We start from the raw sequence: 50924 nt of genomic DNA, 5'->3' as shown, positions 1-50924 counted from the left end.
GCGGACGATCGAGGAGATCACCGCCAAGGTGGAGGAGGGCGCGCAAGTCTTCCAGCAGGTGATCGCCTCGACCAACCAACAGCAGCTCGGGATCGAGCAGGTGATGCAGGCCTTGCACGGCATCCGGCAAGCGAGCCAGCAGACCGCCGCCGGCACGCGCCAAGTTGAAACCGCCTCAACTAATATCACCCAGTTGGCCCAGTCTCTCATGGCGCTGGCCGAACGATACCGGCACTAACCGCCCGATTGTGCAGCTTCTGCCATGAGGAGCTGCGCACGAGCGATGAACAGGTCGATCTGCACGACGCCGTGGTTGATCGCAGCGATGAGGTTCGCATTCGCGGTATCGATCTGCGCGTCGGTAACCGGCTCCCGTGCACGTAAATCCGCGAGCAGTGCCGTCATCTGATCCCGGTGCCCTCTCAGGTTGATCAGGATCACCTCGGCCCTCGCCGCCTGCAAGCTCGCCGCCTGACCTCGGGCAAGCAGCTCCGCTGCGTTGACATCGACGTGGGCGAGTGCGGAGTGCGCCTCACCTCGCGGACGCAGCGGGATGATCGTTTCGGTCATGGCCTTAGCCCGCCTCGAGCATTGTGGTGCGGTGCAAGCCCGTTGTCTTGATACGAGCAGGGCGCAGTCCAGCGTCAATGGCAGGCTTTATCAACACGTCCTGATCCTTAGCCATGCCTGCAGGTGTGTTCGTTATACCGGCCGGTCGCAGACCCTCACCGCATAGCTCGGCCCGCGCCACCACCCGTGCGAATTCTCGTCCGGCCTGATCGGTCGAGGTCGCCAGCCGCTTGTCGGCAGCCCTTTTTCGGTTCCGCTGGCCTCGTTTTCCCCAGATCTGGAACTTCAGTAGTCGTGCGCTTCGCGGATTTGCACCCTATCCCCTCCGAGGCGGGGTCATGACGGCCCTCCCTTCGGGTAGGGGCAGGCCTGGCGGCATTCCCCTTCCGCACCAGCCGGAGCCAGGCCAGCCACTCCGGCGAGACGATCCGCACGATGTTGGTGTCGTTGCGGAAGCCCGTGATCTGGCGTTCCTCGACGGTCAGCAGGCCCAGCTTCCGAGCCTCGCGGATGGCGTTGCGCACGGTGGTCTCGGCAACACCGACGATCGCCGCCAGGTGCCCAACGGCCAACCGGCAATCCTTTCGGCGGACCACTTCAGCGGCCACGAGGGCAAGCACGCCTTGCTCGGCTAGGGTGAAGCGGGCGGCGATGGCAGGCGGGAGGCGCCCAGAGGCGGCCCAACGGCGGCGGCGCTCCATCGAAGCGTCCGTGCGCGGCCGGGAGCCGACGCCGGGCCTCCTGGGGCTGCTCTGGCGCTCCTGGGGGGCATGCCGATCGGTATGGGCCTCGCTCGGCAGCCGACGAGCCGCGGGCGCGTCCGTGCGTGCCTCGATCAGCCCAGATAGCGACTCAGCCTCGGCCTCCGTGATCTTTCCGTCGCTGTAGGCGCGCCAGAGCGCAGCCCTGACAGCCGGCAATGCGGCGCGCGTAGCCGCCTCCGCCTGCCGGCGGATCTCATCGGCATAGTTCATCGAACCCGGTCCCTTACGGGCCGCGGCTAGGGTCCAGGCAAAGCCTTCCCGTTGACGGAAACAGGTTCCGTCTTGACACCCGGGTGGGTCTCATGGCTTGTGAGGGGAGATCAGTCCGGCCTCACAGGCCCTCGGTTTTTCAGCAGCCTCTTCCTTGCCGGGAAGGGGCTGTTGGCTTTTCAGGGTCTATCTCGCGGCGATGGTCTCCTGAATTACCGGCTCTCGACTCGCCAAGGCGGGACCGGCCGGAACAGCCCATGTCGGCCGGGCGGCACGGTTAAGTCAACGTTGGGGTCCGGCGATGACCGAGCTTGAGAGGGTCGAGGGCGATATCGCTAGCCTGCAAGGCAGCATCCAAATCGCGCAGCTAGCGCTGTCTGATCCCGCGTTGCCTAGTGACGACAAGAGGCGCTGGCAGGCCAGCATCGACCTCTACGAGCGCCACCTATCCGAGCTGCTAGCGGTACGCGACGATCTGCGGTCCTTGGCAGAGGACTAGGCTGCTGCATTCTCTGCGATACAGTTGGATCGCTAATCCAGGGACAGAGCCTTGGCCGAGATGCGGACCGTCGCTGACCTGCGCAGGGCCGGCATCGTCACCAGCCACGAGGTCGTGGCGGCGATCGACGCCTACATGCGGGATCCGGGGATCGGACCCTATCGCTTTGCCAGTGGATACAGCCTCGACGTCGCGGCACTCGTGAATACCTCGCCAGCCTTCGCGATGGTTGGACAGTCCGGATACCGCGAGACCACGTTCAGGACGGTACTCGCAGCGGCCATCATGGCGGCGAACCCGACCCCACCGTGATGCTTGGCCGCTCGGCCCCGCCCCGATCTGCTCACGGGGCGGGGGAGCGTCCGATCTCACCAGCGGTCAGGCCGATACGCAACACGGCCTGTCATCGAGAATGTCGCGGTGCGGTTGCGGTCCGGTGAACGACGCGGCATCGAGCGACCATGATCCGATCCGAGCTCGTCGCCCGCGTCGCGGAGCAGAACCCCCACCTCTACGCCAAGGACGTCGAGGCGGTCGTCGATGCCGTCCTCGAACGCATTGGTACCGCGCTAGCTGATGGGGACCGGGTTGAACTGCGTGGCTTGGGTATGTTTAAGATCCGGAACCGGGACGCGCGTACTGGGCGTAACCCGCGGACCGGCGAGACAGTGCAGGTCGAGGCCAGGGCTGGTGTCCAGTTCAAGCCTGGAAAGGCGATGCGTGCGCGCTTGAACCTCAGCACTATCGACACGGGAGCAGCGTCAGATCTGCTACGGCAGTTGTCGTAAGACAGCTGCATACCGTTGCATACCGACGCTCCATGACATCAACCGCACGACACCCGCTCGACGCGATGATCCGCAAGCTCGGAGGCGCCCACCGGTTCTCGGAGGCGGAGCAGTCGGCCATTAAGAAGTTGCCGATCTCCGCCAGAACGCTGAGCCCTCAGCAGGACATCGTTCTTGAAAATGGTCCCTCGACACAATGCTGTATCATCCTCGATGGGTGGACTTGCTGCTACCAATCGTTCGAGGCGGGCCGTCGTCAGATTTTGTCCTTGCATGTGCCAGGTGACCTGCCTGACCTGCAAAGCTTGCACCTGCCTGATCCAGACTTCGGCATGATCGCCCTGACCCAGGCGAGGGTAGCCTTCGTCCCACATGCAAACCTGCACAGACTGATAGAGCGCTTTCCGGCGATCGGGACGGCGTTGTGGCGCGAGGCTCAAGTCAGTGCCGCGATCCAACGGTCATGGCTAAGCAGCCTTGGCCGTCGGGACGCACGGGGACGCCTCGCGCATCTGTTCTGCGAGCTGTACCTACGGCTTGAGGCGGTTGGGCTCGCCGGCGGCGACATCTTTCCAATGCCGCTCCGGCAGACTGACCTCGCCGACGCACTCGGGCTGACACCCGTTCACGTGAACCGGACGCTGAAAGAGTTGCGGATTGCAGATTTGATCAACCTACAAATTCGTAAACTTGAAATCCTGGATTGGCCGGGCCTCCGAGCAGCGGGCGAGTTCAACCCACAGTACCTGCACCTAAAATAAAACATACCTGAAGATACAGGTTTTTTCCAGGCGACCGTTGAGCCACTGGTTCGAGCCCTGGAGCAACCGACATCGACCTCACGTGTTTGCCTAGCATCGACGTGCCGAGGTTTTGATGGCTCGCTACTTCTTCGACGTGGACGATGGCGATCACAGTCGGGACGACGAGGGGCTGGACTTCGTCAGCGTCGATGCCGCTTGCGATCAAGCGCTTGCGTCGCTGCCGGACATCGCCAAAGGCTGCGTCTCCGAGCGAACAAAGGAAGAGGTCAGCATCACCGTCAGGAATGGAGGTGGCCGCGCGGTTTTCCGCGCGACACTCGTGATCAAGGCTGAGTGGCTGGTCGATGCACCCTAATCATCGACCCAAATCGACGGGGGTCTTGTTCTCTCAAGGATCGGCGCCCCCCCCTTCAACTCTCCTGCAGCGGGCTGCGACGGACGCTGAGCATATAGCGGTCGCCCCTCAGCCCGGTTTGCCGCGATCCGCTCGCGGAGCAAAACAGCCCGGCGCGCGATCGCTACCGCGTCGCAGGTCCGGCAGGGGCCACCACGGCCGGCGGCACGGCATTTGTCGGGATGTTGGCAGGATCGGCGGGACACAAGCCCAATCATAGGCTTCCCACTCGATCGCCGTCACGATCAAGCAGCTACAATCAGACAAAACAGTCGTGCCATGATCGCAAGGTCAACCAACCGCCACGCGTCATCCAGAGGGTCACGCGAGCTGCCAAGCCGGAGCCGAAGACCGAGCGCGACCAGTAACACCGCCAGATCCTGAGCGGCCGCCCGGCTCGGATAAGGCGCGAGAGGAGAGGAGCACCCTCGGCTGGCCTGGACGCAGCCGGGGTTCGAACCCGGCGGCCTGACCGCGCGCGCCAGGTAAGAGCGAGCGACTGGAGGATGATAGAGTGCCGCCCGGCCTACGCCGCGGCGCCCCGCCGAACCCGAACTCGCAGATCGTCCAGCTCACCCCCGGGGGTTCCCGTACCTGAAGAGCGAGGTGGAGGACCAACTCCGGCGTTCGAACCAGAACGGTTCGATTTCACACCCCAGGGGGACCGAACTGGCCCCTAATAGGGGGACTGAACCGCGCCTGGTCCGGGGGGCCGAACCGGCGATGGGGAGGGGGATCGAACGGCACCCAGGTGAGGGGACCGTTCGCCAACCCCCATAATCCTGGAAACATCCACACATCGATCCTCCACCCCTATCCAGGGCCCCCAAGCGGCGAAGGTCGAACGGGTCGCGGGCGGGGCCAGGGTCGAACCCGTGGAGGTGGTCGGATGCACGATGCCCGCCTGCCGGCATCCGGCCTCCTACGTCTGTAAAGGCACGGGGGCGACGTTCTGCGTCCGACACCGTGCCACGACCAACCGGACCGTGCCGATCCAATGCACGACGCCCTGATCCATGCAGCTGAGAGTGAGGCGCTTGGCCGAACGGGATCGGACGGGTATCAGTCCGGCATGACCAAGCGCGAACGACAGCTCCTGCAGGACTGGGCCTGCTCGCGACTTTAGCGAGCAGCAACAGGCTGAGATCGCCGAAAAGGCTGGTTGACCGCCGCGGGTGATCCGGAGCCTCACGCGAACGGCTAAGGCGGAGCCGAAGCCAGCCCGGGAGTAGCATGCCATCGCACCCACCTCCGCGACGGCCGTCCGCTCGCTACGTCAAAGAGCTATTCGCATCGGGGGGCACACGTTGCGACTCGTTCACCTGATGAGGATGGGCAGCACGACCATTCCCGCCGGTCTCAATCCAAAACGTTCGAAGAGCGGCCAAGATCACGCTCAATTCCTCCCGGGTGCCCTTCATCGTGAAACTGCGGGAGTCCGGTGCCAAGGCCATGAGACGTTCAATTTCCTCAGCCATTGCCCGTGCTGCGCCGGACTGATCAGTCGTCATTCTTGACCTCCTGGCAACTGCCTAGCCGTGCCCGCACCTGCGCGACATGCGGCGGCTCGGGGCAGCCCAGCAAGACGCTGATCGCTTGATGGGCTGCCAGCCAGCGCCCGACGATCAGCACCAGATCGGCCCCACCGGCATCGAGGCCTTGGCGGTGCACTCTTTGATGAGCGGCGTGCAGGCGTCGGTTTAGCCACCGCACCCATGCCAGTAAAACAAGGAAACGTGCCATCTTCGACCAAGGCAGGCGCTCAACGGCAGCAGCGGTCGGCGATAGGTTTGGGATGGTCATCGGCATCAGCGCACCCGTGCGAGATCTAGTAGGGCTACACCGGCTGCCGCGATAATGTTTCCGCGCCCACGCCACGGTAGAACACTCGCCTTCACCGGCATCTCGACCACTACCTGCGGCGGCACTGTCTCGGTCGCCTCCTCCTCTTGATCCTGATCGCTCCCACGCAGCCATGTGACCTGACTACCGGTGTAATTCTCGGCGACCGCTAGGGACGGCTCGGCATCGACACCGTTCTCAAAGTCCGGATCACCGTCCATGCGATCGAGAACGGCGATGATGCGGTCCGCAGCGTCGAGGGCGACCTGGGCCGCCGCCTCCAGGCTGGCGCGGATCTCCGGGCCGGTCAGCGGTTCCGACGCTTCCGGAGCGCTCGGTTTCGGACGCGGGGTGAAGGTGAGCACGTCGCCCATGATGTCAGGTCTCGGGGTGTGAAGGGGAAGGCCCGGCGGGATCCGGCCGGGGCGGTACGCACGACGGCAGAAGGGGTGGCGGGTGCCGTTCAGCGCCCTGCCCGTTCGGCCTCGGCGTGGGCCAGTAGGTCCCGGGCGAAAGCCTCGGTCTCGTCGGGGTCGCCGTTCTGGATCACCGGCAGGGCCAGCATCTCCAGGCGGGTCTCGCGGTCGGCGCTGTTCGCGGGTCGACGGCGCCGCGCCTCGTTGTTGGCCGCGGTCTCCACCTCGGTCAAGGCATCGCCGAGCCACTGCATCAGCTTGCCCGGGGTGTTGTGCTCACCGTGGGGGCCCCGGCCCTGACACCGGCCCGTCCAGACCAAGGCGTAGGCAACGCCGCCGACAAGATCCGCAAGGTCGTGGAGCGACTGCAGGTCCTCCAGCGAGGCGGACGCGAAGTCGATCATACCGACGAGGCTGGGCTCGCGCGGCGCTGCCGATGCCGATGTAGCGGCTGGTTTGGAAGCTGAGCTCTCGGCCTGCGGGCTGTGCTGCTCCTCGGCCTGGATTGCCGTAGCACCGGCCACGAGGAGGCGGACACAGGTGGCATCCAGCATCTCGGCGTAGGTTTGCGCCTCGACGCGGGCCGCCTCGACCTGCTTGATCATGTTGACCGGCAAGGTGGAGTCCTTCTGGCCGGCGCCACGAATGAACGCGACCAGTTCGCGCTTGCTCATCCGCAGCATGCGGTCGGCCATGTGCAGGCCGAGGGTATGGGGCGCAAACCGCTCGTGCCACTGACGCGGTGTGCGGATCGGGGTCGGCACATGCACGCCCTCGAAGTCGAGCGAGGCGGCGCTCTCGGTGGTCAGCGGATCGCTGTCCTCTGCGGATGCCGCAGCATCGGACAGGCTGGCGAGATCGCGCAGGACTGCATCGGCCGCCTGCCGGAGCCAGTATGGCTTTGCAGGATCCGGCCCGACGGCAATCTCAGCGAACTCGTCTCGCAGCACCGGCAGCTTGGCGCAGAGATCGGCGACCGATGCCACGGGGAAGGCGAAGATCGCCGGCTGCAGGAGCAGGATCTGCTCGAACAGCGCGTCGCCCTCTTCGGTCTGATCGTCCTGCGTGATCGCCTCATACCGGCGCCGCACGTCGAGCCAGGTCGTGACGAGGGAGAGGAGCTTAGGGTTTGCGTCGAGCGGCCCGGCATCGGTTTTTGGATCGGGGACCGGCGCCGCTTGGGCAGCAGAGGCAAGCCCGGCCTTCAGGTCGGCGGCGCGCTGCTTGAGGGTCGGACGGTCGGCGGCACGGCGGAATGGATTGGACAGCTTGAGAGAGGGCACGGTCAGCCTCCAGGGATCACAAAATGACAGGAGGCGCGGCGAGACGGGCGCCGCGCAGTGGCGGCGTGTCAGGCGTCCTCGTCCATCTCGGCTTGCGCTTGGGCCATCGCCCAGGCTGGCAAGTGCCCATCGGGGCCGGCGTGCAGCGCTTCGTCTCGCTCTCTGTGGTCGGGCTCGTCGCCGAAGCCTGCGAAGCCCGGCGGCAAAGGCTCGCCGGTGAAAGCAAGAACTGCCCGCGTCAGCCCAACGGCGGCCGTAACGGTCGGATCGTTGGATGTGAAATCGGCCTCGACTAGGATGGCGGAAGCAAGCGCCGCGAGCGCTAGTCCGTCGGCAGTCTTGGGCGGCGGCAGGTCGACAATCTCACGGGCGATGGCCCAGCATCGCTGCTGCACGAGCATCGCCGCTTCATGCTTGACCGTCCAACCGGGCAGCCGCGAAGTCACCGGCCGGCTCGCCCGGTCTTCCTTGTAGGAGGTCAGTAGGCGGGCGCGGTACTCGGCGCGTTCAACGGGGACCGCAGGCATCTGCTGCGGCGGCAGGCTCCTCCATGGGGCGAGCGCAATGACTTCCCGCAGGAGCGTCGCCGTCGCGCGGTCGCCTGCGAGGTCGCTCAGCCCGAGCATCTCCCCATCGCTGGCATGGATAAGCCGTGCTTTCGCAGCGACATCATTGAGGTCGCGCGACGGTTCGTCAGCGACGCGCCACAGTACGCCGTCCGCTGTGTCGAGTTCTTGGTGCAGTCGATCATCCGGCCAGTGCTCCTCACACCGTGCCGTCGCCCCGTTAATCCAAGCCAGATGCGCCACGGCGGCATCACAAGCACGAGCAAGGTCGGATGGATCGGGCGCGGGTGCGGCGAGCGTCGGAAGCGGCACGGCGGCAGCTACGGACCCGGCCACGATGGCACGGCGAGTTTGGCCACTGAGGTCGCCGCGCAGGTCGGCGGCGCGCTCCCGAAGGCTCGGGTGCTCGGCATCGCGGCGGATCAGGTTCTTGAGGGAGGTGCGCAGGGACATCGCAGGATCCTCGAGGCGAGGGACGCGGGCGACCGGCCCGCTCGGGTGCGGGTCGGATCAGAGCAGGGTGGCGAAGCCGGTCAGGACGATGCCGCCGCCGATGATGGCGACCGCGGCCAGAAGCTCGCCCGCGGTGTCGAGGAAGCGCAGGGACCGGCTGTGCGCGGTGTCCGGCCGGATCGGGGCGACGGCCTGCCAGGGCTCGATCGCGCCCGGCTGCTGTTCGTCCGGCAGATTGCGGTAGCGGCGATCCACGGGTGCGCGGACCGGCTTGCTGCCGACCGTAACGCGGACCGGGATGGGCTGGCTAAAATTGGGGATGCGGACGTGCTTCATCGTTCGGGCTCCCGGCGGGGCTCGTGGCTGCAGGTCGGTGGTGAGGAGGGAAGCCGACGCGAGGCGTCGGGTTGGTCAGGCGCTAGCTGGGCGAGGCGCGAGCCTTGGCCGCCGAGGAAGTCAGCGGCAGGGCCTCAAGGAAAGCCACGATGTCCGACCGCAGGAGGATCGTGGCCCCGCGCAGCTTGCGCGCTGGGAGGGCGCCTTCGGAGATCAGCTCGTAGAGCAGAGCCTCGCTGACCCCGATCGCGGCGGCGGCATCGCGAGGCCGGTAGGCCAAAGGGTCCGCAGGGGCCGCCCGGGGAGCCTCAACTTTCGGATCAGGGCTGCCGGTGGGCATTGCGGGGCGGCTCACGACGCGAGCCCGCTATCAAGAGCCCAGTGCGGATGATCGCCGTCCGGCCCGTACAGGTCGGGCAAGAGCACCCATAGCCGGGCATCGATCCGGTTCAGGATGTCGTCGGCCACGTCGGAGGCGGCGGACCGCAGGCTCTCGTCCTCGAACTGATCGGCATCGGCGCGCCCGTCGCCGTAGACGTACTGCGCGAGTGCCATGCCCAGGACGGCAGTCCCGATCTCCGCCTGGGTGGTGGGCGACAGCTTGTGCCACGCCTCAGTCAGAGAGAACGGGAGCGGCAGTCGGGACCAGAATACAGCGTGATCCGGGAGGCGGGCAGTGTCGTCTCCACGGAGGGTACGCGTTTGGTCCGAGCCCGTAGCAGCAACGGGAGTAGCCGTGGCGGCGAGGAGACCGGCGGTCAGAACGCGGCGGTTGATGCGGGCGGTCATCGGCTCGGCCTCAGTGCGCGGCCATGTGGCGGGCAAGCTTGGCGGCGCGCCACGCGGCGGTGAGACAGACAGACATGGCCTCTGCCCAGGTGCCGCCGAAGCGCTCCTGATGGGCACGGGCAGCCTTGGCGGCGGCCGACATGATGGCACCGCGGTCGAACTGCCCGGCGGCGAACAGCGGGCGGCGGGTGGTGCGCACCGTCATGTCGATGCGGGCCTTGGCCGACAGCAAGCCAGCCGGGACCTTAGCGCGAGCATCGAAGCCAGCGCGGTCGATGGTGTTCCAAGAGATGGCTCGGCGGGAGGACATTGGCGGCGTCCGGTACTGTTGCTATAATCCAGTTATAGGGCTCGCACTGCGTTCCTGTCAATAGCCCTATAACTCAGTTATTGCGTCGGGGGACAGGTTCCGGTAATGTCCTCCAATCAGAGGCCCGCATGTCCGCATCCGATGTTCGCCTGACCCCACGTCTACTCCGCGCGGCTCGCGCTATGGTTGGATGGCAACAGCTAGACGTTGCCAACGCCTCGGGCGTGCCAAAACCGACGATCTCGGCCTTCGAACTGAAGCCCGAGAGTGGGAAGCTCACCACAATGAATAATCGGGCCCTGGTCGAGGCATTCGAGCAAGCTGGCTTGGAATTCATCCCCGAGAACGGGGGCGGCGAAGGCGTTCGGTTCCGCATGCGGAAGGATGGAACGCGAGACGAGCACTGACTTGGCGGCAGTACGGCGGGCCCAAACCGAACTGGCAGGGATTGGAGCATAGGACATGGCGAGGGCAAGCGAGCGAGAGCGGCGCAATCAGCGCAGGCGGGAGGAGAACGAGCGGGAGGCTGCGGGTAAACCGCATGACGTAGAAGCTCGCGAGTTCGCTGATGAGGTCCGTGACCTGATCAAAGACTTCCGAGGCGAGCGCCCGGTCGGTCCAGCACAGACCGAAGCGGAACGGCTGGCCGCGGTCTTCATCTATCTGCGATCAGTCGTGATCCAGAACCTTCGCCAGTTCCACCACCACCCAGAGATCCAAGAAACCGAATTCGAGCGCGCTCGCGTCGCGCAAGAGGCGCTGACCATGCTCGATGACATGGCGCTGGTACGACGGCACTCAGTGCACAAGTATTTCACCGGAACGCGGAAGATCCTTAAGCCCAAGGGCCCAACTTCGCAAAGCATGTCGATCGAATGCAGGTTAATCGCCTGCGCCGAAGCAATTCAAGAGTCCGGCAAGCCCATTACGATTAAAAAACCCGATGCTATCCGGCTCATTCTGACCCGCCCTTTGCTCTCCGCCCACGTCAAGAGCGAGCGTGATTTCGAGGGCTTCTACAAGAAATTCAGGACTGACCCTGACTATGCCGCAAAAGTCGCAGGCTATCGCGACATCATGGCCCTTACGGGTGTCCGCGATGCCGAGAGCGCGCTCAAGTGGGCCGAGACAGGGATGACTTTTGCGACAGCGCCGCTCCGACTTGAGGCAGCTTCCCAGGTTCGTGATCTTGGGGTGGTGGTGCAGCGGGAAGACGGCGCCCGCGCCTTCGTGCAGCCCACACCATCCCCGCTGCGCACCTTGCCGGACCGCACCGCCGGAGCCCTGAAGATCGCGACGGGCCAGAAATAGAATGGCTTCAGGTTGAGCTTGGAAGGTGGCGCTTCATCTGCTGCCATAGGGCGGTGCCATTTCCCTCCTGGTACGCCAGCCCAAGGGGAGCGACAACGTCCACCTACCCTACTTCCCGCCGGAGGGGTCGCCAGGATGAGCAACGACATCACCCCGGTCGAGGACACCTTTGTCCCGATGAGCGGGACCATGCAGATGCTCCAGCGGGTCGGCGTGCTGTGCACGAAGGCGGCGCTTCAGCAGGTCTGGTGGGCGGGTCTCGCGTTCGACATCGGCCAGACGGCGGTGGAGTTCGGCTACTCGCGCCAGACCGAGCGCCTCCTGAACAGGATCGGTGCCCGTATCGACGCGCTCGAAGATGGGGTCCGCGAACGGCTGAAGGCTGACGAGGTCTACCAACTCTCGGCTCAGGCCGCGATCCGGTGCATGCTGATGGAGATCAACCCTCGGATGGCCGAAGCCTTGGCGCGGGCCGTCGTTGAACTGGGCGTTTCCGATCTTGAGCCGAGCGAACGGATGGAAGTCGCGCGCGGCCTTGATGCGTTGACCGAACCGGCGCTGCACCTTCTCCAGATGCAGTACCGAGCGCAGCACGATCTCCTGACCGAACCCGAGCTTCAGGCGGTCGATGGTGACGTGAAGAAGCCGATGCGCTTCATGGCGTTGATGTACTCCTCCATGCGCTTGACCTCCTGGCTGGCCCCTACGCTCGAATTAGAGCGAGCCGGGTTGATCGCAGTGACGCTCGACAACGGGACGTTCGCCGAAGCGCACACGGCAACCATGGCGATCCGCGGCCAAGTCGTGCATCTCCAGGATGTCTATCCGGCGGGCGAACGTGTCCTCAGGATGTGCTTTGACGATCCCGCTGTTCCCGCCTTCGGGGCCTACGCCGTTCAGCCAGCCCAAGCGCCGAGCGAGCGCGAGCCATGAAGATTGAGATGACGCCGGAGCAGATGCAGATGGTGCAGACGTTCATGGAGTTGCAGGCCACCCATAGTGCTCGACAGGCAGCAGAAGCGCGCGCCCAGGAAGCCATCGCCAGTGGATTGGCCGGGAAGCTCGCGGCCGGATCGACCGATCTGGATGAGCCTGAGGTTCGGCTCCTCCTGACCTTCGTTCAGAACATTGATGTCCTGCGAGGCGTGAACCCCGCCATCTGGACCGAGGACGGCGCCGCGCGTCTACGGGAACTGCAACCCAAAATCGTGGCGGCCAAGACCAAGCTCGACAACTGACGGGAGGCGTCTGCGTGCGTATCGCCGAGGCTGGACGCCCTATCCTATCAACGCCCAAGAACGGCACCACGCAGTGCGAGTCCTGATATCCGATGGTCTCCGGGCCCTACAGTCTCGGCGTGCAGCCCGAAACCGTCGATGGCTGGTGCCGAGTGGCGACGCGTTATCAGGCCGCTGCGCGCACCCTCCTCGCTGGCAAGCATCCGGCCGAGGCGTGGAATTCGTCAGGGTTTGCGGTCGAGTGCGCATTGAAGGCGGCGGTCATGGCGCATCAGCGCTTCAACCGTTTCCCCAGCCGGGATGTCAGGCCCGACCTGTACACCCACGATCTTAAGCTCCTGGCGCGCGAAGCCGGTATCGATTTCAGGGGACTACTCCGTGACCCGATCGCAGCCCATTTCCAGACCGTACTTCTCTGGAGCCGATCGGAGGGCTACAATCCCACGACGATGCCGATGCGCGTTGCGGAGGACATGGTTTCATCGGCCTGCGGACCGAGCGGAGTGATCCAATGGTTGGCTACACGCTACCGCCTGACCATCTGAACACCGGGGCTGACTACCTCTCGGCGTTGCAGAAGCTCGGCCTCGATCCGGAGGGGCTGCTCTGGGCCTATGACCGCACGCTCAACGAGTTCGTACTGGTCCTTGTCACCGGGCAGTTCGATTTCGTCGGCCCGACCGCGATCTACGAGACCCTGACGAAAGCCTACAATCTCGCCGCCACCCCGGAGGCGATCTCGCCGTTCATCGTGCGGCTGCACAGCCCGCAGCAGGCGATCGTGCGCGAACTCCGGACGGCCTACGGTTGGGATATCCGGGTTGATCCTTTCAGGCCGACCGATCCGCCGGGGCTGAGTGTCGATATCGCATTGAACGCGGGCGACCTGACCTTCCGCATTGAGTGGGTCTACCACCTGCGCGAGCGCAAGGTGGCCCCGGCCGAGCGCGCGCGTCGTTGGCGGCGGTTTCAGGGGAACGTCGAGAAGCTGGCAGCCTGAGGTCAGCGATCGGGCCGATCTACTCTACAGTCCGCCACTTCACGGGCGGTAGCTCTGGCCCTGGCGTTCGTGGGCTCTGCTGGTGGAGACGCTGGCGGTCTCCGGTCACGACCTCGGCCAGCCCATCAATCGCGTCTAGGATCCCTTCCGTGGCCTTGTAGAGTGGCCCCTGTGGCGTGGCTCGGGTGAGCACCAAAATGCATTGCTTCCGCCATCGAGCGGCATCCTCAAGGAAGGCAATTTCTTCACATCGAACGAACACCCCGCGTCGCGCCATCGCCTATCCTCCGAGCTTGGCCAGAGAACTAGAACGGACGCCGAACGTGGCGAGGCGGTGACCGTGAACATGGGCATGTTCCAGCCGTGTGTCACCGGCATCCGCGAACAGAGCAGGTCCCGGTGACGGGTTGTTAACCATGCAGGCGCAGGATGGCCGCAGCGACCGGCCTGCGGGCTGAGCGCTGGAAGAGCAGCGCTGGGGCCGTTACACGGTCGGTCCCGGTGCGGCCTCGCCAGCGCAGTCGCATCAAGCCCGCCATTGGAAAACCAGGGCGGGCCTTGTTCGTTTTAGGCTTTGAAAGGTTAGCACTGCGGTGCACCATGGTGCGTCCTCCCGAGGGACACCCACCGGCCCGGTCCAATTTTCCCCCCTCACTTGGAACGGGTCGGTGGGCCTCAGACGCTGAGCAATCCCGCTTCTGGCCGCATGGTCTGCCAGCAACGCTTGGCGTAGCTCGGCCGGATGTCATCTGGTCTCGCCCCCACCTTGATCCCGAACCCCGTCGCAATGTGGCATGGGGCGATCGAGAACATCTCTCCGCACGCCTCGCCCTGCCGCTACCTCACGCCGGCGCAGTGGGCGAAGATGCGGGAAGCGGCGCTCGACTTCTGCGACCGGTTCGGCGCCGAGGCTCACCGGCACGGCTGGACGGATCGAGAGTTGTTCGGCGTCCACCCGGAGCACGGCACGCTCCGGATCGACTATTGCGGTGCGCTGATGGTCGCCGGTGACCGGGTTCAGGGCGTCGAGGCTGACCGCATCGTGTTCGAGCGGACCGCGGCACGCCGGGATAAGCAGGGGCAGGAATGGGGTCCGCCGATCTGGGAGTTCAAGGCGAAGGCCGGTTAGGACTCCCGCGGCTCGCCCATCCCGGTCTCGGTCAGCAGCTCGCGCCCACCCTGCGTCAGAAACCACAGCTTCCGCCCGGCTGCCCCACGCACCGGCCGCTCCTCGACCAGCCCAAGATCCCGCAACACCGGCATGACGCTCGGGTGCGCCCCGTGCCGCATGCCCTGCGGGTACAGGGCGCATGCTCGGAGGGCTTCGAGTTGAAGACGGCGAAGAGGGGCACGGATCTCGGTGGGCATGCCGGCGAATTACCGCCCCTCGACGAGGAGGAACAACACGGTCGAGAGCGCCAGCAGCAGCCCGAAGGCATAGGCGGCGTGGATGTCCCTGCGGTCCAAAGCCGCCCTGCCGCGCCGCGCCATGCCGAGCTTGGTGGTCGTGGCCGCCGTCGCCATCGCGGAAGCCATGACGGCCGCGAACAGGATCCAGCCGGTGAGGGTCTGAGGCATGGCGCTACTGCAGGCGGCCGACGCCGCCGTTCAGGCCGAGCACGATGGCCCAGGCCAGCACGTCCCCAGCGGTGAGCCAGTCGCCGCCGTCCACGCGCCAGTTCTCGAAATCGTCGTCGGGCTCGACGGTGTGTCCGCGGGACTTGAGCACGGTCACCGCCTCCGCGATCGGATCCGCATCCTCGAACATGCGGCTATGCAGACGCGAGAAGCATTCGCTTCCGCGCCTCCATCATGCGCTCCTCGTCCGAACGCTCCACCATGTCCGCAGCGACCTTCTCGACGATCTGCCGCGTGGTCGCCTCGTCCAAACCGAGCCCGCGGGCGAACCCGTCGAGCCGACGCATCATATGCTGGACCGTAGTTCGCTCGGCCGGCTCACTCATGCCTTCACCGGATGCGCCAGCAGGATCGCGGTGCGGACCATGTTGCGCTTGTAGGCGTCCCGGCCCGTCAGAAGCGCGTCCTGGGAGGCCTTATGGCCTGCGACCGTTGCGACGAGGTCGAGCACCCACCCTTTCGCCAGCGGATAGGCCTCAGACGCGAGATCGGCGAGCACGGCATTCACCGCGGCGGTGATCTCCTCGTCCGTCACCTCGGAGACCTTACGCAGGTCAAAGACTGTGGGGTTGCTGGCCATGCCGGAGAGCTACCGCGGGTCCCCTGCCCCGTCCATGAGGCTCGTTCGCGTTGAGCCTTGATCACAACAGATGCGCGATGCCACGCGCCACGACGACGAAGAACGAGAACAGCAGCAGCATGGCGGCAGTTGCCAGCTTGGCGCGCACCCACCCAGGGTTTTCCAATTCATGAGCGACTTAGCTAGAGCGTAGACGGCCGGACGGCCGTATCATCACGGCTCGCCCGGCCCTGTTCACACCCTGACCGCGTCTGCAGCTCGTAAAGCCGAGATAGGACAAGCAGTGCTGGAGCGCTACGGCATCACGACATTAAAGCGCTATCATACTGTAGCGCTACAGCGTCACGACGCTTTGACGCTCTAGCATGGTCAAGCCATAGCACTTTCCCACTGTCACGCTTCCCTGTTACAGCACGACAGCACCACGGGGTCACATGCGCACGATCACGCTCGTCACGCAGAAAGGGGGCGCCGGCAAGACGACGGTCGCGGCCAGTCTCGCCGTCGCCGCCGCAGAGGCCGGGGAGCGCGTCATCGCGCTCGACCTCGATCCGCAGGGATCCCTCGCCGCTTGGGGCGACAGCAGGACGGCGGACGCGCCGGCCGTGGACCGGCTCGGGCCGGATCGCCTGTCGGACCTCCCGAAGATCTTGAAGGCCCTTGGCCAAGAAGGATACACCCTCGCGGTTCTCGACACAGCGGGCGTAGCCTCGACCGGGGGCAATCTCGCCATGCAGGTGGCCGACTTGGCGCTGATCCCCGCCCGGCCGTCGCGCCTCGATCTTCAGGCGACTATGCCGACAATCGAGACCCTGATGCGGCTCGGCATGCGGGACCGGTTCGCCTTCGTGCTGAACCAGTGTCCCGCCGGGCGTTCAGCCCGAACCGTTGAGGCGGCCAGCGGTCTCGGGATGTTCGGCGTCCTGGCCGAACCATCCTTGACCACGCGCGCCGATCATCAGGACGCGCTAGCGGCCGGGAAGGGTGTCACCGAGTATGCGCCCGAGGGCAAGGCAGCCGACGAGCTGCGCGGCCTGTGGGCATGGGCGGATCGCAAGATGAAGGCGGCCAAGGCGTGACCAAGCGACCCTCAGTCATCGGCGGTCTGAAGTTGTCAGACGAGCAGGCCGAGGCCAAGGCCAAGAATGCCGCGCCGGCCGAACCCGAGGCGGCGGCTCAGGCTTCAGAGGCTCAGGCTCCAACCGCCCCTGCCCCGACATCAGCGGCAGCTCCGAAAGCCAGTGGCCGCCGGGCCCGCCCCGAGGTGGTGCATACCTCGGTGTACCTGCCGCGCGAGGTGCATCGGCGTCTGCGTGAGATCGCCTTCACCCGCGACGTGAAGGTGCATGACGTCATCATGGAAGGGATCGACGCCGCCTTGCAGAAGCACGGGCATCCGTCGGCGGCCTCTCTCAAGATTAAGGGCGACGCATAGCGCGATAGCGAGATGGTGCTGTGGCGTCATCGTGCTGTCCCGCTTTGGTGCTATAGCATTACAGCGCTAGAGTGTTGCAGCTAAGCTTCGGCTAGAGAAGCTTCTCAATCTGCTGCTTCGAGAGCTTACCGCCGTTGGCGAGGCAGGCCGTCGCGATTGTCACTACCTGAGCCCAAATATCAGGCCGCGCGAGACGCTGCTCCGCTAGCTGGAGCCCAACCTGGAACACGATTTTGCGCTCTTCCTGCACTTCGGCCGGATCTCTGTCGGCCGTCGAGATCAGAGGTGAGAGCGCAATCGTATCCTGCGCAATCCGCACGTCGCTTGGCTGAGCCTGAAGCGCCTCGTCGACGGCGCAGCCCTTAGTTCGCGTATCGGCGACAGCACCGGCGAGGATGATAGCGACGTTTCGACCAAGGTTCTTACGCTGCTCATCCTCGGGCAGGTCTGGATCGTGGATCAGCGTCGCGACGCCGGCGTTCCCGAAAGCCCCGGCCACCGAGGTAGGGGCATCAAGATCAATCCCATGCCCAGTCGGGCCACCTCCGAAGATGTGAGAGATGACCACGTGGGCCGCCTCGTGGTGCGCGACCTGCTCTCTGTATTCCATGCATCCGCCTCAACCGGGGAGGGAGGCGACGGCCATACACCCGGCCGTCCAGATGCAGAACCTTCAGCTGCCTGTCTCGCGATAATGACCCAACGCCGCTTCGATGCTGTAGCATTATACCGTTATAATGCTTTAGCGTTGCAGCACAGCTGTCTTTGGTGTAACTTGCGATAACACTGCTTCTCGAAAGCGTCGCGCGGATCAGACCGGAAGGGCTGTGAAGAAGTGAAGCCAGAGCTATCTTCGGTCGCCGAAGCGTTCGCCCCGCTTCGCCACGCCGCCTCCGCCGCAGCCCGGAACCTTGGGCTTGGCGCCGAGGCGCAGCAGATCTCGCCGGAGCATTGGCAGCGGGTCCTCTCGGCCGTCGAGGTGCGGATGGGAATGCGCGGCGTCGATCTGCCCGAAGGCTGGCGCGAAGACCTCGCTACGCACATGGGCCGCCCCGAGGCCGACGCCGAGCCAGGGAGTTAAACGTTTCCATTGCGACAAGCGTGCAGGATGGAAACACTTAGATGGATGGAGCCGTGAGCCGAGGGCCGGGCAAGGTAGAGCGGGCGATTGAGGCTGCATTCGTGGCTTCACCCGACGCTGCGTTCTCTGTCGCCGAACTCGGTCCCGTCGCCTACCCCGGCCTGAACCGGGTCGAGAAGCGCCACCGTGTTGCGATCATCAGGGCGGCAGACCGGGTAGCGTCTCGCCTCTGGTGGGCGAAGCTCATCAGCGAACGGCCGGGCGGCGAGGTCATCTACTGCAACACCCTCAACGTGCGATCCTATGCGCTCGGGCGGTCGCGAGCCGACTTCTGCTTCAATAACTTGCCGCTGGAGGTGGTTGTGCGGCTGATAGAGGCGCCCATCCCCGACGACCCCTATGCCTATCGCTCTCGGTGGGACTTAGTCCGACCCGGCGGCGCGTGGTGGAAGCACGTCGAGATCGCGAAAGCGCGGAAGGCTGGCGACATCGCCGAGGCTGAGCGTGTCAGCGAGGAGCTACGTGCCGATGTTGCGCAGCAGTTCGCCGCGCTGAAGGGCAGGCGATGAACGAGCCCGAAATCCTCGTGGCCGAACTGGCTGAGATTTCTGCCGGTCTACCAACGGAAGCCGCAGCGATCGTCCGCGCCTATCAGCGCGCCTCGAAGGCGGACGCCACCGTGAGGGCTTACACCTCGGACGCGAAGGTGTTCGAGGCGTGGTGCGCTCAATATGGCTTCAGGCCACTCCCGGCGACGCCTGAGGCTGTGGCGGCGTTCGTGGTCGCGGAGGCCGAGGATGGCCGTGCAGCCTCGACACTCGGTCGCCGTCTCGCGGCCATCCGGTACGTGCACCGGCTCGTTGGCCAGCCCGACCCGACCGACGCCGAGGGCGTCCGTGCCGCAATAGCCGGGGCCCGGCGCAAGGTCGGCGTAGCTCCCGCTCAGAAGGTCGCGGCAACGGCAGAGATCCTTGCGGCCATGCTGATGCGGACGCCAGATACCATTACCGGCAAACGGGATCGCGCCCTTCTCGCCCTCGGTTTCAGCGGTGCGATGCGCCGTTCCGAACTCGTGGCGCTCAACGTGGCTGATCTGATCGAAGACCCTGAGGGCCTGCGGGTTCGAGTGCGACGCTCGAAGACCGATCAGGAGGGCAAGGGACTGGAGAAGGCCATCCCGCATGGGCGGTACATCCGGCCGGTGGCGCTGGTGCGGGAATGGCTCGACGCGGCCGAGATCATGGAAGGCCCGGTCTTCCGGCCGATTTCACGATCCGGCCGGGTGCTTCACTTCGACAAGCAGGGCGAGCCGAACCGGCTGACCACCCAGACCGTGGCCGATCTCGTGAAGCGGTACGCCTCGGCCGCTGGATACGATGCCTCGACTTTCGGCGCCCACAGCCTGCGAGCGGGCTACATCACCTCGGCGGCCGAGCGTGGTGCGGATCTGGCCCGGATCATGGACCAGTCAGGCCATCGGGATGCGGCGACGGTCATGACGTACATCCGGCGGGCGAACGCGTTCAAAGGGCATTCGGGGACCGGCTTCCTGTGAGCCTGGAAGCCCGCCTCATGGTCGAAGACTATCCGGCGCTCGATGCAGTGCTCAAATTCGCCAACTCGGCCGGGTGCTTCGTCACCATCAGCCTAATCATGGATGGCTATCCGCCGATCTGGTTGGTGAACTTGTGGAGTCCGAACGGGCCTTCTGGGGGGGCCAATTCGCTCCTGTACTTGGGGCTCTGGAAGCCTCCGGCCGGAGCGTGGATCATCTGAGAACCGCGGGACCGCTCGCTCGTGACAGCAATCTTCAACTCTCAGAGCAAAAAATCATAGACTGCTTCGGGAAGCCGGTCGTCCGGGGATAAGAACGAGTGGTGTTGGACCGTTTCGGGCATCTCGTAGAACAGCGCCTCAACCACACCACCGAACGTCGGCCCGTCGCAATCCGGAACCGCCCCCTTGAGGGCGAACAGACGTACCCTGGCGTCACGCCGCCGGGCGTTCAGGTCTTCGCCAGCCGGGCTTTCTGATCCCGCGAGAAGCGCCGTCCGGAAGATCTGAGGGCTATCGTAGCCCAGGCCACGAGCCATCCCGGTCGCGATGCTGTCGCTCTCGGTAAGGCCCCCGAGGTGGTAGGCCACCAGGATATCAAGCAGCTTGGAGATCGGGTGCAGGGGCTGTGGCGCTGTGCTCGACGCGCCCAGGGCCTCCAGCTTCTCCAACCGCTGGCGCAGGCTGGTAACGTTCATGACGGTCACTCCCACGGCGCCTGAGCCCCCTTCAGCATCGCGTCGTAGTCGGACGCGAGTTGATGGACGGTCGCGGTCGCGAAGTATGCCTCGGCCTCCGGTGAACACGGATCGTCATCGTGCAGCGTCGCCTCGTACCTGCGGGCAGCTTCCTCGCGCTCCTCGGGCGTGAGCCTGATGGGTGAGGCGGCGCGGGTTGCCTCCAGCCGGGCAAGACGGATCAGCAGGTTGGAGGTCATGCCAAGGCCCCTTCCGCCATCCCGAAGAAGGTGAGGGCGCGGCGGATGCTCGCCTCGGCGTGGTCGAACTTCGGGTGGTCGCTCGGCCAGTGATGCGGCGTGCCGGGCAGTCGCGCCGCCTTGGCGTGCGAGATCTCGTCCAGGGCGCCGACCATCATCTGGAACATGGGACCTCTGCCGATCCCCTGAGCCGATGGGTTCTGGACGTACTTTTCGACTAGCGCCGCCTGGGCTGCCTCGATCCGGGTCCGCCAGTCGTCAGGATCAGCGAGGGAGCAGGTCTCCATGTCGTCGCGGTCAATGTAGCCGAGGCCGCGGGCGAACCCGTCGCTGATGCTGTCCTGCCGGTAAGAGGGTGCGGCCTCGGACGGCCGAGGATATCCGCCGAGGGCGATGGCAACGGCGTACAGGTTCGCCTCCACCATCTCAGGCGGCATGGGTACGGCGGCTTCCGCTGCCTGCCCTGCTTCGAGGCGCGCCAGACGCTTCATCAGGTCCGAGATCATCGCGCTCCTCCGGGGCTGTCCAAGTTGAAGGTGAAGGACGATCCGGCGCTGATCGGCCAGTCGGCTTTCCCAGCACGGGCTCGGTCATCCTCCGTCACCAGATCCGGGCTCAGGTCCCGGAGCGGCGCGCGGCCATTGTGGTCGTGGGCGGCGAGGTTCATGACGAGGACGCTGTCGTCATCGTGGATCGCGTGGCCGCGTTCGCGGAGGAACGTGACGATCTCGCCGACCGGCATTCCCCGCGGCGCCTCGACCCGGAAGGCGAGATGCTTGCCTTGCGAGGGCAGGGCCGTGGCGGCCTCCAGCCGGTTCACCCTGTCCATGAGCCTTGGAGTCATCGCTTGCCTCCTGCGGCCTGCTCCAGCGCACTCAGCCGGGTCGCAAGATCCACGGCCTCGATCGCCTTCGTGTGGGCATCCACGAGCTTCGACAGTTCAGCGGCCTCGCTCGGGGTGATCTCACCGTCCGCCACGCCCTGAAGGAGCGCCTTGGTCGCCTTGGTCAGGTCGGCCGCGGTTTCGATCTCCGGCAACACGAAGGTGATCGGCCTGTCCTTCCGGACGGGCATCAACCTATCGAGGCACATCCGCAGCGCGACGGTGTCGCCGTCCAGCGCCAACTCGATCACCTTGCGGGTCAGAGCCTCGCTCTCGCCGTCGAAGATCGCTTCCAGCGCCGTGGTCGAGCGGTTGCGGGCACCCTTCGGACGGCCGCCAGGATTGCCGCTGCGGCCGGGCTCGAACTGGGTGGTCTCGTTCGCCATCAGCAGCCCCCCGTGAGGTGGCCGCCCCCTGTAAACAACAGGAAAAATACAGGACCGCTGATCATTGGTAGCGCTCGCGCGAGATGTACTTCAGCGGCAGATCGACGGGCCGCCCGTCCTCGGCACCGACGACGATCCGGATGATGTTGAGGTCTTCGTCCCGTACCTCGTGACCGCACTCCCGCAGGAACGCGATGGCAGCACCTTCCGGCATGTTGTGCGGCCCCTGAATGGCCCAGAGCACCCGGCGGCGATGCATGGGACTGAACGCTGCGCCCTCAAGCTTTGCGAGGCGGGAATGGAGGCTTTGCATAGTCTCTATCCAAATTAGTCTGACGATAGATAGCACCTAACAATAGGATTGGCCTACTGCATCCACCGGAGACATCCTTCGGTCTCGCACTGGCCGTGCAGGTGGCCGTTGCTGCTGTCCCGAACCCAGGCAAGGCACCCCTTGCACGTTGGGCACTCGACGGTGCCGCTATCGCCGTCTTCGGCGTGGATCGCCGCGAAGACAGAGCGCATCGGTTCAGGTTCAGTCGGCGGGTCAAGGAAGGCGACCTTGAGCCCGTCCGCGAGGCCCTGGAGGGCAGCAACCGCAGCCTGATCGCGCACGATCCTTGAACCGTCGCGGGTCTCGATCGTCATGGCAGTGATCAGCGCCATCTGCCGGGCGGTCTCGATCCCAGCGTTGAAGGCGGCGCGCTCGCGGGGCGTCATACCAACCCCTCCAGCCCGGCCATCTCCTCGTCGGTTGCCGCGACGGCCGAGCACCACTGCATGTGAACCGGGATAGGCATCTCGTAGGTCGGCACCCGGTAAGCCCCAAGGGCATCGCGCCGGATCTCGCCGCCCGTCTCCTCGATCAGCCCGGCATCCAGGAGGGCCTTGAGCGTCTTCGGAGAGCATCGCGGGGGCTGACCACAACCGATGGCGTCGAGGGCACGACGCTGAGCAGACGTGCGGCCGGGGTGAGGAAGGCGAACGGTCTCGGTGCTCGGCATGGCAACTCCTTTCAGGCTGTGCGGGCGAGGGCGGCGTAGGCGGCCCAGATCTGACGGCGGTCGTTGGGAGGGAGGGCGTTGAGCGCCCGGCAGGCAGGCTCCAACGCGGTCACGTCTGTCTCGGCGCGGGCGAGAAGGCGGCACAGGTCAGCGGCGCGCGGCCCCGCGAGAAGGCGGGTGGTAGCGCGCAGACCACGAAGGCGGGCAACCTGTTCTGTGGGATCGATCCCGTCCGCGAACGGTCCCCAACGATCAGCAACGGGGATCATCGAGCGCCCCGCGCAGCCCGGCTCGCCGGTTTCCAAGTTTTAGAAACCGCCCGTTTGCCCGTGAACGCGCGCGCGTATGCGTATAGGCAGGATGGGGAAGTTTCCGAAATTCTGGAAACCTGAAACCTCATCGGCCACCTCCATCGCGGCTGAATTCGGCGTCGGAGTTCAGGCGGATGCCGCGGTAGCCCTTGGTCCTGATGGCTTTGATCTGGACCGGCTCAGGGAAGCCGCGGCGGCGCATCGACTCCTTGAAGGTCTTGCCCGTACCGGCGGGCTCGCCTGCAGCCTTGGCGTAATCTGCCCAGGCGTTGAACAGCACGACCTTGCCCTCGAACTTGTTGACGTTCTCGCGGTCCACGTCGCACCGCTCATCGAGGAACTGGCCGAAGACATCCTGGTCGGCGAAGTAGTCCTGCGTCGCGGCCAGGACCGAGGCGGGCTTGCACAGGCCCTCCCTCTGCCAATCCAGGCAGCCATCGATCATCCAGCGCAGGATGCCGGGCCATTCCGCCCTGAGTTGCTCCTCCAGCGTCGGGTCGGGATGCGTGGGCTTGCGGGTGAACGGGATGATCAGGAACCGGCGCCGGATGGCGTCATCGAGGTTGGTGATCGCCGGGGCGTAGTTGCCGAGCACCGTGAGCTTGAACTGCGGCCTGAACTCGAAGCTGTTCTGGCGCATGAACCGGGCACGGATCGTCTCGCCGCCCGTCAGGGATTTCACGCGGGCCTCGGCCCACCGCTTGCCAGCCTCGGTCTCGGAGGCCGACACCATCCGGGCCCCGGCGAGCGCAGCAAGTTCCTCAGGGTGACGCTCGTGCGGGGACGCAGTGAACGTCTCCAACCCGGCGACCTTGGCGTAATCGCCCATGACGCCGCCGAGGATGTTGGCGAACACCGATTTCCCGTTGCCGCCCGGCCCGTAGAAGAACGCCAAGGATTGCTCCTGCGTCGAGCCGGTCAGGTTGTACCCCGCCCACTGCTGGAGGAACCGCATCAGTTCCTCGTCGCCGCCGGTCGCTTCGTCCAGGAACAGGGTCCAGCGGGGGCAGTCGGCAAAGGCCGCGGGCGTCACGGCGGTGGTCTTGGTGATGTGGTCCTTCGGGTTCGGGGGACGCGTCTCGCCGGTTCGAAGGTCCACCGTGCCGCCCGGCGTGCCGAGCACGTAGAGATCTCGGTCCCAATCGTCGGTCACGACGGCGACGCCCTGATCCCGGCTCGCGTGCTCCTCGACGCCCTTCGCGAAAGCGGCCCGCCCCGCTCCGCGCTTGGTGCCCGCGCTCTCATCAATCGACATCTCGCGGGCGAGGTCGCGTGCCCACGCGAAGGCGCGACGGGTCTTGTCCTGCTGCCACCGCTGGCCGTCGAAGATGAACCACGAGCCGATGGAGTGGTCGTAGCGGACTCCGGGACCATGACGCCGAATGAACTCGACCGCGACCCGGTCCTCCGACAGGATCTCCCCGGTCAACGCGGCTGCTGCGGCGGCCACGGTCGGGTCGCCGGGGCGCTCGCCCTGGGGCCTGTAGGTCTCCCGCCGAATATCGTCGGCGTGCTGATCGTGCTCGCTCAGGCTCATGCCGAAGCGCCTCCCATCACGGCATCGTTCAGGTCTTTGACCCCCGCGGGGGGCCACACGATTTCGACGGCGCGCCCAGCGGCATGCCAACGTGCGCCGACCGCCTCGACCGCCTTGCGGCTGGCACCGGCATCGTTCTCGCCGATCACGACGAGGCGCTTCACGTTCGGCAGTACAGGCAGGCGCCCGATGGCCCCGGACGTGCCGAGAGCCCAGATTGGGGTAAGCCCGTAGTGCTCGCGGGCAGCGAGCGCGGTCTCGATCCCCTCGGCGACGTGCAAGGTGTCGGTGACGGCGGACACGGGGTCGAGCATCACCGCAGCACCCTCGGCGGTGCCGAGCATCTTGCGCCCGAGCTTCACCCCGTCCGGCGTCAGCGCGGTCCTATGGACCCCTATGATGCGGGCGGTGGTGATGCAGGTGAGCGGCGCGACCTGCGCGGGAGCGGTGTTCTGCTCCCACGGACAAGCCGGATGGTAGAACAGGGCTGTCCCCGCAACCTCGGGCGGCAGTGTCAGGCGCCGCCGGTTGAGATGCAGTTCGACCGGCGTCCCGAGCGGGTTCTGACCGTCGCGGCAGATCGCTCGGGCCCGGTCCTGGCGGCGAGCTATGGCGGCACGCTCCCGAGCCTCAGCACGGCGGCGAGCCTCTGCCCGACGCTGCACCTCATCAGGGTCGAGATCACGGGGGCGGCGCCAGTGATCGTTCGGCAGCCCAAGCTGAGCCGCCACATAATCGCGGCAGGTCATCCAGTCGTCGTCCGCGAAGCTCTTGACCACGAACCCGTCCGTGGCGTCGGCGAGGCGAACGCTCAGGCTTCGGTCTAGGCGCGAATGTCCCGGTCCAGGAGCAAGCACGCGGTCACCGCGCACTTGCCCGCCGAGCGCCCGCGCAATGTCGGGGAGGCTCAGCGTCATCCGAAGCGCTCCTCGAACCGGGTGTGGATGTCCCGCAAGATCGTCTCCTGGCGACAGGAGAGGTTGCGGCCCTGATCGAGTTGTCGGGCGAGCGAGCCGACGAATTCCGTCTCCCACGGCGACAGGAAACCGTGCGGCGCCGCACGGACCTTGGTGACCTGGGCTTTGTGCCGCCGCCGGGGGTCGAGATCCCGGTAGGTCTGGCGCCAGTCGCCATAGCTGCGCGGACCCGGTCCGGGCGGCTCCTGCGGCTTGTGGATGTACCGCACCACCTCCTGCGGCTTCTGGACGATGTGCTCCGCGAGGTCGTTCAAATCGCACCCGTTTGAAGACAGGGTGCGCTGGAGCATGGCCGCAGCCGTCGTCACGACGTGCGGGTTGTCGCTGCCAAATTGGCCGATGATCTTGCTGACCTTCACGGCCAGGGTGTCGGAGAGCGCCGTCATGCGACACCCCCTTCGATCTCGACCAGCCAGATCGGCAGGTCCATCGGCACGCGCAGACCGCGCGCCAGAGCCACGTAATCCGGCCGGGCCGCAGCCCAGTCCCGGAACCACGTCTCGCGGAACGGCTCCAGCCACTCCGTCCCGGCCTCGATCCACTCTCCATGCATCGACAGCGCGTAGAGAGCGGCGGCCTCCAAGCAGTCGATCTCGGTCTCGCCCAGGTGCTCCAGGGTCGCCGTGAGGAGCATGGAGAGGCTGAGCGGGTAGAACTCGCCCAGCACGCCTTCGCCGACGGCTACCTGCCGGAGGTTCTCGCCGATGATCCCAAGCAGGAACTCCGCTCGGTCACACCAACGGTGGTGATCAAGGATGCCAGTGATCCACTCCTCGACCGGGGTGAGATCCTTCCCCGGCATCTTCGGGTAGACCGGCACGTCCGGACGCGGGAGCGGTACGCGGGGGCACTTATGCCCGCCGTATTCCTCGAACGGAGGCATAACCCCGGTGGCCTTGGCCGCGGCGATGTACCTCTCGCGGGCTGCGGGCTCGTAGATCCCCGCGCAGAACGCGGCGCCCTCCGGAGTGAACAGGACGTGGTCCGGTTCTCCCGCCTCAAGGCTGTCCGGGTAGAAGACCGGCACGGTGATGCCGTAGGCCGTGGGCATCGTGCCGTAGGATCGGAGCGCCGTCATCGGGCAGTCCTCCACGACTCCGGCATCGACCCGTAGGCCAAGGCCGCCAACTCGGCCGCGACTTCACGGCTCACCGCCACTCGCGAGATGATCTGTCGAGCCCGCAAGATCTCGGGCGGCGGCATGTCATCGTAGTGGCGGAGTACGGTTTTGAATTGCCGCTGAGTGGCGCGTGCGCTATGTACGGGGGGCAAGATTTCAACTTTCGACCGGCCCCGGCGAGCGACCCTCGTGCGGGGCCGTTTTTTCGTCTGGGCTGCTGCGGAAGCCAGCGGGCGGACCCGCCAGCGGCGGATCACGCGGCGGCTTGGGCCGCGCTTCTGCGGGAGCCCCTACGCGGGCGCTCCGGCATCTCGGTTCGGCGGCTCTGGACGAGCCACGCCAGAAGATCCCAGACGAGGTACTTGGCGCCGAAGGTCTCATCCTCACGCCGGATGAAAGTCGGGCCGGTCCCGTTCAAACGGCGCCTCCGGAACCTATCTTCCGGCTCGCGCACAAAGGCGGCGGCCTCGCTCTCGGTCAGAACGATGTTGCGCGGCAGTTCGAGCCCCGGCGGCAATCGAAAGTCATCCAGTCGAGGCGGTAGAAGTTCTGCGGCGGCGTCCATCGGCGAGCCCTCGGCTTCGATGGATGCAGTGTGCTGGCTTACTTTCCCGAGATCGACAGGGACGATCCTGGAATTTCTCCGACTTTGAACCGGCTAATTTCGGAGAAACTCCGCGATTGATCCTGTCGATCTCGGGAAATCCCTGACGTACCTTCGCTTGAGTGATTGTTACGAGCGCGGGGTGCTGCGATGCTTGACGCCTTCAACACAAGCCGCGCCGGTCTTGAGGACAGAGCCCCGGCAGAGGCCGAGCTTCGGCGCATCACCATTCATCCTGACGATGTCACGCACGCTTCTGACGAAGCATGTGTGCTGCGGTTCGCGGTGATTGGGATTAAGCCGCTGGTGCCTATCCACCCCGGCGATGAAGGGTGGGTGACCTTCCGCGGAAAGATCCGCCAGTGGAAGGGAGAGCGCTGATGGCTCGCGGGAAAGTCGATCAGTACGGAGTTCACACGGACAATCGCCCAGACGGCCTCCGCTATCATCAGACGGTCCACGAGTTCGTGATGGGCGGCCACAAGTACGGCTGCCAGCCGCTCAACCCGCTGGAGCAGATCCATATCTCCCGGCGGCTCGCCCCCGTCATCCTGAGCGCACTGAAACCTGAGGGCGGGCGCAAGGCCATCTTGGCGCGGCTGACCAAGTTCGCGAACCTCGCCTCGACCGAAGACGGCGCGGCGCCCGAAGTCGTCGCCAGCGACCAGCTTGTGGCCGATGCGCTGGACCTCGCCACCAGCATCTTCGAGGCCGCCGCCGCGACTGACGAGGAGTCGGTCGATGTGATCATCCGGAAGTGCGGGGGTAAGATCTGGCGCAAGAACGAGGGCGGAGGCGGCCAACCGATCTGGCATTCTAATCAAGATTTGCCGACCTATCGCGACCTCGACGGGTTCAAGGTGCTGGCGCTCGTCTCGCGCTACCTGTTCGTTGAGTTCAAGGACAGCATCGCCGAATACATCGCCTCTCTGAACCTGAAGCCGGGTCCCGCCCTGATGGCGGCGGCTGGGGCCGCGGCCCAGCAGCGCCCGCCCGGCGCGCCTGGGGGGCTCTGACGATGGCCAATGGCATCTTGCTTCTGGGCGGCCCCTTCCAGATCGGCGGCATGTTCGTCCCAGACGTGACGGTCGAGGCGGTCGGGCAGGACGCGCTTGGAATTACGGGCGCTCCGGTCGAAACCGGCGCGACCATGACCGACCATTCGTACAAGCTGCCCGTTCGCTTGGAGATGGTTGCCGGGTGGTCGGATTGCGGCAAGTACAACGGTTACATTCGGGGTATTTACGAGAGACTCCTTCGTCTTCAGGCGACGCGGATGCCATTCTCCATCTTCACGTCTCGGCGTCGCTACCCGAACATGTTGATGGAGAGCATCACCGACCCAATCAGCGCGAACACTTACACTGCGATGCTGCCGCGGATCACGTTCCGCGAACTCATCATCAGCCGCACTCAGACCGACAGCGCGACCACGGCGAAGTCCGCCTCGAACCCCGCCAATCAGGCCAACCCCGAGAGCACCGGGGCGGTCACGGACCGTGGGACTGTCACTCCCCAGGCCGTTGGAGCGCAGTCGTTCGCGGGCGCCTACAACCCCGGCTCGTTCAACCCCGGCACCTTTAGCGCCGATGGTGGGTCGGTTGGGAACGGCAGCTTTGGCCTTGGCGGCATCAACCCGCCCACCGCCTCCGCCATCGACTACAGGCAACTCAGCGGCATCAGCCCGCCCATGTCGATCATCCTGCCGGAGATCAGCGTGACGACGGGGCCGGAGGCGATCGGCGGCCTCCAAGCGGCCGGGCCGGATCAGTATTCCATTTTCGGAGGTGGCCCGTGACGGTGCGGATCGAACTCCCCGCGGTGCCGTCGCAGTTCCAGCGGTTCCGACAGGATCTCGGGGGCACGACCTACAACTTCCGCCTGACCTACAACGCCGCTCAGGATGGCTGCTGGGTCATGGATATCGGCGACGAGAACAGCGTCGTCCTGGTCGCGGGCATACCCCTCGTCTCCGGTGTCGATCTCCTCGCGCAGTACCGGCACCTCGGCTTCACCGGCAGCCTCGTGGTCACCACGGACCGTGGCGCCGGAGAGGTGCCGACCTTCGACGGTCTCGGCGAGACCTCGCACCTATTCTTCATCCCGGACTGAGCCGATGGACGCGGAACCCGGTAGCCACGATGCGGCCCAGGCGGCTCTGGGCAACCAGCCGAGTACCGAGGAGGTCGTGCGCGCAGTCGTCGAGGCCATGCGTGCCGAGACTTTCACGAGTCTGCCGGTCATCGTGACCAAGAAGTCCGAGGACGGCCACACCATCTCGGTCAAGGCCGCGGTGAAGATCCCGCAGCGCCAGGACGACAACTCCATCGTCCATGTCGAACTGCCGGAGTTCGCCGATATCCCGATCAACTGGAGCGGCGGCGGCGGGCACACCCACACCTTCCCCACTGAGGTCGGGGACGAAGGCTGGATCGACTTCAGCACCCGCGGCCACGGCGTCTGGCGCCAGCAGGGGAACGTGCAGCAGCCGGAGACCGGCGAGGTCAACGGTCTGGGCAGCGGTCGCTTTCGGCCCGGTGCGCGCTCGGATCCTCGCAAGCTTCAAGGGGTCTCGACCACTTCGGCCCAGACCCGGACCGACGACAAGAAGAGCCTCCACGACGTGTCGCCAACCGGGATCACCACGATCCGGGAGGGGGCCGCGCATCAGGTGAACGGCATGGCCGTGCAGACCGAGGTCGGGTCCTCGCAGCACCATGTTGATGGGACGACCATCCAGCAGGTGACACGCAAGTTCCTGCACAACTGCGGGGTCGGCTGATGGCTGGCGGCGTCGCGCTCCCGACCGTTCTCCAACTTCTCGACGGCACGCCGCACAAGAAGGTCGCCACCGCGATCTTCGAGAACCTGCCGCTCGCGAAACTCCTTCAGGGCGGCGACATCTCGGGGCTGATGAAGAAGGTGCTGGCAGACGGCAACCTGTCCTCCGTGCTTCAGAACCCCGTGGCTGGCCTCACACAGGGGCTACAGGGCCTTGCGGGTCAGGCGGCTGCCCAGCTTCAGGCGGCGCTCGGATCGGGCGCAAGCGGGCTGATTTCGGCGATTACGGGCGCGTCCGGCCTGACGAGTGCCCTGTCGGCACTTCAGGCGGCTGGCGACAGTCTCGTGGGCCTGACGAACGGGCAGGCCGGGCTCATGGCGCTCGCCGGTCACGACAGCCTGCTCAGCATGCTCGGCGATGCCGCCCCGGCCGCGCTCGCCGCCACCCGCGTTCTCGGGCCGGTGATCTCCGGCGACCTTCTCGGGGGCATCTCCCAGGCCCTGCCGGGCGTCGTGCAGAATGTGATCGGCGGCAGCATGGCGGTCGCGGACGCCACCGCGTGGGTGCAGGGCCAGATCGCCAACATCTCGGCCGTGGTCTCGGCCAGCGCGGATGCGCTCGCGCAGGGACAGTCAATCCAGATGCTCGCCTCCTCGGTGGCGACGGTCTCGGGCCTCGTGGCTCCGATCCCAGGCGTGGCGGCATCCCCGATCCAGGCTGCCCTCGGGACCTTCATCCAGCCCGCGGCGCGCACCGCCATGAACGCCGCCCTCGCGGCCCAGATCGCCGCCGACACCCACGCTCCGGTCGATACGGCCGCCATGACCTCGCTTGGATAGGAGCCCGAATTGTCCCCCCAGCCCCCGACCCGGTTCTTCATCAACGGCGACGAATTCCGCCACGGTACGCTGAGCGCGACCGAGGAGTTCCACTGCGTCCGCCGGGTCGCCCCGGTGGTGAAGAACACGGGCGCCCTCGTCACCGCGCTCGCGGCGAAGGACGGCGAGGTGGACGGCGCCGAGCGGATCGCGGGGGTAATTGAGGGCAGCGCCCCGCTGTTCCAGGCGTTCTCCGATCTCTCGGAGGAGGACTCGGACTACGTGATCGCGCGCTGCCTGGGCGCGACCGAGATGCTGGACGGGGAGACGTGGCTGCCGACCTGGGATCGAGAGATCCAGGCCCCGGCGCTGCCCAACCTGCGGATGATCCACGTCCTGCGCATCTGCTACGCCGTGCTACGGGACGCGATCTCAGTTTTTTTTTCAGACGCGGTCTCCAGTTTGACCGATCTGGGTCTTCTTCGGCGAGCTACGACGCCGTGAGGCTCCCCGACGATCTCGACTGGCTCATGTGGCCTGTGATGGCCGAGCCGCCGATGTGCACCTATCGGGAATTGCACGACGGGACCCTGCGCCTCGCGGACGTGGCCCAGATGGTCGATGCGCTCTCGGCTCGCGATGAGAACCGCCGTCGTGCCCACAAGGCCGCGGAGACCGCAGCCAAGCAGCCGGGGCCGTAACCGATGGCCGACAATTACCTGCGCGTCTGCCGCCTGATCGCCGGGGGCAAGACCTACGACCTCAACGACATGCAGGTGGAGTTCTTGGTGCGCCAGAAGCGCATCCAGACGCCCGCAACCGCCGAGATCCGCGTCCTCAACCTCGCGGACACGACCAAGAACGCGATCTGCATCCAGAACCAGTCGGTGATCTTAGAGGCCGGGTATCGCGACCACTACGGGGCGATCTTCAAGGGCACGATCAAGCAAGGCAACCGCGGGAAGATCAACGGCACCGACACGTACATGGACCTGTTCTGCGGCGACGGGGACCAGGGCTACGTGAAAGCCCAGGTGATCAAGACGCTGGCGAAGGGCTCGACCCGGCAGGATGTCGTCAACGAGTGCTTGAAGGCGTTCGCGCCCTACGGGATCACCAAGGGGTTCATGTCCCCGAAGTTGAACGACGGCTTCACCTACCCGCAGGCTGTGCCGTTGTTCGGGTTGGCGCGGGACATCATGCGCCGGGTGGCCAAGGACATCGGGGCGGATTGGAGCTTCGAGTCCATGAAGCTCAACGTCGTCCACAAGACCGAGGCGCTGCCCGGCGGCGACATCGTCATCAACTCGCAGACCGGCATGGTCGGCCGCGCCACCCAGACCTTCAACGGCATCATCGTCCGCACGCTGTTGAACCCGTCGATGTACAAGGACCGGATCGTGAAGATCGATGAGGCTTCGATCGATCGCGCCGCGCCTGATCCGACCTTCGGCTACGACAACCCAAACAACGCCAAGATCCCAAGCATCGCCACGGACGGCCGATACCGAGTCTACGGCGTGGACCGGACCGGCAGCATGCGCGGGAACGAGTGGTTCGACACCCTGTACTGCGCCGCGGCCAAATCAACCGACACTTTCCTGCCGAAAGCCTTGATGGACTTTCAGCAGTGACGGGGGAGATCCACCATGGATGATGTCATCAAGGGCTTCCTCGTCAGCATCGGGTTCGCGGCCGACGACACCTCGCGGGCCAAGGCTGAGCGCAGCGTGGATGCCTACGAAAAGGCCGTCCGTGACGCCGAGAAGGCGATCGAGGACGCCCGCTGGGCCGGTGCGAAGACCCAAGAGGAGGTCGCCAAGCTCTCGCGCGAACTGAACCTGAAGCTCGCCAAGGAGGCGCTGGCCAACGCGCAGGCGCGGGAGAAGCAGGAGCAGGAGGCCGCCAAGAAACACCGGGAGCGCACTGCCCAGGCGGCTGCCCAGATGCGCTCCTTGGTCAGCGTGGCCGCCGCGACCGCCGTGGCCATACAGGGCTTCACCGTGGCGATGGCGGGCTACGCCACCCATGTCGCGGCGAAGCTGGAGGAAATGGCCTACGCGTCCGACCGGACGAAGTCGTCGGTCCAGGACCTCAAGGTGTTCTCCCAGGCGGTGTCGCAGCTTGGCGGCTCGGCCGGTGGCGCCCTCAGCGACTTGGAGAACTTCGCGGCCCGGCTGCGCTCGAACCCGCAGGGCTACACGGCCTTCCTGAAGAGCGTGGGCGTCGAGGCGCGCGACGCGCAGGGCAACATCCGTGGCGCAGCTGAACTGTACAAGGAGTTCCGGCGGAACGTCGGCGAGAAGTCCTACGAGCAGCAGCTTCTCTACATGCAGGAGATGGGCGTCTCGGAGCAGACGTGGCGCGCCACCGAACCCGCGAAGCTCGCGGCCGAGGAGGCCCGCTCCAGGGCGAAGTATGCCCGGCTCGGCTACGACCCCGACAAGGCCAAGGACGACGCCAAGGGGTTGGAGCATGCCCTGCGGGACATGTTCGAGAGCATAAGCATCATCGGCGAGAAGACCGCGTCGAAGATATTCGCGGACGTAGGCGACAACCTGAAGGGCTTCACCACCTTCATCGAGCAGCACGGCGACCAGATCGCCGAGATCCTGTCGAAGGTCGCACAGCTTGTGCTCGCGGTATCACGGGCGCTCCTCGAACTCCTCACCAGCGAGAAGGTGAAGGGCGGCCTCGACTGGCTGATGGGCATGTTCGGCCACGTCGAGGAGGGGACGGGCAAGTGGGTCGCCGACACGGAGAAAATCAAGGCGGCGCTGGAGGCGCTGGCGGTGTTCGTGGCGACCGTCTTCGTCGCGAAGATCACGGGCGCGTTCTCGGACATCCTGAAGGAGTTGAAGCCCCTCCTGCTGCTCCTCGCCCCTGTTCTCGGGGCACTTGGTATCCCGATCCTCGGCACGGCTGCGGTGGGTGCGGCGCTCGGCGGCCTGGGCGATCCGTCGAAGTCGGTCAACGGCACGGGCGGCCGTCCGGACGGGCAGCTAAACCCTGGAGATGAACTGCCCGGTGTCGGCGGCGGCACGCCAGCCCCGGCCGGGGGCGAGGGCGCGTTAGCCCGGATGAAGCGACTGGGGCGTTCCGCGCTGAACGCAGTCGGACTGGGTGGGGGTTCGTCCCGCATCGGCAAGCTGGCGCGCGGCGACAACGTGAAGGCCATCATCGGCGAGTTGCGAGCGGGCGGCTACAACGACAACGCCATCGCGGCCATCGTCGGATCGATGCAGACCGAGAGCAGCTTCAACCCGAAGGCGGCCAACGGCGTGAATGGAGGCCACACCGGGCTATGGCAGTGGGACAGCACCCGCTGGCCGAAGATCAAATCGTGGATCGAGAAGCAAGGCGGCGACGCGAACAGCGCAGCATGGCAGGCCAAGGCTTGGATCGCCGAGCACAATGCCAAGCCGGGCGATGCCATCTTCGATAACCGCAAGACAGCGCAGGGCGGAGACATCCTGAGGAACAACCCGACGCTGGAGGATGCCATTCATGGTGTCCGCTTGAGCGAGCGGTTCGGCGTGGGCGAGGAAGGCGGCCGAGCCGCCAACGCCCGCAACTGGCTTCCACAGATCTCTGGGCAGGGGGGCGCGTCAGCCAATGCTCCAAGTGCCGCGACCAAAACCCCTGGATGGATCGACAAGGACACCTACACGGACGGGCTCAACATCTTCAAGCGAGGCGCGGACGGCAACCTGAGCCGCGTGACCAACATCCCCGGCCAGCCATCTACGGGCGGTGGCCTGCCAAGCCTCGCGGGCGCGGCCCAGAAGTTCGGCGACGGCATGAACCGCTTGGACATGGACAAGTTCAAGGGGATCGGCGCGGCCACCCAGGGCTTCGACCCGAGCCAGTTCCTCAACGCCCCGCCGGTCGGCTCGACCACCAGCAACGACAACTCGGTCAAGCAGCAGAGCTACAAGGGCGGGGACACGCACGTCACGATCAACACCCACGGCGATGTGCGGGACACGGCGGAACTCTGGAAGCGGCACGGTGAGCGGTCGAAGGCCGACGACCTGCGCTATGCCTCCAGCGTGTTCGCGTGACGCTACGGATCGGTGCCAGCGACGCCTGGGCAGAGGGCGTTGAACTCGGAGAGGGCGGTGTAGTACCCCGAGGCCGTGCTGCCTTCCAGCGGTCCGTTGGCGCCGATGATGATGTACTTCGGGCCGCCGCCACCCTTTTGGCGGTTCGGTCCGGCGAACCGGAGGGTATCGCCTCCCAGCGTCGTGAACCGGCCGGTCTGGCAGTTGCCTCGTAGCTCGTCGTTGATCCGCACCTCGCGGAGGGTGCGCTGGACACACTCATCCGAGTTGTCATCGGAATACTCGACGCAGAACTCCTTGGCGTTCTCGCGTGTATGGCGAACGCGGATCACGGCGTTGGCGGTGCCGACCCCTTGAACGGCCGTGACCGTCACCTCCATGCCGACCCTTGAGCCGTAGGGGATGCGTCCCGCTGCGATAGTTGGCTGGACCAGACTGATCAGCATGGCGGCAGCGAGGGCGTAGCGCATGGCAGAGGTCATTCCGGCAGGTTAAGCTGTCTTTTAACGGCGGCGCACTCTGTAGCTGAAGGGGGCGGTCCTTCCAGTCGTGGGTCGTCGGTAAGTTTCACCCCAAGGCACTGAACGAGCTTACGCTTCAGCGGGTTTTCGAGCGCTTTTGAAAATTCTTCCAAGGACTTTATTGCGCTGTACGGGTCGCTGCCAGTTTTGATGGCAGCATAAGCAAAGCCCTCAATCTTATCTGGAGGCGTGTTTATGCGGCGACCGAACTGCTCAGGCGTTTCCCCATGAGACGCGGCGTATTCCCGAACAGCGGATCTAGCCTGTTGAATAGCGCCTCCTTGGTCGGGGCGATTGATATTCGAGGACGGTTGCGCCTGCGGGCTTGGACCACCCTTATTCGCTGGATCGGCTGGTGACTTTGAGCGGACTGAAGGCGGATACCAACTGTTGCCCCCCAGCGCCCGCGTGATGTCGTCATTGGTTGAAGCGCGGCCTTGTCCGAATGCGATCCCAGGAAAGCCGAAGGCCAAGAGGGCGAGGGCGTAACGCATACTGCACAGGTAGGCATGCGCCCCTAAGGTTGTCGAGATGGTCTCGCGAACCTCCCGCAAGATCGGCGCGTTGAGGGGCATGAGCGCCCAGCCCTCCATCTCGCCGGACCTCAGCCGCCTCGCCATCACGGAAAGCGCGCTGGCAGCAGCGGACAGTCTCTGGAGAGCCGAGATGCGCCGGAATTTCGGACCGGATGGCGTTCTGATCTACGCCTACGCCCCTGAAGGTCAAGGCGACCTCGGAACGCCGCTTCGGCGATCCTACGAGGCTCGACGGGTCGCCGTTGCATTGTGGCGGCACGAGCGGCGTCGGGGCTGAGGAGCAGCTACATCAGGAGCTCCAGTCCAATTAGGAGGCCAACATGCCGAGGCATCAGGACGCGGTATCACGGCCACGCTGGCGACCCTCAGATCGTGAGCCGACCCTCGCTGAGATCGAGGAGGCAACGCTCTTCTCGGCTTATCTAGTCGAGCAGTATGGCGAGCAGTACGCCCCAATCATGGACCGCCTTGTCATCGAGCTAGAGGAGGCTCGGAAGCGGGGCGGCAGCCCTACGGAGAGGGCGAAACGGATCCTCCATGAGGCGGAAGCAGATGGGCGGCTTGCAGCCGTGAACATCACGCGGAAGCGCTAAGAGCCTCACCCCGCGGAGAACACCATGAAGGCCCGTAGCATGCGAGCGCCCGACCCTGTGCAGCCAACGACGGTCGCCATTTTGCGGGAGCAGTACGGCCCGCGGGTCATCATCCCGCTCGATCGCGTGATGGAAGACTACTTCCCCGGCCTGTCGCAGGATCACCTGCTGCGCCGGGTCAGCGAAGGCAAGCTGAGCCTACCGATTGTGCGGATCGACGCCAGCCAGAAATCAGCCAAGGGGGTCGGATTGATGGATCTGGCGGCCTACCTCGACCAGCGGATGGAAGCCGCCCGCAAGGAGTGCCGCCAGCTCAATGAACCGTAGGTCTGGCCGGGCTGCCTTACCATGGGGTCAAGACGGCGGGTTGGGGGGGGCGCCGTCGAAGCATCCGATATGAGCGCTCGCAATCGCACAAAGCGAAAAATCAGACCCGCATCGTCCTATTTGCGATCGTCAGGCCGCATCGGAGCAACCGACAGCCTCCGTTGGTGAGGCGAGGGCTGCAGGAAAGCTGACGGCAGGCAGGGTAGCCAAGGCGGGTTTGGCAAAGAGGTAGCCTTGAAACAGCTGGATCCCGGCGGCCCGCAGAGCCGTCAGTTCGGCTTCCGTCTCAACACCCTCGGCGATCACCGCCACCCCAAGCTGGTGCGCCATCATGATCACGCCTGCAACGATGGTCTGTCGTGCCGGCGAGGTCGCGATCCCCCGGATCAGCTCCATGTCGAGCTTGATGAAATCAGGCTGGAAGCTCGCCAGGAGGTTCAGGCCAGCATAACCCGCACCGAAGTCGTCGAGGGCGGTCACGAAGCCCTGCTTGCGGTACTCCGTGATGATCCGTTGGACGTGGGCTACGTCCGTCATGCGCTCGTTCTCGGTGAACTCGAACATGATCTGACGATGCGCGAAGCCGACGCGGCGGGCGGCGTCGAGCGTCGCGCGGATGCAGGCGGCCGGTTCGTAGACGGCGTTGGGCATGAAGTTGATCGAGAGCCGGGTTTCCTTGTCCGGGAACAGGGTACCGGCGAGCTCAATCGCTTTGACACGGCAAGCTTGATCGAACTTGTAGCGATTGCTCTCGTCGACCATCCCGAGGATTTGGCCGGCCCCCTGCCCCTCAGTGCCCCTGACCAGGGCTTCGTAGCCCCAGACCGAGCTGCGACTGATATCTACGATGGGATGGAACGCCATCGTGAAGGTGAACGGCAAGGGTTCGGCATCTTGGCAACCTTGGCATCCACGCTTCATAGGGCCGCTCTATCGTGTATCTTTCCCGATAGATTTCGTTCAAACGACTATCGTATTAATTTCTCACTAAGATCCGATTAAAAACGCCTATTATTGTGAGGCAAACCGAGTTTCAGCATCAAATTAATCCAACATATGTGTTTTTCTCGCATAATAAACCGCACGGTGCCACGGCCGGGCCAGCGCTGGACAGCTCCCGTGCCTTTGGTTGCCTGTCCCTATTTCTCATGGTTGCAGCGTGCCCATGCTTGATAGGGTTCATGCCCTCCTCAAACGCGCGGTTGAGGCGGTCGGAGCCTGAAAAGTCGAGCTTCGGCTCATCCTTACATAAGTTGTGCAATTTCAGGTTGGCATAAAACTGAAATCAAATGCTTTGTACGATTGAACACCTACTCAGTGGTGGTTTAATAGGAATTTAACCTGGCAGCAGCTAATTGCGTTCTAAGATTGTCTGGGGCGAGTTCGGCTTCCAGCACTCGTTCTTATTCGTCCCACGATCCTTTGTTACAGCCGGAATGTCCTCGTTCATCGTACGGGGATGACGCTCTGGTCTGTCACGATGAGGTCGGCCTCACGCCATGAGAGCCGTTGGATGCGTTACCGTGCTACCTGGCCCAGCTTTTCGCTGCCGGTCCGCCTCAGTCTCGTCGGAACCACTCTGCTCAGCTTCGCCTCCATCTGTACAGTTGGCCTCATCCTGCGCGACGTCGAGACGGACATGACCCAGCACGCGTCCGCCGTGTTGGAGAGCAACATGCGCCTACTGCGCCAGAGCCTAGTCGACGAGGGCGGCTCCGAGCGCTTCAGCCTCGTAGACGGGCAGCTGCAGGTCGGATCCCACCGCATCAATCAGAACGACCCAGCCGTCGATCGCGTCCAGGCCATCATCGGTGGAACCGCGACGATCTTTTTGGGTGACACGCGCGTAGCTACCAACGTCACCAAGCCGGACGGGACACGCGCGATCGGAACCCGCTTGGTCGCCGGGCCTGTCTACGATGCTGTGCTAAAGCAAGGCCGTACTTTCAGGGGTAAGGCCGAGGTCCTCGGGGTTCCGTACTTCACGGCCTACGACCCAATTACGGCTGCTGACGGAAGCACGATCGGCGTCCTCTACACCGGGGTGAAGCAGGCGGACTACCTCGCCGTCATCAGTCGGATGCGGACGGAGGCTGCTCTGATTGGCGTGTTGCTAGCTGCGGGCTGTAGTGCTGCGTTCTGGTTCCTCGTGCGCCGAAGCCTCAAGCCGCTGAAGCGCCTCGAAGATGTCATGGGGCATCTCGCATCAGGCAATGCGGCGGTTGAGGTGTCGGAGACGACACGCCGCGACGAGATCGGCGCGATGGCAGCCGCCGTACAGGTGTTCAAGGACAACCTGATCCACACCCGTCAGCTGGAGGCGGAGACCGCCCAGGCGCGTCTGGCTGCCGAGGAGCAGCGCAAGGTGGGAATGCGCCAGATGGCCAACGGCTTTGAGCAAGCGGTCGGCAGTATCATTGGGATGGTGTCGTCCTCCGCCACCGAGCTGCAGGCCACCGCGCAGACGATGACGGCTACTGCGACTGAGACGGCTAGCCAGTCGACCACGGTGGCAGCCGCCGCCGAGGAGGCGGCTTCCAACGTCAACACCGTTGCGGCTGCCGCCGAAGAGTTGGGATCGTCGGTCCAAGAAATTAGCCGGCAGGTCGCCAGCTCGGCTGAGTTGGCACAGCGTGCGGTACACGAGGCCGACCAAACCGGCGCCTTGGTGCAGGAACTGAGTGCCGCAGTCTCGCGGATCGGCGATGTGGCTGGTTTGATTTCGACCATCGCAGGCCAGACCAACCTGCTAGCGCTGAACGCGACGATTGAGGCGGCGCGAGCGGGTGCGGCGGGTAAGGGCTTCGCTGTCGTAGCCTCTGAGGTAAAGGCGCTCGCAGAGCAGACCGCAAAGGCTACCAGTGAGATCTCAGGCCAAATCTCCCGGATCCAGGCCTCCACCGGTCAGGCGGTCACATCAATCGACGGGATCACCGGGCGGATCCGCGAGATCAGCGGCGTGGCTACATCGATCGCCGCCGCCGTCGAGCAGCAGGGCGCAGCCACCCAGGAGATCGTGCGCAATGTCAGCCAAGCCGCGATGGGCACAGGCGAGGTGACCAGCAATATTTCGGGCGTCGCGAGTGCCGCCGAGGAGACCGGCGCCGCGGCGAGCCAGGTGCTTGGGGCGGCCTCGGAGCTGTCGCGCCAGTCCGAGCACCTCGCGGCCGAGGTCGGGCGCTTCCTCGCCACCGTCCGTGCCGCGTGAGGCGCCAATGAGCATTGTTGGGCGCCAGAACGACACCATCTCTCTTGATGAGGTTCGGGACCTCACAGAAGCGCTGGCGGGCGCGTTCGCAGAAGGTGTGGATCTCGGGCCCCGAGGGCCGCAGATCCGCCTTCTGGGGCAGGCGCTCGAAACGATGGTGCATGCTCTGCAGGCCGAGCTCACACGGCTCCGATTGCGCGAGGACTCCAACGGGGCCGCTTTGGACCTTGAAGGCATCGTCCGTCTGGCACGGGCGGCAGGCAGCTACGGTATCAGCGAAGCGCAGTAGCCCCGGAGCTCGACGCCTTCCGAGTGCTAGGGCTGTCCGTTGCGCGTGCTGATGTTCTCCAGGTATGCGAACCTGCGCTGACGCTCTACCGCTACGCTTTCTTCATACCCGGTGGCACAGTGCCGCCACCATGCCGATCCGGCCAGAGCACCGCTTCTTCTACCCAATCGACTGGCGCGAGCTGTCGATGGCGATCCGCTTTGGCCGGGCGCAGGGCCGCTGCGAGGGCTGCGGGCGACCGCACGGGCAGATGGTGTATCACCTCGGCGATGGCCGCTGGTGGGACGCTGAGGCCGGCCGCTGGCGCGATGGATGGGGCCGTAGGATCCGGATCAGGTCGGGCACCGACATCCTCGGTCGCGCTCGCCGGACCAGGGTTGTCCTTGCCGCCGCGCATCGGGATCACGACACCTCGAACAACGCGGACGCCAACCTCGCGGCGTTCTGCCAGCGCTGCCACATGATCCATGACCGGCCGGAGCATCAGAGACGGCGCTGGCGCACGCTGTTCCAGCGGAAGGCGATGGGCGATCTGTTCGGTGGGCCTTACGCCTGAGGTACGGTTGAGAAAGCCGTTCGTAGCGCTGTCAGCTGTCCTGATCGAGGTCGAGATCGCGGATCAGGTCACCGATCGGATCGCCGTCATCGGTCCTGCTTTGGGCGGCTGGATGTACCAGGGTGCTCGACAGCCTGGGCAATGTCCTCACCCCCGGCGGTAGGGGCATCGTTGGGCGATGTGCCAACAGTGTGCCGCTATTCGCCATCAACGCAGCAGGCTCACTGCCGTGCAGTCGATGCGGAGGATCGGCCCAGATCGTCGGCACGGCCGCCGTTTCATCGGCGACGACAACGACCCGGACATTGTGTTCCGACCTCTCGTAGTTGCCCGGATGTAGAACGTGGGCGGCGACCAGCAGCCCGAAGGCAGCAATCGCGGTGGTCGCGAGGGTGGATCTGTAGTGTTCCATGTAGGCGGAACAGACGGCCAAGCTTGCCGTTCCGCTTGCTCTCTCGGGATAGCTAATCGAGAATTTACGACTGCCACATCCGTTCGGTTGGCGCCTTGGTATCGCCGGCCGTCGAGTGCGGGAAGATCGAGCGCTATGAACGTGGATCGGGACGCTTGTCGCGGACGGAGAACCTATGCTGACAGGCTTGGCGTAGTCCGAGCGACCGCGGTGTGCATCAGCGCAGCCTTGTTGACGATGAGGGCCGCGGCAATCTCAGCCAGTGCCTTGTCCTCGATCTCGCTGACACCTTCATGATCGGCGACATCAGCAGCCACCAAGAACGCGTCCTGCCGCTGCTCCATCGGACGGCCTGCGATCGCAGCGACCCGGCGTAGGTTCTCCACCCGGCCGGCGCGAGTCCGTGCCCGAGCTATCGCCTCGTACAGCGCCTCCTCCAGCATCAGGAGGTCGTAGCCCTTCTCGATGATCGGGTTGGCACGCAGACCGACCAGTGCGGTCTCGAACTCGTCACCTGCCACCTCGCCATCGGCCACGATGACGTTGGCCGCAGCCGAGATCCCCGCCTGCATCAGCGCTTCATCGCCGGCATAGGCCGTGATGGTCCGGCCGAAGCGGGTCAGCAGATCCTTGAGGGCGTTCATCGCGGTCCAACGCGTTAGAGGGGTGAGCTGTCACAGGTTCGTGTGAGCTGCACTGTGTGGTCCGCCAAGGCTGATCTGGCGCCGCCCACCGCCGCCATGCGTGCCATAGCTGGGTGCAGAATAGGGGCGGCGCGAGAGGTCGTAGAGCACGTTGCCGACGATCCCGGCGGCTCGACGCAGGATCGCTCCCTCACACGTCGCGGCCACGCGCACGCCAATTTCATGGGTGTGGCTGCGGCCGTAGAGCCAGACGGCGAGCTGTGCCCTCTTCACCTCTGGCATCCCATCCAAGAGGATGGTGAGTCCATCAGGTTCGGCTCGGGCGAGGCGTGCGACGAGATCGAGCGGCACTGGGCAATCGCTGGCGAAATCGTCTGCGCTGATCGAGCGAGCGTGGTGCACGAGAGATACCTGCGAGCTAACACCGGAAGGGTGTGAGCACATGGTTAACGAAGCGTGTGTGGGGGCGGCCTCGCAGCTGTCAGTGGGTATCGATGTCACGAGATTTCTTACCCACGATGGTGATCACGGCTTCTTGCTGGGTGCAACGAACGAGTTGGCCTCAGTCGGAGCTAAGTTCCATGTAACAACCCTCCCCCCGATCCAGGCCGGCCGCGCTCTTGTCCAGCGCTCCCTGGAAGGTCGCTTCCGAACGAAGCGGGCCACAATTTAGCGTAGCACTTCATCACCTCTCAACCATCGAATGAGTTCGCCAGAGACGCTGACCGATCGGTAGTTATTCGGGCGGTATGATCCGAACTTACAGTTGCATGCTTCGCAGCGGTTGAGTCGAACATGATCCGCGTTCTTACCTGCATCGCGCAGCAGCACGACCTACGCCTCGTCGCACTCTCGGCCATCATCTGCGCGCTCGGGTGCTTCGCCACCGTCACCTTGATGGCCCGCGCCGACGCGGGAAGCCGTCCGCTTCCGCGAGCCTTGCTACCGGCCGCGATCATCTTCGGCGGCAGCGTCTGGGCCCTGCACTTCGTCGCCATGCTGGCCTTCCAGCCTGGTGCCCACGTCGCATACGACCTCGAACTCACCACTGCCTCGATCGCCGTCGCCATCCTCGGAACCCTGGCCGCGCTGGTATTATGGCGGCGCCTGTCAACCACCCCACTCGGGATCGCGCTCGCCGGGACCGTACTTGGGCTGGCAATCACCGGCATGCACTATCTCGGCGTCGGCGCGATGAGCGCCTCCAGCCTCGTGCTGTTTGATCCCGCCTACGTCGCCGCCTCAATCTTGGTCAGCATCGCGTTCTCTACTGTCGCTATGGCGCGTGCCGGCATGCTGGCGAGCCCCGGCCGTCGTGCCGAGGTCACCGGTTGGCTGGCGCTCGCGATCTGCGGCCTGCATTTTACCGGCATGACCGCCGTCACGGTCGCACCGATCGCGTTGCAAGCGGACGAGATCTACGTGCTCGGCTCGACCCCGCTGGCGCTTGTGGTCGGCGCCGCCAGCCTCGCTGTGCTGATCGCCGGCCTCGTGGCCCTAGCACTTCAGCAACACCTCTCGCAGCGTACGCTGCGCGAACTCGATCGCATGCGCCTGCTGAGCAACCTCGCGCACGAGGTGTTGTTCATCCATCGCGACGGCAAAGTTTTAGAGGTCAACCAAGCCGGCACCCGACTGTTCGCGATGCCGGTCGAGCAGATCATCGGCAAACCGGTGCTCGACCTGTTCGCCCAAACCGACGCCCCGGGGCTGCTTCGGCGCACGCGCTGCCGCTCCGAAGAACTGCGCCCGGAGGAGTTCGCGATCCGCACCGCCGTCGGCACGCACGTGCCGGTCGAGCTGTCCTGCCGCACGATCGAGTTCGGCGGCAAGCCCGCCACCGCCGTCGCCCTGCGTGATCTCACCGACCGCAAGCGCGACGAGGCGCGCATCCGCCATCTTGCCCTTCACGACGCCCTAACCAACTTGCCCAACCGTTACCTGTTGGAGCAGCGCCTCGGCCCGGCCCTCGATGCAGCGGCCATGGACGGGACCGGCGTCGCGGTGATCTACATCGACCTCGATCGGTTCAAGGCGGTCAACGACCTACACGGTCACGCCGCCGGCGACGCGCTGCTGGTCCAGTCGGCCAAGCGCATGTTGACCGAGCTGCGCCCGACCGACACCCTCGCCCGGGTCGGTGGCGACGAGTTCGTGGTGGTGCTCACTGGTACGCGCGCCCCTCAGCAGATCGCGGAGATCGCCGAGCGGTTGATCGCAGGCCTGCGTCGCCCGTTCCGGATCGCCGATCACCGCGTTGAGATCGGCGCCTCGGCCGGCATTGCCCTCTACCCCGCCGACGGCAGTACGGCCGAAACGCTCCTGCGCGCCTCCGACACCGCCCTGTACCGGGTCAAGGACGAGGGCCGCGGCGCGGTACGCTTTTTCGAGGCGTCGATGGACGCGCAGCTGCAGGCGGTCCGCCAGCTCGAACACGAACTCGGGGGCGCGATCACCCGCGACGAGTTGCGGCTGTTCTACCAGCCGATCGTCAACGCCCGCACCGGTGAGATCGAGACTTTCGAGGCGTTGATCCGCTGGCAGCATCCGCAGCGCGGCTTCGTCTCGCCGGGCGAGTTCATCCCGGTAGCGGAGCAGGCTGACCTGATCGGGCGGATTGGGGAATGGGTGATCGACACCGCCTGCGCGGCGGCCGCGGCCTGGCCGCAGCCGTGGCGCGTGTCGGTCAACGTCTCGCCGACCCAGTTCCGGCAATCCGATGTCCCAGCGGTCGTGGCGGCGGCGCTGGCGCGGCACGGCCTCGACCCGGCACGGCTGGTGGTCGAGATCACCGAGAGCGTGTTCATCCAGGATGCCGCGAAGGCGGTGCAGGTGCTGACCGACCTACGCGGATTGGGCGTGCGCCTGGCGCTCGACGACTTCGGCACCGGGTACTCGTCGCTGAGCTACCTGCAGCAGTTCCGGTTCGACAAGATCAAGGTCGATCAGTCGTTCGTGCGGCGCCTCGGGCAGCACGCGGACACGCTCGCGATCGTGCGGGCTATCGTGAACCTCGGGCACAACCTCGGCCTACAGGTCACGGTCGAAGGCGTCGAGACCGTCGAGCAGCTGGTGATCCTGCGCGAGCTGCGCTGCGAGCAGATGCAGGGCTACCTGTTCGCGCGACCAACGCCGGTGCCGGCGACGTCCGAGCTGGAGTTGGCCCGACTACGGGCGTTGTTCACCGAACCGGCACTGCGGGCCCTGGCGTGAAATAGGCTTGGTGCTTCAGCATAATGAAGCGGAGCCGGTCGATGCCGGCCTTCGTGACGGCACGACGGCGGGAGTCGATTTGAAGCTAATGATGGGCCGTGAGCCGGCGCCTGCGGTGTCCAGTTCCCCCGCCGCACCGACCCTCACGCGACTGCCCGGCCGAGGCTTCACGAGCAAGACGCAGGGGATTGGTCCACGTTCGCCTGTCGTCACGTGCTTGCCCGCCGCACGCCGTGCGGTGTCGCGAACGCCTCAGGCGCGCGGACGGGAAGAGGCAGGGCTGTAGCAGGTGAAGGTGCAGCCGTCGTCGACGGTGTACGGGCTCGTTGAGGCCGTGAAGACCAATGCTTCCGACGTCGGCGACATGAAAAAGGCCACCCCCGAACATGAAAAAGGCCACCCCCGAAGGAGCGGCCCGAAGTCTTGGGAGGAAACGCCCTTGGGAGGGCTGCAAGACCGCGACGCCATCGCCGTCCCACAGCATCGGCCTATGCATCTGCCGCGCGGCGAACAACCGCCCATAGGTTGTGGCTTGCGCATAAGTGGCGCTGCTTTTCCTCTCAGGTGCGCTTCCACACCATACCTCAGAGCAGCAGCCCACCGGGCGATGGCGGACGCCGCGGAAATCGAGGCCTAGGCCAAGCGCCGGCTGGCCGACGAGTACGACGCCGCGCAGGAGCGGGGCGAAGTTCAGGGCCATGGCGGCCAGGGCAAAAGGGATGTTCCAGCCGGGGACATCCCTGCCGTCACGGACCTCGGCCTGACCCGCAAGGCGATCCATGAGGCCCGGCAGCTGCGCGACGCGGAGGTGGTGTCGCCGGGCATCGTGCGCCGTACGCTCGACCAGCAGTTGGCCAAGGGCAAGGAGCCCAAAGAGGCCGCCGTCCGCGAGGCCGTACATGCCTTGGAAAATCGGCCGTTATTCCGGTAGGCTTCTCGATGAACGGGAGCCGAGCCCATGAGCGAGCCGACCGACGCCGAAGTGCTGGCACGCGCCAAGCGCACGTTCATCGCTAGGAACCATAACGATCGCGCCTGGGATGACGAATTCACCGAGCGCGAGGCGCGCCGGGGCCACACCGTCGTATGCCTGACGGAGCTTGAGCGTCAGGAGTACCTTGAGCAGGCGCGTCATGAACTTCGCGCCAGCGCCCCAGCCGAGCGGTTAGACCGCTGCAATTCGGTACGCAACGGGATCAAGTAGTTGCACGCGGTACTCACCCTACTGAATTAACGGCAACATATCGTTAATCATGACGGCCCACCCTTGCCGCAGCAGCGAAGCGGCGAGGATCCCATGGCAGCTTCACCCTGGCCAACGGCGGCGTTCGTGGCGCGATACCCGGTGCCGATCGGACTGATTTCGTCCCTCTACCGCGCTGACGATGGTGAGCGCGACCACCTGCTATCCACAATGCCCGAGCACGGGCGCGCTCGGGTTGCCGCCTACTGTGCGGAGAGCGAGCGGCTTCAGCCCCTCAGCCTTCTTGTGGCCTCCACCTGCGCCGAGGCGCGCCTCGTCCGGGCGGCCGGCGCCACGATCGGCGCCAGCCTCTTTGCTCGCTCTCGGATCGACGTAGCGGCAGCGTACTGAACGCGACATGTCGATGGACCGAGAGCAAGCCTGCGAAGTGAAGGTCGAGGGGGCGTGGCAGGCTGTTACCTTGACGGAGGCACGCACGGTCTATGGGGCGGCTTCCAGGCGCTGCCCAGCCTGCCATGGCCAAGTGAACATCGCCGGGAACTACACCCCCGGTGGTGGCTACAAGCTGCAGCACCGCCGTAGCCATCCCGGTTGCCCGCTGACGCCTGCCGCGTTCTCCGGTACGCCATCGCGGCACCCGCAGGCGATGGGGTAGCGCCCGCCCAACTCCGGGATCCTGGCGTAGCTCGGAACAGATCGTCTACATTGGGGCTTGCCGCCGCCGATCACCGCGATGGGCCGGCGATCGCCGGAGAGACGGTTGTGCGCTGCCGAGCCCTCATAACCCTGGCCCTTACCAGCGGTTTGCACGTCGCGCCCGTCCACGCGCAGAGCCAGGACGAGCAAGCCTTGGCCCTACTCCGGGCTGCCAGCGCGCAGTCCGCAATCATCACGTTCTGCGGCAAGCACTATGCGATCGACGGTACGACCGCCTTACGGATCTCTCAAACCGCACGTGATGTAGCCACCAAGGTGCTCGGCCAGGACCAGGCGAATGCCGCCTTCAAGGACGAGTTGGCCCGGCGCTACGCCGAGGTAAAAGAGGTCGGCGAGCAGCAGTGGTGCACTGAGCAGCGTGCGGCGTTCGCTGAGGAGGAACCCCGGATCTTCAAGAACTGAGGTGGCGAGCAGACGCCATCAGTCTGCCAAAGCGGCGATGATCGAGAATGAGCCGGCGAGCATGAACGTGCCGGCCACAAGGGATGCGATCAGGAGCATGACGGAAGCCTCAGGCGCCGAACGGCGCAGCTTCCGCATGAACGCGCACAGCCACGCTCAGTTGCGCACGGCCGATTGCTGAGCATCTGTCGGCTCAGCCGTCGCTGTCGTCCCCGGCATCGTCGTCGCCAGCGTCGAGGAGCCAGTCAGGCAAGATGGGGACAACCTCTCCGGCTACCTCGGCGGCGGTCTCAAGAGCCCTTCCCGCCTTCTCCTCGGGGTGTTCGCCCCGGACCTCGGCAAACAGCTTGCGTGCCAGCTGGTCGAGTTCCTCATCCGAAAGCTTCGGGCCTGGCTGGTCGGTCATGGGCATGCCCCCTAAAATTGGCCGCCCAGCTTCGCCCCGATCTGCTCACAGGGCGGGGGAGCATCCGATCTCACCAGCGGCGGGCCGATACGCAACAAGGCCCGTCAGCATCATGCCGCAGCTGGGTTAGGCGGCCGTCACCCGGGCGCGCTTGGAGCTGTGCCGAAACAGGCCGCGCACCACACGGAAAGGCAGCAGCACGAGCCTGGCGACGCCGTGTGCAAGCATGACGACAACGACGGCCAACACAGCCAGCAGGGTGTTCAGCACGCAGCATACTCCTAGCGGCTCGATATCCGGCGGGCCGCCTTCCACCATCGTCCTCAGGACGCTCGCCGATCGCGGCAGGAGTGTGGTGCAGAAACCTGTGGCGCGGGCTCATTCCCCAGTGACGTGGCGATACACCATCCGTAATCCAGCCCCATGCCGTCCTTACCGAAGCGCCATGCCTACCTGGTGGCCGTGTCGCAGAAGCGCACGACGGTTCGGGTCAATGCGGTGCTGACAACCACACCTGATGAGGCGTTGGAAGCCGTAGCGCTGAACGTCCCGCCCAAGGCAAAACTGGAGATTGTGGGGGTCTTGGCTCGAAGCGTGGTCAAGCGGCTGCGGCTCAAGCCAGGGGAACCGCTGCAGGTGTGAGGCCTCAATCCCACGGGAAGATACGGCGACCGGCGCGCTCACGTGTGCGAACCATGTCAGACCACCCGCCCGACCACCGCGATAAGCCTAGTAACCAGCAACACTACCGAGATGCCCTAAGATCCATGGCCATGGGCCGGCGCTTGCGGTCTCCAGTCCCGCCGCACCGCACCAACCCTCACGCGACTGCCCGGCCAAGGCTTCACGGGCGCCCTGCAGGGAACTGGCCCGGAGCGCGCCTGTCGTCACGTGCTTGCCTTCCGCGGCTATCTCTTCATCGTGCTGCCGGTTGCTCGCTCCTGCTCGGTTTGAGCGCTATTGGCGAAGCCGTCATCGGTGCGGCTGTCGCTCGATGCCGTCTGCAAATCTGACTGGGAAGAGCCGAGCATGCCGAACACGTTTGGCCTTAACCGCACGCTGGGCGGCGCCATCGGCGTCATCGCGCTAGTGTCGGTCCTCAGCAGTGGGGCGGTCCTGGCCACGCGGAACCAGCTGCAGGATGCGACCGACGCCCTCGACCGCTCGACACAGGTGGTCCGGGGTCTCGATGCCTTCCGTACCGCCATGCTCAACCAAGAGACCGGACTGCGCGGCTACCTGATCACCGGCCGTGAGAGCAGCCTGGAACCGTACCGAGCGGGGCGACCTGCCCTGGAGGAGACAATCCCCCGTCTGAGGACCTTGATCGGCAACGATGTCGAGCGGTCGCGCCTGTTGGCCGATGCTGTGACAGCAGCCCGCGCTTGGCAGACCGATATCGGCGAGACCGCGATACGTCAGGCTGCGGATCCGACGACGCGACCGGAGGCGGTGCGTATCGAGGCTGAAGGCAAGGGCAAGCAATTCTTCGACACGCTACGCGACAAACTCGCCGCCATCGACAGGCTAGAAGGACAGACCCGCGCGGCCCAGGCCGTTCGAGTCGCGCAGGCTGAGCGCAACGAGAGCCTCGCTCTGTGGAGCGGCACGTTACTCACGCTCCTGATCTGCGCCGCCATCGGGATCGCCATCAACCGCCTGATCGTCCGCCCGCTCGTGCGCGTGATGACCTTCGTCGAGCATGTCGGGGAGGGTGACCTCACCGGCACACTTGGAACGGGCAGCCACAATGAGATTGGCCGCTTGGGTCGCAGCCTCAACGCGATGGTGGCCAACCTGTCCGACCTAGCCCGGACCAACCGCGCCGCCACCTCGGACCTGAACGCCGCGGCCGCCGAGATCCGTGCCTCCGCCCAGGAGCAGGCGGCGTCGGTCGAGCAGCAGTTCGCCGCCGTCCAGGAGACCGCCGCGACCATGGACGAGATCACCCATTCCGGGGCTCAGATCGGCAAGCGCGCCACCGAGGTGATCGCCACCGCCCAGGCCACCGCCCAAACCTCCCGGCAGGGCCTGCGCGCGGTCTCTGACACCGCCAGGGCCATGGACGCGATCCGCGAGCAGGCTGAGGCGGTCGCCGGCAACATCGTCAGCCTGTCGGAGAAGACCCAGACGATCGGCGACATCATCGAGACGGTCAACGACATCTCGGAGCGCACGCATCTGCTGGCGCTCAACGCCGCCATCGAGGCGGCCGCGGCCGGCGAGAGCGGGCGCAGCTTCGCGGTTGTGGCCTCGGAGATGAAGCTTCTGGCCGACCAGGCCAAGGCGGCCACGGGGCAGGTCCGGGGGATTCTGGGCGAGATCCAGCGGGGCATCAACACCTCGGTGATGCTCACCGAGGAGGCGGTGAAGCGGGCGGCGGCCGGCAAGACGCGCTCGGACACGACGCAGCGGACGATCGAGGAGATCACGGCGCGGGTCGAGGAGAACGTCCAGACCTTCCAGCAGATCGTGGCCTCGACCAACCAGCAGCAGCTCGGGATCGAGCAGGTGATGGGGGCGCTGCAGAATATCCGCCAGGCCAGCCAGCAGACGGCGGCCGGCACCCGCGAGGTCGAGGCGGCCTCGGCCAACCTCACCGAACTCGCCCAGGCCCTCATGGCCCTGGCCGAACGCTACCGGCACTGAGGG

The 50924-nt window shown here is 65.5% G+C and carries 71 protein-coding genes and 1 pseudogene; 36 read left to right on the top strand and 36 right to left on the bottom strand.

The window, feature by feature from the left end:
* Positions 1 to 238 (top strand): annotated as a pseudogene (locus WYO_RS26590) (hypothetical protein); the annotation flags it as partial.
* On the opposite strand, the gene WYO_RS26585 reads toward WYO_RS26590, so the two are convergent.
* Together WYO_RS26585 and WYO_RS26580 are read right to left on the bottom strand one after the other, a co-directional pair.
* A complete protein-coding gene (locus WYO_RS26585) occupies positions 235 to 570 on the bottom strand; it encodes a hypothetical protein (protein ID WP_007568553.1) in 336 nt (111 codons plus the stop codon). The pseudogene WYO_RS26590 and the gene WYO_RS26585 overlap by 4 nt on opposite strands.
* Positions 571 to 725: 155 nt before the next feature.
* The gene (locus tag WYO_RS26580; RefSeq protein ID WP_007568551.1) at positions 726 to 1544 is read right to left on the bottom strand and encodes a hypothetical protein; all 819 of its coding nucleotides are present in this window, start codon (positions 1542 to 1544) and stop codon (positions 726 to 728) included.
* A 559-nt stretch (positions 1545 to 2103) separates the two neighbouring features.
* Between WYO_RS26580 and WYO_RS26570 the strand changes: the two genes are divergently transcribed.
* The 4 genes from WYO_RS26570 to WYO_RS26555 all read left to right on the top strand — a co-directional run bounded on the left by WYO_RS26570 (position 2104) and on the right by WYO_RS26555 (position 3950).
* Positions 2104 to 2355: a hypothetical protein gene (locus WYO_RS26570; protein ID WP_007568547.1), complete on the top strand. Its 252-nt coding sequence runs from the start codon at positions 2104 to 2106 to the stop codon at positions 2353 to 2355.
* Positions 2356 to 2504: 149 nt separating this feature from the next.
* On the top strand, positions 2505 to 2831 hold the full coding sequence (gene ihfB, locus WYO_RS26565; protein WP_007568545.1) for an integration host factor subunit beta: 327 nt from the start codon (positions 2505 to 2507) through the stop codon (positions 2829 to 2831).
* Between the two features lie 65 nt (positions 2832 to 2896).
* Positions 2897 to 3592: a Crp/Fnr family transcriptional regulator gene (locus WYO_RS26560; protein ID WP_244424317.1), complete on the top strand. Its 696-nt coding sequence runs from the start codon at positions 2897 to 2899 to the stop codon at positions 3590 to 3592.
* Between the two features lie 115 nt (positions 3593 to 3707).
* A complete protein-coding gene (locus WYO_RS26555) occupies positions 3708 to 3950 on the top strand; it encodes a hypothetical protein (RefSeq protein ID WP_007568541.1) in 243 nt (80 codons plus the stop codon).
* A gap of 1539 nt (positions 3951 to 5489) precedes the next feature.
* On the opposite strand, the gene WYO_RS31225 is transcribed toward WYO_RS26555, so the two are convergent.
* From WYO_RS31225 to WYO_RS26520, 8 genes are all read right to left on the bottom strand, one after another.
* A complete protein-coding gene (locus WYO_RS31225) occupies positions 5490 to 5798 on the bottom strand; it encodes a hypothetical protein (RefSeq protein WP_128755102.1) in 309 nt (102 codons plus the stop codon).
* Entirely contained in the window at positions 5798 to 6205 is a 408-nt protein-coding gene (locus WYO_RS26550; protein WP_007568537.1) for a hypothetical protein, read from the bottom strand. The genes WYO_RS31225 and WYO_RS26550 overlap by 1 nt, the downstream gene beginning before the upstream one ends.
* A gap of 89 nt (positions 6206 to 6294) precedes the next feature.
* The gene (locus tag WYO_RS26545; RefSeq protein ID WP_007568536.1) at positions 6295 to 7530 is read right to left on the bottom strand and encodes a hypothetical protein; all 1236 of its coding nucleotides are present in this window, start codon (positions 7528 to 7530) and stop codon (positions 6295 to 6297) included.
* A gap of 68 nt (positions 7531 to 7598) precedes the next feature.
* Positions 7599 to 8549: a hypothetical protein gene (locus WYO_RS26540; protein ID WP_007568535.1), complete on the bottom strand. Its 951-nt coding sequence runs from the start codon at positions 8547 to 8549 to the stop codon at positions 7599 to 7601.
* Between the two features lie 57 nt (positions 8550 to 8606).
* The gene (locus WYO_RS26535) at positions 8607 to 8885 is read right to left on the bottom strand and encodes a hypothetical protein (protein WP_007568534.1); all 279 of its coding nucleotides are present in this window, start codon (positions 8883 to 8885) and stop codon (positions 8607 to 8609) included.
* An 82-nt stretch (positions 8886 to 8967) separates the two neighbouring features.
* Positions 8968 to 9165 carry a helix-turn-helix domain-containing protein gene (locus tag WYO_RS26530; protein WP_244424315.1) on the bottom strand — a complete coding sequence of 66 codons (198 nt, stop codon included), beginning with the start codon at positions 9163 to 9165 and terminating at the stop codon, positions 8968 to 8970.
* A gap of 71 nt (positions 9166 to 9236) precedes the next feature.
* The gene (locus tag WYO_RS26525) at positions 9237 to 9674 is read right to left on the bottom strand and encodes a hypothetical protein (protein WP_007568532.1); all 438 of its coding nucleotides are present in this window, start codon (positions 9672 to 9674) and stop codon (positions 9237 to 9239) included.
* 10 nt (positions 9675 to 9684) lie between these two features.
* A complete protein-coding gene (locus WYO_RS26520; protein ID WP_244424313.1) occupies positions 9685 to 9906 on the bottom strand; it encodes a hypothetical protein in 222 nt (73 codons plus the stop codon).
* 540 nt (positions 9907 to 10446) lie between these two features.
* Between WYO_RS26520 and WYO_RS26515 the strand changes: the two genes are divergently transcribed.
* The 6 genes from WYO_RS26515 to WYO_RS26490 all read left to right on the top strand — a co-directional run bounded on the left by WYO_RS26515 (position 10447) and on the right by WYO_RS26490 (position 14662).
* Entirely contained in the window at positions 10447 to 11295 is an 849-nt protein-coding gene (locus WYO_RS26515) for a hypothetical protein (protein ID WP_007568529.1), read from the top strand.
* Between the two features lie 135 nt (positions 11296 to 11430).
* Positions 11431 to 12228, top strand: coding sequence for a hypothetical protein (locus WYO_RS26510; protein WP_007568528.1), 798 nt, complete (start codon positions 11431 to 11433; stop codon positions 12226 to 12228).
* On the top strand, positions 12225 to 12533 hold the full coding sequence (locus WYO_RS26505; RefSeq protein ID WP_007568527.1) for a hypothetical protein: 309 nt from the start codon (positions 12225 to 12227) through the stop codon (positions 12531 to 12533). The genes WYO_RS26510 and WYO_RS26505 overlap by 4 nt, the downstream gene beginning before the upstream one ends.
* A 92-nt stretch (positions 12534 to 12625) precedes the next feature.
* Entirely contained in the window at positions 12626 to 13078 is a 453-nt protein-coding gene (locus WYO_RS26500) for a hypothetical protein (RefSeq protein ID WP_007568525.1), read from the top strand.
* The gene (locus WYO_RS26495) at positions 13045 to 13533 is read left to right on the top strand and encodes a hypothetical protein (RefSeq protein WP_007568523.1); all 489 of its coding nucleotides are present in this window, start codon (positions 13045 to 13047) and stop codon (positions 13531 to 13533) included. The genes WYO_RS26500 and WYO_RS26495 overlap by 34 nt, the downstream gene beginning before the upstream one ends.
* A gap of 742 nt (positions 13534 to 14275) precedes the next feature.
* On the top strand, positions 14276 to 14662 hold the full coding sequence (locus tag WYO_RS26490) for a hypothetical protein (protein WP_007568521.1): 387 nt from the start codon (positions 14276 to 14278) through the stop codon (positions 14660 to 14662).
* Positions 14663 to 14910: 248 nt separating this feature from the next.
* Here WYO_RS26490 and WYO_RS26480 read toward each other — a convergent pair whose 3' ends face one another.
* From WYO_RS26480 to WYO_RS26465, 4 genes are read right to left on the bottom strand one after another with little or no spacing between them, the layout of a single operon-like run.
* Positions 14911 to 15111: a hypothetical protein gene (locus tag WYO_RS26480; RefSeq protein WP_007568517.1), complete on the bottom strand. Its 201-nt coding sequence runs from the start codon at positions 15109 to 15111 to the stop codon at positions 14911 to 14913.
* 4 nt (positions 15112 to 15115) lie between these two features.
* The gene (locus tag WYO_RS26475; protein ID WP_007568515.1) at positions 15116 to 15301 is read right to left on the bottom strand and encodes a hypothetical protein; all 186 of its coding nucleotides are present in this window, start codon (positions 15299 to 15301) and stop codon (positions 15116 to 15118) included.
* Positions 15302 to 15305: 4 nt separating this feature from the next.
* On the bottom strand, positions 15306 to 15497 hold the full coding sequence (locus tag WYO_RS26470) for a hypothetical protein (RefSeq protein ID WP_007568513.1): 192 nt from the start codon (positions 15495 to 15497) through the stop codon (positions 15306 to 15308).
* Positions 15494 to 15751, bottom strand: a complete 258-nt coding sequence (locus WYO_RS26465; protein ID WP_007568511.1) for a hypothetical protein — start codon at positions 15749 to 15751, stop codon at positions 15494 to 15496. Before WYO_RS26465 ends, WYO_RS26470 begins: the two co-directional genes overlap by 4 nt.
* A 434-nt stretch (positions 15752 to 16185) precedes the next feature.
* Between WYO_RS26465 and WYO_RS26460 the strand changes: the two genes are divergently transcribed.
* Together WYO_RS26460 and WYO_RS31220 are read left to right on the top strand one after the other, a co-directional pair.
* On the top strand, positions 16186 to 16830 hold the full coding sequence (locus WYO_RS26460; protein WP_007568509.1) for an AAA family ATPase: 645 nt from the start codon (positions 16186 to 16188) through the stop codon (positions 16828 to 16830).
* Positions 16827 to 17186: a hypothetical protein gene (locus tag WYO_RS31220; protein ID WP_007568507.1), complete on the top strand. Its 360-nt coding sequence runs from the start codon at positions 16827 to 16829 to the stop codon at positions 17184 to 17186. The genes WYO_RS26460 and WYO_RS31220 overlap by 4 nt, the downstream gene beginning before the upstream one ends.
* 91 nt (positions 17187 to 17277) lie before the next feature.
* On the opposite strand, the gene WYO_RS26455 is transcribed toward WYO_RS31220, so the two are convergent.
* On the bottom strand, positions 17278 to 17796 hold the full coding sequence (locus WYO_RS26455; RefSeq protein ID WP_007568505.1) for a hypothetical protein: 519 nt from the start codon (positions 17794 to 17796) through the stop codon (positions 17278 to 17280).
* A gap of 225 nt (positions 17797 to 18021) precedes the next feature.
* Between WYO_RS26455 and WYO_RS26450 the strand changes: the two genes are divergently transcribed.
* From WYO_RS26450 to WYO_RS26435, 4 genes are read left to right on the top strand one after another with little or no spacing between them, the layout of a single operon-like run.
* On the top strand, positions 18022 to 18267 hold the full coding sequence (locus WYO_RS26450; RefSeq protein ID WP_039904361.1) for a hypothetical protein: 246 nt from the start codon (positions 18022 to 18024) through the stop codon (positions 18265 to 18267).
* 41 nt (positions 18268 to 18308) lie between these two features.
* Complete coding sequence (locus WYO_RS26445) at positions 18309 to 18836, top strand: hypothetical protein (RefSeq protein ID WP_039904357.1); 528 nt, start codon at positions 18309 to 18311, stop codon at positions 18834 to 18836.
* On the top strand, positions 18833 to 19822 hold the full coding sequence (locus WYO_RS26440; protein WP_007568502.1) for a site-specific integrase: 990 nt from the start codon (positions 18833 to 18835) through the stop codon (positions 19820 to 19822). The genes WYO_RS26445 and WYO_RS26440 overlap by 4 nt, the downstream gene beginning before the upstream one ends.
* Positions 19819 to 20043 (top strand): hypothetical protein, encoded by a 225-nt coding sequence (locus WYO_RS26435; RefSeq protein WP_039904353.1) that lies wholly within the window; start codon positions 19819 to 19821, stop codon positions 20041 to 20043. The genes WYO_RS26440 and WYO_RS26435 overlap by 4 nt, the downstream gene beginning before the upstream one ends.
* Positions 20044 to 20084: 41 nt before the next feature.
* On the opposite strand, the gene WYO_RS26430 is transcribed toward WYO_RS26435, so the two are convergent.
* The 13 genes from WYO_RS26430 to WYO_RS26370 form a co-directional block, all read right to left on the bottom strand.
* Positions 20085 to 20519, bottom strand: coding sequence for a hypothetical protein (locus WYO_RS26430; protein WP_007568499.1), 435 nt, complete (start codon positions 20517 to 20519; stop codon positions 20085 to 20087).
* Between the two features lie 5 nt (positions 20520 to 20524).
* Positions 20525 to 20758 carry a hypothetical protein gene (locus WYO_RS26425; RefSeq protein ID WP_007568497.1) on the bottom strand — a complete coding sequence of 78 codons (234 nt, stop codon included), beginning with the start codon at positions 20756 to 20758 and terminating at the stop codon, positions 20525 to 20527.
* On the bottom strand, positions 20755 to 21264 hold the full coding sequence (locus WYO_RS29440) for a hypothetical protein (protein ID WP_007568496.1): 510 nt from the start codon (positions 21262 to 21264) through the stop codon (positions 20755 to 20757). The genes WYO_RS26425 and WYO_RS29440 overlap by 4 nt, the downstream gene beginning before the upstream one ends.
* Positions 21261 to 21602 carry a hypothetical protein gene (locus WYO_RS26415; protein ID WP_007568495.1) on the bottom strand — a complete coding sequence of 114 codons (342 nt, stop codon included), beginning with the start codon at positions 21600 to 21602 and terminating at the stop codon, positions 21261 to 21263. The genes WYO_RS29440 and WYO_RS26415 overlap by 4 nt, the downstream gene beginning before the upstream one ends.
* A complete protein-coding gene (locus WYO_RS26410; RefSeq protein ID WP_007568494.1) occupies positions 21599 to 22027 on the bottom strand; it encodes a DUF5681 domain-containing protein in 429 nt (142 codons plus the stop codon). The genes WYO_RS26415 and WYO_RS26410 overlap by 4 nt, the downstream gene beginning before the upstream one ends.
* A 61-nt stretch (positions 22028 to 22088) precedes the next feature.
* Positions 22089 to 22340 carry a hypothetical protein gene (locus WYO_RS26405; protein ID WP_007568493.1) on the bottom strand — a complete coding sequence of 84 codons (252 nt, stop codon included), beginning with the start codon at positions 22338 to 22340 and terminating at the stop codon, positions 22089 to 22091.
* 53 nt (positions 22341 to 22393) lie between these two features.
* Entirely contained in the window at positions 22394 to 22747 is a 354-nt protein-coding gene (locus WYO_RS26400; protein ID WP_007568492.1) for a hypothetical protein, read from the bottom strand.
* Complete coding sequence (locus WYO_RS26395) at positions 22744 to 23031, bottom strand: hypothetical protein (RefSeq protein ID WP_007568491.1); 288 nt, start codon at positions 23029 to 23031, stop codon at positions 22744 to 22746. Before WYO_RS26395 ends, WYO_RS26400 begins: the two co-directional genes overlap by 4 nt.
* 396 nt (positions 23032 to 23427) lie before the next feature.
* Positions 23428 to 24879, bottom strand: a complete 1452-nt coding sequence (locus WYO_RS26390; protein ID WP_007568490.1) for a phage/plasmid primase, P4 family — start codon at positions 24877 to 24879, stop codon at positions 23428 to 23430.
* Positions 24876 to 25796 carry a toprim domain-containing protein gene (locus tag WYO_RS31830; protein WP_007568489.1) on the bottom strand — a complete coding sequence of 307 codons (921 nt, stop codon included), beginning with the start codon at positions 25794 to 25796 and terminating at the stop codon, positions 24876 to 24878. Before WYO_RS31830 ends, WYO_RS26390 begins: the two co-directional genes overlap by 4 nt.
* Positions 25793 to 26242, bottom strand: a complete 450-nt coding sequence (locus WYO_RS31825; protein WP_007568488.1) for a hypothetical protein — start codon at positions 26240 to 26242, stop codon at positions 25793 to 25795. Before WYO_RS31825 ends, WYO_RS31830 begins: the two co-directional genes overlap by 4 nt.
* Complete coding sequence (locus WYO_RS31820; RefSeq protein WP_007568487.1) at positions 26239 to 26934, bottom strand: hypothetical protein; 696 nt, start codon at positions 26932 to 26934, stop codon at positions 26239 to 26241. Before WYO_RS31820 ends, WYO_RS31825 begins: the two co-directional genes overlap by 4 nt.
* 295 nt (positions 26935 to 27229) lie before the next feature.
* Positions 27230 to 27541 carry a hypothetical protein gene (locus WYO_RS26370; protein ID WP_007568486.1) on the bottom strand — a complete coding sequence of 104 codons (312 nt, stop codon included), beginning with the start codon at positions 27539 to 27541 and terminating at the stop codon, positions 27230 to 27232.
* A gap of 189 nt (positions 27542 to 27730) precedes the next feature.
* Between WYO_RS26370 and WYO_RS31215 the strand changes: the two genes are divergently transcribed.
* From WYO_RS31215 to WYO_RS26330, 10 genes are all read left to right on the top strand, one after another.
* Complete coding sequence (locus WYO_RS31215; RefSeq protein WP_128755100.1) at positions 27731 to 27961, top strand: hypothetical protein; 231 nt, start codon at positions 27731 to 27733, stop codon at positions 27959 to 27961.
* An 89-nt stretch (positions 27962 to 28050) separates the two neighbouring features.
* Complete coding sequence (locus WYO_RS26365) at positions 28051 to 28596, top strand: phage tail assembly chaperone (protein ID WP_128755099.1); 546 nt, start codon at positions 28051 to 28053, stop codon at positions 28594 to 28596.
* Positions 28597 to 28598: 2 nt separating this feature from the next.
* A complete protein-coding gene (locus tag WYO_RS29425; RefSeq protein ID WP_007568483.1) occupies positions 28599 to 29378 on the top strand; it encodes a phage baseplate protein in 780 nt (259 codons plus the stop codon).
* Positions 29375 to 29692, top strand: a complete 318-nt coding sequence (locus WYO_RS26355) for a hypothetical protein (protein WP_007568481.1) — start codon at positions 29375 to 29377, stop codon at positions 29690 to 29692. The genes WYO_RS29425 and WYO_RS26355 overlap by 4 nt, the downstream gene beginning before the upstream one ends.
* Positions 29693 to 29696: 4 nt before the next feature.
* Complete coding sequence (locus WYO_RS29420) at positions 29697 to 30362, top strand: Gp138 family membrane-puncturing spike protein (protein ID WP_007568479.1); 666 nt, start codon at positions 29697 to 29699, stop codon at positions 30360 to 30362.
* Positions 30362 to 31201 carry a hypothetical protein gene (locus tag WYO_RS26345; protein ID WP_007568477.1) on the top strand — a complete coding sequence of 280 codons (840 nt, stop codon included), beginning with the start codon at positions 30362 to 30364 and terminating at the stop codon, positions 31199 to 31201. The genes WYO_RS29420 and WYO_RS26345 overlap by 1 nt, the downstream gene beginning before the upstream one ends.
* Positions 31202 to 31210: 9 nt before the next feature.
* Positions 31211 to 31684 carry a phage tail assembly chaperone gene (locus tag WYO_RS26340; RefSeq protein ID WP_007568475.1) on the top strand — a complete coding sequence of 158 codons (474 nt, stop codon included), beginning with the start codon at positions 31211 to 31213 and terminating at the stop codon, positions 31682 to 31684.
* Positions 31681 to 31881: a hypothetical protein gene (locus WYO_RS29415; protein ID WP_007568473.1), complete on the top strand. Its 201-nt coding sequence runs from the start codon at positions 31681 to 31683 to the stop codon at positions 31879 to 31881. The genes WYO_RS26340 and WYO_RS29415 overlap by 4 nt, the downstream gene beginning before the upstream one ends.
* A gap of 3 nt (positions 31882 to 31884) precedes the next feature.
* Positions 31885 to 32814, top strand: a complete 930-nt coding sequence (locus WYO_RS26335; protein ID WP_007568471.1) for a hypothetical protein — start codon at positions 31885 to 31887, stop codon at positions 32812 to 32814.
* A gap of 15 nt (positions 32815 to 32829) precedes the next feature.
* On the top strand, positions 32830 to 35244 hold the full coding sequence (locus tag WYO_RS26330; protein WP_007568469.1) for a phage tail tip lysozyme: 2415 nt from the start codon (positions 32830 to 32832) through the stop codon (positions 35242 to 35244).
* Between the two features lie 2 nt (positions 35245 to 35246).
* Here the strand turns inward: WYO_RS26330 and WYO_RS26325 are convergent, their stop codons facing one another.
* Positions 35247 to 35714 carry a hypothetical protein gene (locus tag WYO_RS26325; RefSeq protein WP_007568468.1) on the bottom strand — a complete coding sequence of 156 codons (468 nt, stop codon included), beginning with the start codon at positions 35712 to 35714 and terminating at the stop codon, positions 35247 to 35249.
* 8 nt (positions 35715 to 35722) lie between these two features.
* Positions 35723 to 36340 (bottom strand): hypothetical protein, encoded by a 618-nt coding sequence (locus WYO_RS31210; RefSeq protein ID WP_128755098.1) that lies wholly within the window; start codon positions 36338 to 36340, stop codon positions 35723 to 35725.
* A 578-nt stretch (positions 36341 to 36918) separates the two neighbouring features.
* Between WYO_RS31210 and WYO_RS26315 the strand changes: the two genes are divergently transcribed.
* Positions 36919 to 37221 carry a pyocin activator PrtN family protein gene (locus tag WYO_RS26315; RefSeq protein WP_007568465.1) on the top strand — a complete coding sequence of 101 codons (303 nt, stop codon included), beginning with the start codon at positions 36919 to 36921 and terminating at the stop codon, positions 37219 to 37221.
* Between the two features lie 129 nt (positions 37222 to 37350).
* Here WYO_RS26315 and WYO_RS26310 read toward each other — a convergent pair whose 3' ends face one another.
* Entirely contained in the window at positions 37351 to 38142 is a 792-nt protein-coding gene (locus tag WYO_RS26310) for an EAL domain-containing protein (protein WP_007568463.1), read from the bottom strand.
* A gap of 592 nt (positions 38143 to 38734) precedes the next feature.
* On the opposite strand from WYO_RS26310, the gene WYO_RS26305 reads away from it, so the two are divergent.
* From WYO_RS26305 to WYO_RS26295, 3 genes are all read left to right on the top strand, one after another.
* A complete protein-coding gene (locus tag WYO_RS26305) occupies positions 38735 to 40429 on the top strand; it encodes a methyl-accepting chemotaxis protein (RefSeq protein ID WP_007568461.1) in 1695 nt (564 codons plus the stop codon).
* A gap of 7 nt (positions 40430 to 40436) precedes the next feature.
* Positions 40437 to 40718 (top strand): hypothetical protein, encoded by a 282-nt coding sequence (locus tag WYO_RS26300; RefSeq protein ID WP_007568459.1) that lies wholly within the window; start codon positions 40437 to 40439, stop codon positions 40716 to 40718.
* Positions 40719 to 40848: 130 nt separating this feature from the next.
* The gene (locus WYO_RS26295) at positions 40849 to 41274 is read left to right on the top strand and encodes a hypothetical protein (protein ID WP_007568457.1); all 426 of its coding nucleotides are present in this window, start codon (positions 40849 to 40851) and stop codon (positions 41272 to 41274) included.
* 31 nt (positions 41275 to 41305) lie between these two features.
* On the opposite strand, the gene WYO_RS26290 is transcribed toward WYO_RS26295, so the two are convergent.
* From WYO_RS26290 to WYO_RS30285, 3 genes are all read right to left on the bottom strand, one after another.
* Positions 41306 to 41686, bottom strand: a complete 381-nt coding sequence (locus WYO_RS26290; RefSeq protein WP_039904333.1) for a hypothetical protein — start codon at positions 41684 to 41686, stop codon at positions 41306 to 41308.
* 173 nt (positions 41687 to 41859) lie between these two features.
* Positions 41860 to 42330, bottom strand: a complete 471-nt coding sequence (locus tag WYO_RS26285) for a tellurite resistance TerB family protein (RefSeq protein ID WP_007568455.1) — start codon at positions 42328 to 42330, stop codon at positions 41860 to 41862.
* A 30-nt stretch (positions 42331 to 42360) separates the two neighbouring features.
* Positions 42361 to 42681 carry a hypothetical protein gene (locus WYO_RS30285; protein WP_244424311.1) on the bottom strand — a complete coding sequence of 107 codons (321 nt, stop codon included), beginning with the start codon at positions 42679 to 42681 and terminating at the stop codon, positions 42361 to 42363.
* Between the two features lie 444 nt (positions 42682 to 43125).
* On the opposite strand from WYO_RS30285, the gene WYO_RS26280 reads away from it, so the two are divergent.
* The 3 genes from WYO_RS26280 (at position 43126) to WYO_RS26265 (ending at position 47866) form a co-directional block, all read left to right on the top strand.
* Entirely contained in the window at positions 43126 to 45543 is a 2418-nt protein-coding gene (locus tag WYO_RS26280; RefSeq protein WP_007568451.1) for an EAL domain-containing protein, read from the top strand.
* Between the two features lie 958 nt (positions 45544 to 46501).
* A complete protein-coding gene (locus tag WYO_RS26275) occupies positions 46502 to 46747 on the top strand; it encodes a hypothetical protein (RefSeq protein WP_007568447.1) in 246 nt (81 codons plus the stop codon).
* Between the two features lie 705 nt (positions 46748 to 47452).
* Complete coding sequence (locus WYO_RS26265; RefSeq protein WP_244424309.1) at positions 47453 to 47866, top strand: hypothetical protein; 414 nt, start codon at positions 47453 to 47455, stop codon at positions 47864 to 47866.
* Positions 47867 to 48059: 193 nt separating this feature from the next.
* Here the strand turns inward: WYO_RS26265 and WYO_RS26260 are convergent, their stop codons facing one another.
* Complete coding sequence (locus WYO_RS26260; protein ID WP_007568441.1) at positions 48060 to 48272, bottom strand: hypothetical protein; 213 nt, start codon at positions 48270 to 48272, stop codon at positions 48060 to 48062.
* Between the two features lie 126 nt (positions 48273 to 48398).
* Positions 48399 to 48542 (bottom strand): hypothetical protein, encoded by a 144-nt coding sequence (locus WYO_RS31815; RefSeq protein WP_007568439.1) that lies wholly within the window; start codon positions 48540 to 48542, stop codon positions 48399 to 48401.
* A 153-nt stretch (positions 48543 to 48695) separates the two neighbouring features.
* Between WYO_RS31815 and WYO_RS30275 the strand changes: the two genes are divergently transcribed.
* Together WYO_RS30275 and WYO_RS26255 are read left to right on the top strand one after the other, a co-directional pair.
* Positions 48696 to 48914: a hypothetical protein gene (locus WYO_RS30275; RefSeq protein WP_007568437.1), complete on the top strand. Its 219-nt coding sequence runs from the start codon at positions 48696 to 48698 to the stop codon at positions 48912 to 48914.
* Between the two features lie 387 nt (positions 48915 to 49301).
* Positions 49302 to 50921 (top strand): methyl-accepting chemotaxis protein, encoded by a 1620-nt coding sequence (locus tag WYO_RS26255; RefSeq protein WP_007568435.1) that lies wholly within the window; start codon positions 49302 to 49304, stop codon positions 50919 to 50921.
* Positions 50922 to 50924: the final 3 nt, after the last annotated feature.

This window comes from Methylobacterium sp. GXF4 (genome assembly GCF_000272495.1).
Classification (GTDB): Bacteria; Pseudomonadota; Alphaproteobacteria; order Rhizobiales; family Beijerinckiaceae; genus Methylobacterium; species Methylobacterium brachiatum.
Note: the sequence above shows the minus strand (reverse complement) of the source record. Positions and strands in the feature narration are given on the sequence as shown.

What these genes read in the sequence shown, in the direction of transcription:
- WYO_RS26585 (WP_007568553.1), bottom strand. Translation starts at nt 570, where the DNA reads ATGACCGAAACGATCATCCCGCTGCGTCCGCGAGGTGAGGCGCACTCC.
- WYO_RS26580 (WP_007568551.1), bottom strand. Translation starts at nt 1,544, where the DNA reads ATGAACTATGCCGATGAGATCCGCCGGCAGGCGGAGGCGGCTACGCGC.
- WYO_RS26570 (WP_007568547.1), top strand. Translation starts at nt 2,104, where the DNA reads ATGCGGACCGTCGCTGACCTGCGCAGGGCCGGCATCGTCACCAGCCAC.
- ihfB (WP_007568545.1), top strand. Translation starts at nt 2,505, where the DNA reads ATGATCCGATCCGAGCTCGTCGCCCGCGTCGCGGAGCAGAACCCCCAC.
- WYO_RS26560 (WP_244424317.1), top strand. Translation starts at nt 2,897, where the DNA reads ATGATCCGCAAGCTCGGAGGCGCCCACCGGTTCTCGGAGGCGGAGCAG.
- WYO_RS26555 (WP_007568541.1), top strand. Translation starts at nt 3,708, where the DNA reads ATGGCTCGCTACTTCTTCGACGTGGACGATGGCGATCACAGTCGGGAC.
- WYO_RS31225 (WP_128755102.1), bottom strand. Translation starts at nt 5,798, where the DNA reads ATGCCGATGACCATCCCAAACCTATCGCCGACCGCTGCTGCCGTTGAG.
- WYO_RS26550 (WP_007568537.1), bottom strand. Translation starts at nt 6,205, where the DNA reads ATGGGCGACGTGCTCACCTTCACCCCGCGTCCGAAACCGAGCGCTCCG.
- WYO_RS26540 (WP_007568535.1), bottom strand. Translation starts at nt 8,549, where the DNA reads ATGTCCCTGCGCACCTCCCTCAAGAACCTGATCCGCCGCGATGCCGAG.
- WYO_RS26535 (WP_007568534.1), bottom strand. Translation starts at nt 8,885, where the DNA reads ATGAAGCACGTCCGCATCCCCAATTTTAGCCAGCCCATCCCGGTCCGC.
- WYO_RS26525 (WP_007568532.1), bottom strand. Translation starts at nt 9,674, where the DNA reads ATGACCGCCCGCATCAACCGCCGCGTTCTGACCGCCGGTCTCCTCGCC.
- WYO_RS26515 (WP_007568529.1), top strand. Translation starts at nt 10,447, where the DNA reads ATGGCGAGGGCAAGCGAGCGAGAGCGGCGCAATCAGCGCAGGCGGGAG.
- WYO_RS26510 (WP_007568528.1), top strand. Translation starts at nt 11,431, where the DNA reads ATGAGCAACGACATCACCCCGGTCGAGGACACCTTTGTCCCGATGAGC.
- WYO_RS26505 (WP_007568527.1), top strand. Translation starts at nt 12,225, where the DNA reads ATGAAGATTGAGATGACGCCGGAGCAGATGCAGATGGTGCAGACGTTC.
- WYO_RS26500 (WP_007568525.1), top strand. Translation starts at nt 12,626, where the DNA reads ATGGTCTCCGGGCCCTACAGTCTCGGCGTGCAGCCCGAAACCGTCGAT.
- WYO_RS26495 (WP_007568523.1), top strand. Translation starts at nt 13,045, where the DNA reads ATGGTTGGCTACACGCTACCGCCTGACCATCTGAACACCGGGGCTGAC.
- WYO_RS26490 (WP_007568521.1), top strand. Translation starts at nt 14,276, where the DNA reads ATGTCATCTGGTCTCGCCCCCACCTTGATCCCGAACCCCGTCGCAATG.
- WYO_RS26480 (WP_007568517.1), bottom strand. Translation starts at nt 15,111, where the DNA reads ATGCCTCAGACCCTCACCGGCTGGATCCTGTTCGCGGCCGTCATGGCT.
- WYO_RS26475 (WP_007568515.1), bottom strand. Translation starts at nt 15,301, where the DNA reads ATGTTCGAGGATGCGGATCCGATCGCGGAGGCGGTGACCGTGCTCAAG.
- WYO_RS26470 (WP_007568513.1), bottom strand. Translation starts at nt 15,497, where the DNA reads ATGAGTGAGCCGGCCGAGCGAACTACGGTCCAGCATATGATGCGTCGG.
- WYO_RS26465 (WP_007568511.1), bottom strand. Translation starts at nt 15,751, where the DNA reads ATGGCCAGCAACCCCACAGTCTTTGACCTGCGTAAGGTCTCCGAGGTG.
- WYO_RS26460 (WP_007568509.1), top strand. Translation starts at nt 16,186, where the DNA reads ATGCGCACGATCACGCTCGTCACGCAGAAAGGGGGCGCCGGCAAGACG.
- WYO_RS26455 (WP_007568505.1), bottom strand. Translation starts at nt 17,796, where the DNA reads ATGGAATACAGAGAGCAGGTCGCGCACCACGAGGCGGCCCACGTGGTC.
- WYO_RS26445 (WP_039904357.1), top strand. Translation starts at nt 18,309, where the DNA reads ATGGATGGAGCCGTGAGCCGAGGGCCGGGCAAGGTAGAGCGGGCGATT.
- WYO_RS26440 (WP_007568502.1), top strand. Translation starts at nt 18,833, where the DNA reads ATGAACGAGCCCGAAATCCTCGTGGCCGAACTGGCTGAGATTTCTGCC.
- WYO_RS26430 (WP_007568499.1), bottom strand. Translation starts at nt 20,519, where the DNA reads ATGAACGTTACCAGCCTGCGCCAGCGGTTGGAGAAGCTGGAGGCCCTG.
- WYO_RS26425 (WP_007568497.1), bottom strand. Translation starts at nt 20,758, where the DNA reads ATGACCTCCAACCTGCTGATCCGTCTTGCCCGGCTGGAGGCAACCCGC.
- WYO_RS29440 (WP_007568496.1), bottom strand. Translation starts at nt 21,264, where the DNA reads ATGATCTCGGACCTGATGAAGCGTCTGGCGCGCCTCGAAGCAGGGCAG.
- WYO_RS26415 (WP_007568495.1), bottom strand. Translation starts at nt 21,602, where the DNA reads ATGACTCCAAGGCTCATGGACAGGGTGAACCGGCTGGAGGCCGCCACG.
- WYO_RS26410 (WP_007568494.1), bottom strand. Translation starts at nt 22,027, where the DNA reads ATGGCGAACGAGACCACCCAGTTCGAGCCCGGCCGCAGCGGCAATCCT.
- WYO_RS26405 (WP_007568493.1), bottom strand. Translation starts at nt 22,340, where the DNA reads ATGCAAAGCCTCCATTCCCGCCTCGCAAAGCTTGAGGGCGCAGCGTTC.
- WYO_RS26400 (WP_007568492.1), bottom strand. Translation starts at nt 22,747, where the DNA reads ATGACGCCCCGCGAGCGCGCCGCCTTCAACGCTGGGATCGAGACCGCC.
- WYO_RS26395 (WP_007568491.1), bottom strand. Translation starts at nt 23,031, where the DNA reads ATGCCGAGCACCGAGACCGTTCGCCTTCCTCACCCCGGCCGCACGTCT.
- WYO_RS26390 (WP_007568490.1), bottom strand. Translation starts at nt 24,879, where the DNA reads ATGAGCCTGAGCGAGCACGATCAGCACGCCGACGATATTCGGCGGGAG.
- WYO_RS31830 (WP_007568489.1), bottom strand. Translation starts at nt 25,796, where the DNA reads ATGACGCTGAGCCTCCCCGACATTGCGCGGGCGCTCGGCGGGCAAGTG.
- WYO_RS31825 (WP_007568488.1), bottom strand. Translation starts at nt 26,242, where the DNA reads ATGACGGCGCTCTCCGACACCCTGGCCGTGAAGGTCAGCAAGATCATC.
- WYO_RS31820 (WP_007568487.1), bottom strand. Translation starts at nt 26,934, where the DNA reads ATGACGGCGCTCCGATCCTACGGCACGATGCCCACGGCCTACGGCATC.
- WYO_RS26370 (WP_007568486.1), bottom strand. Translation starts at nt 27,541, where the DNA reads ATGGACGCCGCCGCAGAACTTCTACCGCCTCGACTGGATGACTTTCGA.
- WYO_RS31215 (WP_128755100.1), top strand. Translation starts at nt 27,731, where the DNA reads ATGCTTGACGCCTTCAACACAAGCCGCGCCGGTCTTGAGGACAGAGCC.
- WYO_RS26365 (WP_128755099.1), top strand. Translation starts at nt 28,051, where the DNA reads ATGGGCGGCCACAAGTACGGCTGCCAGCCGCTCAACCCGCTGGAGCAG.
- WYO_RS29425 (WP_007568483.1), top strand. Translation starts at nt 28,599, where the DNA reads ATGGCCAATGGCATCTTGCTTCTGGGCGGCCCCTTCCAGATCGGCGGC.
- WYO_RS29420 (WP_007568479.1), top strand. Translation starts at nt 29,697, where the DNA reads ATGGACGCGGAACCCGGTAGCCACGATGCGGCCCAGGCGGCTCTGGGC.
- WYO_RS26345 (WP_007568477.1), top strand. Translation starts at nt 30,362, where the DNA reads ATGGCTGGCGGCGTCGCGCTCCCGACCGTTCTCCAACTTCTCGACGGC.
- WYO_RS26335 (WP_007568471.1), top strand. Translation starts at nt 31,885, where the DNA reads ATGGCCGACAATTACCTGCGCGTCTGCCGCCTGATCGCCGGGGGCAAG.
- WYO_RS26330 (WP_007568469.1), top strand. Translation starts at nt 32,830, where the DNA reads ATGGATGATGTCATCAAGGGCTTCCTCGTCAGCATCGGGTTCGCGGCC.
- WYO_RS26325 (WP_007568468.1), bottom strand. Translation starts at nt 35,714, where the DNA reads ATGCGCTACGCCCTCGCTGCCGCCATGCTGATCAGTCTGGTCCAGCCA.
- WYO_RS31210 (WP_128755098.1), bottom strand. Translation starts at nt 36,340, where the DNA reads ATGCCCCTCAACGCGCCGATCTTGCGGGAGGTTCGCGAGACCATCTCG.
- WYO_RS26315 (WP_007568465.1), top strand. Translation starts at nt 36,919, where the DNA reads ATGAAGGCCCGTAGCATGCGAGCGCCCGACCCTGTGCAGCCAACGACG.
- WYO_RS26310 (WP_007568463.1), bottom strand. Translation starts at nt 38,142, where the DNA reads ATGAAGCGTGGATGCCAAGGTTGCCAAGATGCCGAACCCTTGCCGTTC.
- WYO_RS26305 (WP_007568461.1), top strand. Translation starts at nt 38,735, where the DNA reads ATGCGTTACCGTGCTACCTGGCCCAGCTTTTCGCTGCCGGTCCGCCTC.
- WYO_RS26300 (WP_007568459.1), top strand. Translation starts at nt 40,437, where the DNA reads ATGAGCATTGTTGGGCGCCAGAACGACACCATCTCTCTTGATGAGGTT.
- WYO_RS26295 (WP_007568457.1), top strand. Translation starts at nt 40,849, where the DNA reads ATGCCGATCCGGCCAGAGCACCGCTTCTTCTACCCAATCGACTGGCGC.
- WYO_RS26290 (WP_039904333.1), bottom strand. Translation starts at nt 41,686, where the DNA reads ATGGAACACTACAGATCCACCCTCGCGACCACCGCGATTGCTGCCTTC.
- WYO_RS26285 (WP_007568455.1), bottom strand. Translation starts at nt 42,330, where the DNA reads ATGAACGCCCTCAAGGATCTGCTGACCCGCTTCGGCCGGACCATCACG.
- WYO_RS26280 (WP_007568451.1), top strand. Translation starts at nt 43,126, where the DNA reads ATGATCCGCGTTCTTACCTGCATCGCGCAGCAGCACGACCTACGCCTC.
- WYO_RS26275 (WP_007568447.1), top strand. Translation starts at nt 46,502, where the DNA reads ATGAGCGAGCCGACCGACGCCGAAGTGCTGGCACGCGCCAAGCGCACG.
- WYO_RS26260 (WP_007568441.1), bottom strand. Translation starts at nt 48,272, where the DNA reads ATGACCGACCAGCCAGGCCCGAAGCTTTCGGATGAGGAACTCGACCAG.
- WYO_RS30275 (WP_007568437.1), top strand. Translation starts at nt 48,696, where the DNA reads ATGCCGTCCTTACCGAAGCGCCATGCCTACCTGGTGGCCGTGTCGCAG.
- WYO_RS26255 (WP_007568435.1), top strand. Translation starts at nt 49,302, where the DNA reads ATGCCGAACACGTTTGGCCTTAACCGCACGCTGGGCGGCGCCATCGGC.